The following is a 57,671-nucleotide window of genomic DNA, read 5'->3' as shown; positions in this document are numbered from 1 at the left end:
GTTAATCAAGTTGCCACCCGCATAGCCCGCTGAGTTGGGAAATTGCGATCGCATCTGAAACAAAACCTGATTTAGTTGATATTCAACCTCTTTCTTAGAGCGGTATTCGCCGATTAGTCGTTCGGCAAGCGGTGCTAAAATTAAGCGAGTTTGGCTTTCTCTGACGTAATCTTTAGCCTCGGCTTTAATCAGGGCGTGGGTTATGAATAAATCTAGATTCTGCGACTGAATTTCCCGCTCGAATCGCTCGATCAACTGTTCGGTAACGTACTCCATTACCACAGGTTGCAAGGTGAATTGTCCGGCATTTTTTTCGATCAGCGATCGCCCTCTGAGAGATAACAGAGCATCCAGCAGTTTAGATTGTGAAGGGAGAGAAACAAAATCCGCCCGTAACTCGGCAAGCGTTATCCATTCTCGATCGATCGCCAGCCAGTACACGATCTGCTTTTCCAAGTCGGACAAACGACGAAATTGCCCGTCGAGCAGAATATTGATATCTCCAAACGCGATCGCTCCATGCTCCAAAAAGTTGGTAATATTGCCATCAAATAAATCTCGCACGGTTGTGGAGACAATTTTGAGCGCTAGGGGATTTCCGCAATAATGTTGAGTTAAATTTACCCAATCTGTTTCTGTTGTGGAAAAACACCCATTGCCTTGTAAAATATCTTGCACTTCCTCGGAACTTAAGCCGATTAAGGGTAAGGTTCGCACAGGTGAATTTTCGCCTTCCAACGGCATCAAATTTGTGGGTTTTTCCCGACTTGTTAGTAGCAGACAACTGGAATGGCCTTCGCTTCCCACTCGTGTCAGAAGTTCCCCATATCCCTCGTAACCTTCTCGATATTGTTCTACTATACCTGTGGAAAAACTCTGGTTTGGCAGGCATCCAGCCTGTCTTTGTGCTTCTGGGCTGGATAAATTTGCGGGGGAATTGGCGCCATCGTTACTGCTGAGAATTGCCTCCAGATTATCGAGGATTAAAAGACAGCGCGAGGCACGCAAATATCCCATTACTTGAGAAATTTGAGCCGACAGCGATGTCGGGAGTGCAGTTTCTTGCTGCCCAGAAAGGATTTGAATCAAATTTAACAATACATCTTCAATTGGTGGCGCGTTGCGTAAGGATTGCCAGATCAGGAAGTCAAAGTTATTTTGAAGTGCGATCGCGATTTTTGCAGCCAGTGACGTTTTGCCAATTCCACCCATTCCAATCAAGGCAACCAAACGGCAGGAGTCGCTCACAATCCATTGTTGCAGTCGCCCTAATTCCTGATTTCGTCCGTAGAATGCGGAGACATCAACGATTTCTCCCCAGTGGCGGTGTGTAGAAAATTCTTGTTGTTGAATTTGCTGTTGCAGCGGCTGTATTTTTTGTATCTCTGTGCTGGAGGATTCTACGGATACCTGACGCGATCGCCGCCCTATTACTGCTTGAAGATTGCTTTTAGTAACCTTTTCTCCAAGTGCTTGACTGAGTAGTTGCCATAACTTGTAACCCACATCTTTTATATAACTAGCATCATAGCCAGCGCTACCGGCAATATCTAAATAAGATAGCCCTTCCCAAGATTGGCGAAATACGATCTCTTGGATGTTGCTCAGAGAAGTTGGCGCGATCGCACTATCTAAAATTTTCAGTGCTTCTTCCACAGTCATGGCTTTACAGCACTCCTAAATTAGTCTTCTGATATCTTGCTTTTCTTATTTTACGTGAGATGAGTTTTCCAGCCCATCTCACAAGAAAAATTAACCTCTTGCAGGTAAGTATCTCGCCTGCCTAGTCTGTGGATGCAAAATCTGAGTCCTCTTACTTTAACAAGATTTTTCTAGGTTTTTACACAAATAGCGCTCTCAGCATTTATTAATTTTGATTAAGGTTCGTAGTGTGGACTTTAGTCCGCAGTATATTGCGGACTAAAGTCCACACTACGAACGGTTTTTATGATGGTAATCGACCAGACGTGATATGAATAGATTAATAAGTTGCTCCAAATATGGTAGCCGAAATGCGAAAGGCAATACATAAATTCCGATAATATAAAAAACCCGGTTTTCTTGAAAAACCGGGTTTTTAACTCGAAATAATTTTAAGTTAACCTGCTAACTTAATTCGATTTCCGAGAGTTAGGCGATTCGTAGTAAACTCCAGAACCTGTATCGGAAACAAAGTGACAATCCCAGTAAGAGCGAATAAAGCTCTTCCAAATTGGATCGCTTGATTTGCGATAATAATCGCCCAACAGTGGCTTGATGGCTTCTGTGGCTTCCTTCAAGTGATAGTGCGGCATTGTCGAGAAAATGTGGTGGGCGACGTGGGTGCCGATGTCGTGATGGATGGAATTGATGATTCCATAATCGCGATCGATCGTAGATAGCGCACCTTTGAGGAAATACCAGTCATCTCCGCGATACCAGGGAATATCGGCTTCTGTGTGGTGCAGGAATGTTACCAAATCCAGCCACATTACGAAGATTACGTAGGGAACTAGGTAGAACTTCAGTAAAAACAGCCAACCAAATTGATAGGTTAACGCGCCTAAAAAGGCTACCATCAATACCAAGGATGCGGAACTCGTCAATACGTCCGCTTTTTCGGAAGGACGGAAAATCGGGCTACCGGGCATGAAGTGAGAACCTACCCGATCGGGCGATCGCCGAAACAGATAAATTGGATAGGCAAATAACATCAAATAAAAGCGTCCTAGCTTCTCGTACCAGGGCATTTGATTGTATTTGCTCTCCGACACTGGATACCAGCTTTCATCGTTGTCCAAGCTGCCTGTATTGGCGTGGTGGGTTCTGTGGCTGATCCGCCAACCGTGGAATGGTACGAGAATGGGTGCGTGGGAAAGGTGTCCGATCAGGTTGTTGAGCCATTTGCTCTTAGAAAATGAACCGTGCCCGCAGTCGTGCCCGACTACAAACAATGCCCAAAACATGGTTCCCTGCATGAACCAGAAGATTGGATAAAACAACCAGGAATCTAGGCTGTAGGCGATCGCGTATAAACCTGCGATAATTCCAAGATCCAAAAAGAAATAAGCTAGAGATCTCCAAGCCGAGGGTTCAAAACAATGGGCTGGAATGGCTGCTTTGACATCTTGAAGAGTAAAAGGTAACTCTTTTGTACGAGAGGATGAGCTTGTATTGCTCGGCTGATTGAGAACAGTATCTAATTGCACGAAGTTTCCGATTTAAGCTGACTTGAGAAACCGCATTCCGCCTTTTAACTTTCACTTTCAGCCCGCAAGGAGCCATATTTTTTACTCTGCAAGGGTTTCTAAAGTTCTTTAGTTCCGCATGAATCGCCCGCCCGCGATTCTCAAGCAAGTTGGCTTGTAGAATATTTGTGTGGGGAGATTTAGCGCGATCGACCCTGTTATCTAAAAAAATCCTATGTGTCCGTTGTTGGTACGAAATGCGACTTCAATTTGAGATCGCACTTTCTGGAGGCACTACCTCCAGTCTGCCAATGGCAGAGCTAAGTTAATGTAACATTTCTACATACACTCTGACAAGAAGTTATGGCATGAGGCATGAGGCATGGGGCGAAGCGAAGCGGAGGGATGGGGCATGGGCGAAGCGAAGCGGAGGGATGGGGCATTAAGTAGCAACCGCCAACTGTCAACGGTTAACTGTCAACGGTTAACGGTTAACGAAGAGGGCGGGCCCGCACCATCCACCGCCCCTACAAACTGCCAACTGTCAACTGTCAACTGTCAACTGTCAACTGTTTAAGTTGCAGCCTTTTCTAATAAGAGCTTCGCCCGTTTGACCATTTCCGGAATCTCGATCGGATAATCGCCGGTGAAACACGCCGAACAAAAACTTTTCGTGTCTTCGTTAGTCGCACTCAACATTCCTTCCCGGCTCAAGAAAGCCAAGGAATCCACCCCAATTTGAGTGCCGATTTCGGCGACGGATTTGGTAGCAGCAATCAACTGATCTTGATTGTCGGTGTCGATGCCGTAAAAACAAGGATGAGTCACCGGGGGCGAAGAAATTCTCATGTGAACTTCGGTTGCGCCCGCATCCCGCAAGGCTTTGACAATTTTGCGGCTGGTAGTGCCGCGGACGATAGAATCGTCGATAATAATTACCCGCTTTCCTTCCAACACATCTTTGAGAGGGTTGAGTTTCATGCGGATTCCTGACTCGCGCATTGTCTGAGTCGGTTGAATAAAAGTGCGTCCGACGTAGCGATTTTTAATCAATCCTTCGGCGTAAGGAATGCCGGAAGCTTGAGAAAAGCCGATCGCCGCTGGGATTCCAGAATCGGGAACACCGATGACTATATCAGCATCAATCGGAGATTCGACTGCCAACCTCCGCCCGATCCGCAGTCGGTAGGTATATAAATTTTCACCTTCCATAATGCTGTCTGGTCGAGCAAAATAGATCATTTCAAAGACGCAAAGTTTGCGTTTTTGCTGCTGGCTCCAGTGGAAAGAAGCCATACCTTCCTCTGTGATCCAAACTAATTCTCCCGGTTCTACGTCCCGCAAAAATTCAGCACCGATAATATCTAATCCGCAGGTTTCCGATGCTAAAACGTACCGTTGCGGAGTTGTGGGGAGGGTGCCAATTACCAGCGGGCGGACGCCGTGGGGGTCGCGGACTCCCATGACGCCTTGGGGGGTGGCGATCGTCAAACTAAAGGCTCCTTGGCACATAGCAAAGGCACTGATTGCAGCTTCCAGCCAGTCTTTGCCCTGGTCTACCTCCCAACCGATCGCAACTGCGATCGCCTCTGAATCCGTGGTGCTGACAAACTCGCACTTCCGAGACAGCAATTCTTCCCGCAATTCTTTTGTATTGACAAGATTCCCGTTATGTGCTAGAGCCAGACTTCCCAAGCGAGTTTCGACAACCACAGGTTGAGCGTTGACAACCCGCGACGAGCCGGTAGTAGAGTAGCGAGTGTGCCCTACAGCCAAGTTACCGGGCAAATGACCTAAATTCGATTCGTTGAAGACTTGGGAAACCAGTCCCATATCCTTGTGCAGGTGGACTGTTTCACCGTCAAAGGTGGCAATTCCGGCGGATTCCTGACCTCGGTGCTGCAAAGCATACAAGCCGAAGTAGGTCAACTTGGCGACATCTTCACCCGGTGCGTAGATACCGAAAACGCCGCAAGCTTCCTCGGGCTTGTCGGGTTTGCTAGAATGCTCGTCAGCCTCGAAGGAATGGTTGGGAATCATAGATGGGTTGGCTCCAAATGGGAACGGTGGGTTAGCGGGACTATCTTCTGCGGGAAGTTTTGTTTGCGATCGCGTCGCATAACTTAATAATTCCTTAATATTGCCACGGATCGAACATTAATTTCAAGTTGTTTGGCATTCTGGCAGGGGATGTGGGGCGTTTAATGGCATTGTAGTATCGATCGCCCATCGTTCTGATACTAGCGTTGATTCACGGCGAGCGATCGGGGGAAAACCCGCATAAGTAATTCGGGATTTGCAAATCGATAGATTTTGTAGGGCAAATAGGTCTTTTTCAAAGATTAAGATATCGAGGGCGATTTCCTACGGGATAGCTACGATTCACTGGCTGTTTGAAATATTAGAATTTAATGCTAATTAAGGCTTGACTTTTCTGTGAGATTGACCTACTATATCATCATGGGAATCTGTGCGGCCATATAAAGTCTTTACAACTACAATTACTAGCATAAAATATGGAAACTCTGCTGTTAACAGTCGTAATTCTTTTGCAACTCGTGCTAATCTTTTTAATTCTACAGCGCGAGTACCAGTTGTTGCCAGAAGGTTTCGGTGTTCGAGGACAATCTCAACTTTCAAAACCAACACCTCAGAAACAAAGCGCAAGTTCACAAAATTTATGGGATAACCCACCACCAGCATCAGAAGAACTCAAGTTAACTGTTGCTGAATTTAAGGATAAGTATGACAGGAGTGAACCGTGGGATGGAGATTTTGCAGCCTGAAAAATTTTCCTACTCTACACAGAGATGAGTTTGACTGTGGAGACGAGGAAATTAATAATTATCTGAAAAATCTAGTGGAAACGGCTGATGAAGCTGGTTTTTCTAGAACTTTTTTGATGATTCTGGAACCTGGAGAGGCAAAGGTTTGTGGATTCTATACTCTTAGTGCCTCAACAATTCCTGTGAAAGAATTGCCAGATGAATACAAGCAACCCCTTCCTTTCCCGATTCCTGCTATCTTGATAGGACAGTTTGCAATCAATAGGGTGTGGCAAGGGCAAGGAGTAAGTCGCCAACTTTTAGCAGATGCCTATCGTCGAATTTGCTTGCTATTTGAACAAGAAATTATTGGATTTCAGGCGATTAGAGTTGACACTAGAAACGAAGAGGCAAAAGCATTTTGGTTAAAGCAGGGTTTTGTGCCTTTTAGAAAAACTCAGCGTTCTCTATTTCTGCCAGTTCGGACTATTCTGAGAGAATTAGAAGTGTAGTTATAAAATTAGAAATTCAACTGTAGGATGCGTAGCTGTGAAATATTCGATGGAATTTGCAGATTTGAGATGGTGACGCACCTGACTGATTCTCGCGGCGCGTTGCTGGGAGGGGGTGGCAAGTTATATCAATTAAGATATGGACGGCGGCCCAGAACGATAGACGCGAATCACTTTTCCCGTCAGTATCTCAGCAGTAGATATCGCATCATTAATATTCGCACTCAGTCTAGGAATATCGTCATCTCGCGTGCAGGCAATAATACCGCAGTGGTCAGGTTTCAGCTTGTGCAGTTGAAAGAAATCGCGCCGGTTGATGGTCAAAACAGCCCGATTATCACTGATGGCAAATACTAATACATCCTCGTCAGGTAGTCCAGCATTTCCTACTTCTTGTACAGTCAGAACATCATGCCCTAAAGACCGGAGATTTTGCACAACTTGTCGGGGAAATTGTTCGTCTGCATAGAGACGTGCCATAGGTTTATTAGATATTTTTAGGTGTATCTAAGATTTCATCAGCATCATCTTGCTGTCGAATTGCTTCATCAATTTCGTCAGGATAAGCTTCAGCATAAGCCCAAACATTTACCAAATCAGCAGCACTGAGATGGGGATAGCAGTCTAGGATAAAAGCATCGGTAGCGCCATCATTGCGATAGCTGGCGAGTAACCAAACGGGAATGCGAGTTTTGTCAATACAAGCATCACCGCCCATCACGCCGGGAGTTTTGGTAATCGGGCGGCCGCTGTTTTTCAGGCTTTGAGTTAAGATACTGATAGCCTCAGCTTTGTCTATCGGCGTTAAGGCCAGGAGTTGTATTTCTAATTCTTGGATTGTCATAGAAATTTTTGGATTTATGAATTATGTAGCTGTAGTTGGCTGTGACTGAATTGAAGGATAAGTATGACAGGAGTGAACCGTGCCAGAGTATTGAAATCGCATAATACTCACTTTTCGTTGCTGTTAGCCAGATTCATGGCCTGCATCAAAGCTGCACCAGCACCAAAAGTATCGTAGGGAGTTGGTAAGTAGTAAGTCTTGTAAGGTTCCAAAGAAAAAATATTCTGACTGATATCCTCTTCCGCCATGAGAATACGGATTAACTCTCGTTTATCGATCGCAGACAGTTTTCTAATGGTAGGGAGTAATTCTGTTAGTGTCATCGGTTGTTTTCCTACGATACGTCTATCTTGATGATAGCAGGTCAACAGTGCTTGTAGGGTGCATCGCTGCGAGATTTAAGGGTGGAATTTACAGATTTGAGATGGCTCCGCACCTGACTGACTCTCGCGGTGCGTCGCTGCGAGATTGTCGATTTGATTTGTAGATTGTTGATAGCGACGCACCTACAAGTGAGATTACCCAGAAACAAGAGCAACGCGAAAACCCGTGTTCGGGAAGCGGCCGTCTGCACCATACCCGGAGCGATAGGCACTGCGACAATTCACCGCATTACAGTTCCAGGAACCGCCACGAAAAACCCTCAATTCATAGCCAGTTTCCCAAGAACTTCCGTCAGTTGGTGCGCCATTGTAGTTAAAATTCACGCTATCGCTGCACCACTCATTAACATTCCCGTGCATATCGTAAAGTCCAAAAGCATTCGGTGGAAAACTTCCGACATCCGTTGTTTGTTTGCGATCAAGTCCCCATTGTGCAGAACCGTAGGGATAGCCATTATAATTGACTAAATCTGGGGTAATTGTTTCGCCAAAGTGAAAAGGTGTTTTAGTTCCCGCGCGACAAGCATATTCCCATTCAGATTCTGAAGGTAAGCGATAAGTCTTGCCTCTTTTTTGAGAAAGTTTCTCGCAGAATTCCACAGCATCATTCCAACTTACTTTTTCTACAGGACGTTTCGCGCCTGTGAAATTAGATGGATTATTTTCCATCACTACTTGCCACTGCTCTTGAGTTACTTCATATTTGCCCATAAAAAAATGAGAGATGTTAACTTTATGCTGCGGCCTTTCATTATTTTCTTGTTGTGCTTCGGTATTGGAACCCATCACGAAACAGCCTCCAGAAATTGCGACCATATCTAAGATGACACCGCTACCTAAATCTTCACTAATAAATTCTGCTTGATTGGCTTTACGGTTAGCTATATTACCGTGCACATCAACTGTCACTGTTTCAAAATCAAACGTTTGTAAATTTCTCATAATTGTGGGTTTTCAAGAAGAAAAGATATTGTAGAAATTCAACCCGCGCAGGCGGGTTTTGTCTGTGTAGAGGCGGTTTTTTAACCGCCTGGTTTCAACCACCGCTACTTATGGGCCACAATTAGACAGATCCAATTCGACGCTCGATCGCATTATAGAACCGATCGCCCATATCAACCATCCCCACCTCAATCAACCCCAAATTATCCGCACTCAACACCCGCAAAGGCGAGTCAGCACCCCCAACCACACCGATTTTCTGCCACATTTTCGGCAAATGTTCTTGCAGGTAAGCTTCCCAAATCCCTTGATTTTCCGGCGCGATGGAAACAATAATACAGTTGCCCATTTCACCAAACAAAATTTCATCCCAACGGCTAACATCTGCCGAATTCAAGCCCAGATGGATTTCCGCACCCAGTTTACCAGAGATGCAGGATTCCGCGAGGGCGATCGCAATTCCACCTTCCGCAGCATCGTGGGCGGAACAAACCCAACCTTGGCGAATTCCATCGCGACAAACTGCTTGCACTTTCCTCTCCAATTCAAAATCGATCCTTGGCGGTTTCCCGGCGATAATCCCGTGAATTGCGGCTAAATATTCCGAACCTCCGAGAGTAGCAAAAGCCAGATTTTTCGGAGTTTCAGTTTTCAATTCAGAATTAGCAGATTGAAAAAAGGTCAGTTCATCTTGACTATTTTCTCCAATTCCCAACACATAAATTAAATCACCCTTCTTTTGCCAACCTTGACCGCAAATCTTCGTCAAATCTGGAATCAAACCAACCATTCCGATTACCGGAGTTGGATAAATCGGTTGAGGATTCCCCTCAGCATCAACCGTTTCATTGTAAAGAGAAACATTTCCCCCAGTCACAGGGGTTTTCAACTCGCGACAAGCATCAGCAATCCCGCGACAAGCTGATGCTAACTGCCAATATCCTACAGGTTTTTCGGGACTACCAAAATTGAGATTGTCCGTGACTGCAATAGGTTCAGCACCCACACAACTTAAGTTTCTGGCTGCTTCCGCTACAACGGCTTTTGCACCTTCATAAGGATCGAGATAAACATAGCGAGAATTGCAATCAACCGTGGCGGCAACTCCGGGAATAACCCCCCCCGGCCCCCCCTTGCTAAGGGGGGGAGAAAGTTCGGGAGTTTCTCTTCCTTGTGCCTTTTTAAATAAGGGAATAGCATCTGCTTCCTCCTGTAGCCCCCTCTTACCAAGGGCGGGTTCTGGCTCTTGTAGCCCCCCCTTACCAAGGGGGGGTTGGGGGGGTTCTTTTTGACACGGTTCGAGAGGCCGCAATCGAACAACAGCAGCATCAGCGCCTCCCGGCAAAAGCACAGTATTATTTTGAACCTGATGGTCGTATTGGCGATAAACCCAGCGTTTAGAAGCGATGGTGGGAGTATCCAAAAGAGTCAGCAAAATCTGATTCCAAGTTTGGAAATCACCTTGAACTTCGATACCGGCTGCGGTGCATTCCGGCAACTTGTCCGCCGTCCATTCCCATGCTTTTTTAGCATATTCTGGCGGTTCCGTCAACAATTCGCGGTGATAAATTGGCGTATTATCTGCCAAAGCAGTCGCGGTAATTTCAGCAGCGATTTCGCCTTTAAACAAAATTCGGACGATCGGCTCTTCGATGACTGTCCCCGCGACTACGGCGTGCAATCCCCAGCGATGAAAAATATCAATTAATTCCTGTTCCCGTCCTTTGTGGGCGACAAACAACATCCGCTCTTGCGATTCCGAAAGCAGGTATTCGTAGGGAACCATGCCACTTTCTCTAACCGGAACCTTATCTAGATCGAATTCAATTCCGACACCACCTTTGGCTGCCATTTCCGATGTCGAACAGGTGATTCCGGCCGCACCCATATCTTGGGCTGCGACGACAGCACCAGTTTTGAATGCTGCCAAACAAGCTTCAATTAAAGATTTTTCGAGAAACGGATCTCCTACTTGAACAGCGGGTCGATCGTCCATCGATTTGTCAGTCAATTCTGCACTAGCAAAACTTGCTCCTCCCATGCCATCTCTGCCAGTAGTTGAACCGACATAAAGCACAGGATTTCCAATTCCCGACGCGCCAGATTTAACGATTTCTTGAGTTTCCATTAAACCCAAGGCCATGACATTAACTAATGGATTGCCAGCATAGGCATCATTGAAATAAACTTCACCGCCAACCGTGGGTACCCCAATGCAATTTCCGTAGTGACTGATTCCCGCTACAACACCTTTAAACAATCTCTGAGTTTTGCTATCATCTAAATTGCCGAAACGTAGAGAATTCAAAAGTGCGATCGGGCGAGCACCCATTGTAAAGATATCGCGGAGAATCCCACCGACGCCAGTTGCAGCACCTTGGAAGGGTTCAACTGCTGACGGGTGGTTGTGGGATTCAATTTTGAAAGCAAGTTGTAAGCCGTCTCCCAAGTCTACGACACCAGCATTTTCTCCTGGGCCGACGAGAATGCGATCGCCCTCTGTGGGAAACTGTTTTAATAGCGGCCGCGAATTTTTGTAACAGCAGTGTTCGCTCCACATCACGCCGAACATTCCCAATTCAGCCTTATTGGGATGGCGGCCGAGGCGCTGAACGATTTCTTCATATTCTTCGGGTTTGAGTCTTTCGGCGGCAATTTGTTCGGGAGAAAATGGGAGGTTTGACATAATAATTGCGATGTTTTGTAGATTTTACATCCCGACTTGGGATTTTGTCGATCGGGACTTAGGCATTTCCGACCAAAGAAACCGGGTTTTTCATTTTATCTGCGGGTTGGAAAGAAATCTTTTCGCTAAAAACCCGGTTTCTGAGCACTCGTACATCCAGGACTGTTAATGCTAATTTCTAGGATGGCAGAGTTTGTTGATAACAGCGTTCAGATTTTAATTTCTAGCATGGATTGAAGGGGCTGCATTGTTGTTAACTCAATCTCAAAGATCGTACCAGTTTTTGGCCGCTCCGATGAGTTCCTAGGACGCGATCGATCGTACAGGGAAATCGACAACTTACCAAATATCAGATAATAATTGACATATATCTTGTTTTCTGCTAAAGCAGCCGCGCCCAACAGTTAAGATATTATTAATTCCTCAAACCCTTGTGGAAGATTCCCTCTTCCCTCTTCCCTCTTCCCTCTTCCTTCGTGTCCTTCGCGTCTTCGCGGTTCATACTTCCATCTTCACTTATGACTCAAAATCTCAATTTTGCCAACCAAAACTTGCGGAACCGTTCATTTAAAGGGCTGGACTTATCAGGGGCGAACTTCAGCGGTTGCGACATTCGAGGCTGCAATTTCACCGGGGCGATTTTGAGGGGGGCAAATTTTCAAGGCGTCAGAAGCGGACAAAGCCGCCGCCGAGTCAAAAAATTGATTGCTAGGGCTGGGGTAACAGCGGTGACAGTGACGGCTGCTGGGGCTTTGATTGGACTCATTGGCGGGGTGGATGCGGGGGCTGTAGCTGTGGCGGGGACTGCTGCGACGGCGATTGCTGCGACTCGGGGCGAGGCGGGAATTGTGGCTGGGGCTGTGGCTGGGGCTGCTGCTGCGATCGGCGCTAACGGTATTGTGACATTTTTGGGCGGGGATACTCTGAGGGGAATTGGTTTATTTTTGGTTTCTGGGGTTATTTTGGGGTTATGTGCGATCGGCTTTTTTATCGCGGTTGAAGAAATCGAAAAATTGTCAGTAACGTCGTTTAGAAAAGCTGATTTAACTGGCGCTATATTCGATCCGGGGGCGGTTCTCGATGCTGATTTTTCCGATGCGCGAGGCTTGCCGTGGTAAGCTGCACATAGGTACGTAGTTGCGCTTCAGCGCTCTTTATCAATATATGTAAAGAGCATAGTCATCAGAAAAATAGGTACGTAGTTGCGCCTCAGCGCTCTTTATCAATATATGTAAAGAGCATTGTCATCAGACAAACAGGTACGTAGTTGCGCTTCAGCGCTCTTTATTAATATATGTAAAGAGCGTCTATGTAAAAGTTTCGTAAAGATGCGACACAGCTATTGACACGTTATAACGGTTGTTAGTAAGCTCAACAAAGCAACAAAAACAGCCGACACAAAAAGAGCGATCGGCACAAACATCTTTCATCAATATCTGCGATCGGAGCGCCGACCATCAGAGCGCAACTGACAGTTTAACCGTGAGTGTAGCACGTTTATTTGTGCTGCATAAAACTCAATCATTGGCTGATACATTCCAAGAAACAAAAGTCAATACTATCCTTGCATCTCCAAGGAAACGCATTAACATTTGAAAAATCAGGGAAGCAACTAATGTTATCAATCAACCCACTCACCCCCAACACAACTACCAGCACATCGATAATTCCTGACATTACAGAAAAGACGCAGTTAGGAAACATTACCAGCACTTTTCATTTCCCCTCCTCCCCAGAAAAAAACATACAGCCAAGCGAATTAGACACGATCGACATCTGTCCAGAATTGTTAAAGAAAAGGCAATTATCAGTCGAGAACAACACAGATTTGCTGATAAAGACCACAGAAATAGACGCTTTACTGATTGAAAAACCTGGAACGACAATCGATCCTCTACCTAAAAAAGACTCAACAACAACCTCCCCAATCGATCCAATCACTGGCAACAGCACAAAATCGGAAACTACTAATAACACCAAAATTGAGTCCAGCACATTCACAGCAGAAGCGAAAAATGTGACTGTTGCGGACATTACCAATTCTGTGACAACTCTTGCCGAAGTCAAACCAAATTCCTCCGCTACAGAGACTAAAGTTGCAACAGTTTCCGAAGATTCAACTAATACCAAAAATCTGAGCGATGCAAAAACAGATTCTGCAACAGTAGAAACCAAAAACGCGACAGTTTCAGAAATTCCCGACAGCAACGCAACAACCGCAGACACAACTCCTGAAAAGTGTAAATGTACTGAAGCGGCAGAAACCAAAAATACAACAGTTTCAGAAATCCCCACTTCCATGACAAAGCCTGCGGAGGCGAAACCAGATTCCTCCGCGACAGACACGAAGAATACGACAGTTTCAGAAATTCCCACTTCCACGACAAAGCCTGCTGAGACAAAAGCAGATTCTCCAGCCACAGACACTAAAAACACGACAAAGCCTGTCGAAGTAAAACCAGATTCCTCCGCGACAGAGACTAAAAACACGACAAAGCCTGTGGAAGTAAAAGCAGATTCCTCAGCGACAGACACGAAGAATACGACAGTTTCAGAAATTCCTAATTCTGCGACAAAGCCTGCTGAGACAAAAGCAGATTCCTCCGCGACAGAGACTAAAAACACGACAAAGCCTGTGGAAGTAAAAGCAGATTCCTCAGCGACAGACACGAAGAATACGACAGTTTCAGAAATTCCTAATTCTGCGACAAAGCCTGCTGAGACAAAAGCAGATTCTGCGACGACAGAGACTAAAATTTCGACAAAGCCTGTCGAAGTAAAAGCAGATTCCTCAGCGACAGAGAGTAAAAGCGCGATAGTTTCAGAAACTCCTCATTCTGCGACAAAGCCTGCTGAAGTAAAAGCAGATTCTCCAGCCACAGAAACTAAAAACACGACAAATCCTGCTGAGGTGAAACCAGATTCTCCAGCCACAGAAACTAAAAACGCGACGAATCCTATCGAGAAAAAAGCAGATTCTCCAGTAACAGAAACTAAAAATCCGATTGTTGCGATAAATCCTGCCGAAGTGAAACCAGATTCTCCAGCCATAGAAACTCAAAACCCGACTGTTTCTACTGCTGTGGCGAATCCTGTCGAGAAAAAACCAGATTCTCCAGCCACAGAAACTCAAAATCCGACTGTTACGAGAAAGCCTGTCGAGAAAAAACTAGATTTCTCAACGACAGAAACCCAAAACGCCACAATTTCCCCAAATCTAGTCCCAACAATCTCAGAAAATACTCAACCAGCAGTCGCAGTTATTAATTCAACAGACGAAATAACAGGTGACAAAATAGAAATAACTGCCATTCCCTCAGCCCCTACTCAAACAGAAACTACCGAGTTACCAGCAATACCAGCAGCAACAGACATTCTCACCGGGGAAATTGAAAATACCTCATTAAATCTCCCCAATACCTCCGTCAATACAGACATTGCCGAAACTACCAGCCAAGCCGATGAAAGTTTCCCACTAATTTATGACGAGGAAATTTCCACACTGTTGGAAACTCTCAACCGCACATCAACCACAGCCGAATCAACAGACAACCATCCACTATCCGAGTCAGAATACACAATTGCCAACTTTGATACCGACTCGGAAAACCTAACTAATATTCCCCAAACAGCCACCACTCAAAATTATTTGCCGTCAGACTCAGCAAATATCATTGCTAACACAGACAATCAGCCACAAACAATCATTGATGAGTATCCAAACCCTAACTTTGAAACCGACTCCGAAAAAACAAACGTTATTCCAGAAATAGCATCATCTGCAAATAATCAGCCAGAAAATCCTCTTCATATCATCGCCACCAGTCAAAGCGACTCCGAAACCAAGATTAACGATTACCCAGTTGCTGACACGACTACTGAATTAGAAACAACTCCCAATTTCCCCCAACCAACTCAACTATTAATCGGCATCATCGACACCGGCTTCGCCGCCGACAACCCCAACATCGACTACAGCAAAATTATCCTCGGAAAAGACGTAATCGACAACGACAATAACCCGCTACTTCAACCAAACGAAGGCAACCAACACGGAAGCGCAATCCTCGAAATTATAGCCGGTGACAAAAACCAAAACAATCCCCAAACACCAATTTGGTTGGGAAGAGCAACAGGTTCCGGGAACTGGCACGAATCATTGATAGAATTTGTAGACGCAGCAAAAGCATCAAAACAACCAAACGCCGTAGTTAACCTCAGCTTCGACTTAACCCAAATTAATCCCGACGGCACGCAAACCACACGGCACAAACTGACAGAAACAGAAACAGCAGCACTCAAGTATGCCCAAGAAAACAACATCCTGATTGTAGCAGCCGCAGGTAATGAAGGATCGAAATCGTCAGCCCTAGGACAAGCATCAACCGAATTCAACAACATCATCACAGTAGGCGCAGCTTCTAACAACAACCGCAGTGCATATTCCAGCTACGGAGAGGGCTTAGACATCCTAGCATCGGACACAATTGGCAGCACAATAGAAACAGCAACAACCCAACCAAAACAAGGCACATCAATAGCAGCAGCCCTCGTTACAAAAACCATATCCCAAATGTGGGAAACCAACCCATCCCTTAACCCCCAACAAATCAAAAACATCCTCCTAAACACAGCAACAGACATCGACGTACCCGGATGGGATGAAAGAACAGGATACGGCATCTTAAACCAAGAATTAGCAATAGCCACCGCCGCCCAAACAATCCCGGCAATCCCAGTATTAGCAGCCACCAAACAATTAATCAAACCCCTAATCAGTGCCGACGAAAACATCAGCCAAACCACAGCCAAACCCTCATCAAGAGCCGCCCTAACCAACGGCACAACCAACCAACCAAAAACCACCACTACCTCAACCGGAGACTACAACGTTGGCACCAGTTCCACCACCACAGAACTAGCGCCAAATACTACCAGCAATACCAGCAAAAACGGCAGTACAACCAGCACAAACACCCAAACCAACAGAAGCTACTCACACACAGACTCCAACTGGAACAAAAGCCGTACCAATACCAACAGTAACGGCAACTCTTTCTCTGAAACAAAAACAGATACAAACACAAACACCAAGGACTACACAGACAAAAACCTTTCCCTCTACTCAATAGAAAGAACAGATAAATCCCAGTCAAGTGAGAACCGACTCAAATACGAAGGCACAGGAAACAGCCAAACCTCATCCAAAGAGAAATGGAGTTCAAATCGCAACTATACCAGTCCTTCACAAACTCAAAAAAGTGCTGGTGATAGCTACATAAACCGCCAAACTCAATCCGATGGCAAACATGACGGTAATTATGGAGAGAGCAACTCCAAAACCCAAGAAGAGTCAGGTTCAAAATCAACCACAAACAATCAGTACACCAGCAGTAATGGAACTTCCGGCGACAACACTACAACCCAAAAGAAAGGAAAAACCAACACAACTTCGAGCAGCAAAGGCAACTATTCCAACAGCACTAACAGTGGCGAGAATTCCGAAGTCACTCAATTCAACTCTCACAGCAAAACAAGCAGCGACTCATACAAAACAAACAACAGCAGCGACAACCGTTCAATCACCAACAACACCTGGGACAATACCACAACCAACGGCAAAACCGTCGGCAGCAGCACCCGCGATACTTACTATGAAGGGAACAGTAACTACAACACCAGTTACGACGACGGCAAATCAAAAAATAAGAGCAACACAGACACATATACCCAAAATCAGTCCCAGGAAACAAACAGCACCAACGGCACTAACTCTTGGAGAAACAATCGAGATAATGGTTACTCAGTCACCAGCGTAAATAACACAGATACATACAAAAACGGGGGAGAAACTAGAAACCACAATCGAGACTATTATTCAATTAACAAATCAAACTCTTCTAGCAGTAACAGTGCCGGAAAACCCAGTTCCAAAAACGAAAGTGAAAACTATTCCGAAAATCAAGAGCAGTGGGATAGCGAGTACAAAGCTGATACTTACACCACCAAAAGTAACAGCGATGAATCGACAATAACTGCAAGCAAAAATAACAGCAGTAGCGAGGGCAACAATACCAATTCATCTAACAGTAGCGATACCTCAAAGACGAGTAATTCACAGACAGTCACAACTTACAAAGATGGTCGAAAAGAAGAGAGTGGCAGTTCGAGTTACGAGAAATGGTTAAGGGACAGCAGTTACGATAGTAAAGGTGTAGTGAGTGACGTTTACAAGTATTCTAGCTGGACTTCGAGTTACACCAAATCTTACTTTAAGGGAGGTTATCGTTGGAGTGAGACTATCAGTGGCTCAGATTCTGAATCGACAACAAAAAGAGCTGTTTATACGAGTAGTGGCAGTAATTGGAGTTGGACTAGAAGCGGAACTGTCTGGGATGATGGGAGGAATGATTGGAGTGAAAGTTGGTCGAAGTCTAGTTGGAAAGATGGCAAGTATTTGCCGAGTGAGTCTGAGTCGAAGAGGGGAGGGTTCGATCCGAAGAAAACGGGGCAGACTAATGATTTGCCCAAATTTGGGGAAGCACCGCGGTTGACTAAGGCTCCGAAAAAACAGGTGCCACCGGAGTTAAATAAGCCTCCTAAGCCGAGTAAGGATATTTTTCAGCCGATTTCCTACAACTCTTATCCTAAAGACATTTTTGGCGGCAATGTTCCTGATAATCAGTCTGCTAACTCAGGTGCTCCTGGTGGAAAATTGCCTCCTGACAAACGTTCTGCACTGACAAAAGTCATCCGACAATTGTTGAGTTTCTTTAGACCTCTTGGAGAGTTTGTTGCTGGGGCAGTCTATCAATGGTTGCGTAATAACGGAGACATTGGGAGATGGTTGTTGCAGGTTTTGATTCCTGGATGGAATGGATTAGACAAAGATGTAGAGCGTGGGCTGCCTAAAACCTGGTCTTTCCAAGCAGGGCGAACATTCGGAGATGCAGCTTCAATTGTTACGGGGATTTTAGAAATAATGGGGGGTGGCGGAACTGGTGCTGGAGGTGCAGGTTTATGTGTAACAGGAGTTGGTTGTATTGCAGGTGCTCCTGCTATAGTAGCAGGAACAGCTCTGGGGCTACACGGAGCAACTACAGCTTCGACTGGCTTAAAGAATATAGCCAAGCTACTGGGAGTAGTTTTTCACAGTACAACGAACGGCTCAGAAAGTGGAGGCCCGAGTCGCGGTGAAAATGAAATTCATCCAGATGCAGCGCAGTTAGAAGCAGACGCTAAACGAATTTCTGACGAGCTTTACGGCAACGATTCAATAGCTAAGAGTAACAGAGTAATTGCAGTAGGTCAGTTCGTAGATGCACAAGGTAAGGTGAAAAAAGTTGTATCTAATGCTTGGGGAGAATTTTCACGCGATCATAGAAAGTTGCTTGAAAGTCAAGGATATGTCGTAATTCCAAATTCCAGAGGAGGAAACTTGCATGCAGAGGAGCGAATGATTTATTGGGCTGACTCTGAAAAAGCTAAAGGAAGAATAGTTGGAATTGAATCAATTGGGGTCAGCCATCCAGACGGAATTTGCGAATATTTCTGTCGCTCATTGATGCAAGAGAGACAGATCAGACCTGGCAGTCGATGGAATCCTACCTGGAAACCCGGCCCGAGCAGACAAAATGAACCACCCAGACGATAAAAATCACGAAATGAATATGCATTTTTTTGAAGTTGACACTCTAAAAAAAGAACTCGAAGACCTCCCCGATCTTCACAGAGTTGCGTTTGCTGCTGCTTGTTGCGAACGAATGCTTCCTAACTACAATGCTTTTTGCAAATTAGTGGACTGGGGAGTGCCTGAAGTGCCAAGAGTTGCATTAGATGAAGTTTGGAAAATCCTCCAAGGAAAACTTGTAGATGCTGCAAAAGTTAATCAATTAAGAGAGGATTGCGGTAGAGAAGATGTATTTCCAGATTGTCTTGAGTTTGGGGACGATTCTCTGGAACCGCAGGAAGCTCTGGTCGCGATCCGCGCTACTCTGCAAGCCTGTCTCGATCCTACTGTGGAGAACATTGTTCACACAGTCAAATCCGCCAGACATACCATTGAGGCATACATACCTTACAAAGACATTTCTTTCAAGATCACTTGGGAAAAAGATGGAGAAGAAAAGTTTTATTCAGCAATAGCTAGTCATCCATTTGCCGTTCGAGAAATGACTAAAGAAGCAGAAGATTTGCGAATGTTGAAGGAAACAAAAACTTTAGATAAGGATTTTCTGGAATTGTTGCGTAACTCTTTCAATAATGATGGTAAAAGCTTGATAGATCTAGCTTGATATGGTGAGCTAATTAATAGGACAACGAACTTTTTTAGGAATGAAAAATAAAGAACTTGCACAATTAAACGCCAGAAGCCTTGCTCTAAGGTAAAGTATTCCGACCTTAGTCACCTTATTTATTTTTCATTCCTTAGATTACGGGCGATCGCGCTTGAGCACAACTTCCTTGAAGTCGATCGCCCCTACAGTCAAACACCAGTTTTGTGCGAGTTCTCTGATTGTCGTTTGGGTGCACTCTTGGCGATCGCACGTTAAGAGTTGGTAGACTGACAATTACCTATTCGTCACCCATTCCCGGAATTCTCCCACTGCTGCGGTTGCGCCTGCTGTTTGAGTGCGATCGACACGATAATTATTATAGGCACAATTCTGCGGGCGATCGACTTTACGGGCGATTCCCTACGGTTGGGGCTTCGCACGCGCGTACTTTTGTATGTATGACGGGCGATCGATCTTACCCTTGTCTGGCGTGCGAGCGATACACCACTAATTAATTATTGGCAAAACAATCGAGGCAATAACTACTCGGTAAAACTATTAAATAGGCTGAAGCTCTTTTGAAAAAATATTTTCCTCAAACGGAACAGTCATCTGAACTTTCGGCTGGTATTATCCATGATTTGCTGGCTTTATCTCCAGACAATTTATCATCTTTATTGGCAGAATTACCTCAATTGTCGATTGAAGAACTGACAGCTAGATTGGCACAACTATCGACTTAGAAACAAATAAACTGACGGGTAATAGCCTGTCAATATTGGGGCGGTTTCTCACAGACACCGCCTCTATATTTTGCAGGTGTCAATAGCTACGGTCATGCGCTACTGTAGTTAATAATAGACTGTGGTCATTAGTCCTTTTTGTATGAAGCTGCGATCGTTCTTTTCTTTCCTCATTGCTGGCGTCTTGGCACTCTTAGCCTTGAGTGCAGGCGGTTTTTACTGGCTGTCAACCAAAACTCCCCTAAATTTGCTCGCGGGTGGGCCGACGACTACTCCGGCTGCGGCTGTGTTTGTCTCGAAACAATCACCTGTGTTAGTTTCAATGCTGGTAAATCCCGATCGCCTCGAAGCATTGCGACAAATCTTTGCCTCTCCTGAAGAAAGAAGTCGATCGCACGCTGAATTCGAGCAAATCAAAAAAAGCCTCCTCGTCAATACTAACCTGGATTACAGCCGCGATATCCAACCTTGGATAGGTGACGAAATTACTTTCGCTACCACTACGCCAGATTTCGACGATCGCGAACTCAACAACGGGAAACAAGCCGGGTTTCTGCTAGCCGTTTCCTCCCAAAATGCCGATCGCAGTCAAGAATTTCTCACTTCCTACTGGCAAAAAGAATCTCGTAAGGAGAAAACAGTGCAGTCGGAACTATATAAAGGTGTCAAAATATATTATAAAGAGTCACCAATAACTAACCCCAAAAAAGATTCGATTTGGTCTTTCAACTCGCTTGCTCTACCGAATTCAACTTTGCCTCCTAGCTTTGCAACAGCAGCAATCGGCGGTAGTTCTGATTCAGGAAGTAACAGCAGTTTTGTTTTATTTGCCAACAGTCCGAACGTGCTGCGAGATGCAATTGATAACGTAGAATCAGCCAGCCTAAATCTCAACAACAGTCCTAACTATCAAAAAGCTTTGCAGCAGCTAACTCAAGGCAGAATAGCTTTAGGATTTGTCAATCTTCCGCAGCCGGCAACCGAGCAAAATCCGCAAGTTTCCCCCAATTCCCTCGCAGTTGCTATCGGAGTCAACCGACGGGGATTGCTTGCCCAAACTGCTTTGGTGACATCGGGAGACAAAACAGCAATTCCCACACTATCCGCACCTGTACAAGCCTTGCAGTACATACCCTCAGCCAGTCCTTTCACTGTCGCCAGCACCGATTTAAGGAATTTTTGGACTGATTTGTCGTCGGCGGTGTCAACTAACGCAGAGGCTTCAAAATTAGTCGATCGCGCGATCGCAGATATTCAGCAAAATTCGGGCGTCAATTTGCCGCAGGATATATTTAACTGGGTACAAGGAGAATACGCTTTAGCCGTACTTCCGAGTTCGTCAAGCACTCCCGACTGGATTTTTGCGGCAGAAAAATCTGCTGATGCTCAAAAGGCGATCGACAAACTCGATGAAATTGCCCGGAGTAAAGAATACAGCATCGGCAACTTTACTCTCAGAAACCAGAAAATTACCGCTTGGACGCAGTTGACAACGAGCCAGAGTTACGATGGAAAAAATAAGAGCAAAAGTGCGATCGAAACTGAAGCAAAAGGAGTTCGAGCCACTGTCGGCAAATACGAAATTTTCACCACTTCGGTAGAAGCAATGGATGCAGCACTCAAAGCAGCCGAAACAGGCTCTTTGGTGGCAAATCAAGATTTTCAAACCAGCATCGAACCGCTACCGCCAGCTAACGATGGCTATTTTTATTTAGACTGGCCCTCCAGCAGAGCAATTTGGGAAAAACAAATTCCGTTGTTGAGGTTAATTGAACTTTCTGCAAGACCGCTTTTTGACCACTTGCGATCGCTCACTGTCACCAGTACGGGAGAAATAACAGGAATTCGGAAAGCTACAATATTTATGCGGCTTAATTAGTCAGTTGTTAGTTGTCATATCGTGTCCGGTCAGTTGACCGCGATAATATCCGTTCGTTCGTAGTGCGGACTTCAGTCCGCAATATGCTGCGGACTGAAGTCCGCACTACGAACAACAGTCAACAATGCCCCATGCCCCATGACTACTCAGGGTTGACCACTATGGGGTTGACTGGTGTTTTCGGCTTGCCAAAATAAGCTTGAAACACCTCTTTGGCGATCGGCGCTGCCGCGACAGAACCAAAACCGCCATTTTCCACAACCACGGCGATCGCAATTTCCGGCTTGTCCGCAGGCCCATAGGCTACATACAGCGAGTGATCCTTCTGTCCGATTACCTCCGAAGTCCCTGTTTTGCCCGCTGTTAGTGGAATTGAACCGTCATTGAGCCCCTGTCCCGTACCGTCGGTAACTACTGCCACGAGTCCTTCTTTAATCACATTAACTGTCGAAGGTTTCATCCCCGTAGGTACTGGTTTTGTCTCAGGCTTGCCAGTCAGAGAACTCAAAAGATGCGGTTTGACGCGATTGCCACCATTGGCGATCGAACCTACCATCACCGCCGCCTCCAAAGGAGTCACCAACACGAACCCCTGACCGATCGACATTGTTACCGTATCACCAGCATACCAAGGTTCTTTATAGATTTTTTCCTTCTCCGCCGGGGTCGGCATTTGACCGTAATCGCCACCGCCTAGGCCCAAAAGCTTCAAATCCGTATCCTTGCCAATGCCCAAGCGGTGTCCCCACTTAGCAATTTCCTCCGGCCCGGCACTCATCCCGATTTGATAAAAAAACGTATTGCTGCTGAAAGCCAAGGCATCCCGAAAGCCGATGTTGCCGTAACCGCCACTGTGTTCGTTAAAATCAATTCCCCCCACAGTAATGTAAGACGAAGTACCAATAATTGAGTCCGGCGAAAACTTGCCCGACTCCATCCCCGCGACGGAAGTCACAATTTTAAACGTGCTACCGGGGGGATAGCCTTGCATGGTTCGATTCACAAATGGATTTTCTTCCTGTTGAAGAGTTGCCCAATCATCCTTACTGATTTTTCGCGTAAACAGATTGGGGTCAAAAGTCGGGTGGCTGGCCAAAACTAATACCGCACCAGTTTTCACATCAAGGGCCACTACTGCTCCCCGGCGGTTCCCCAGGGCTGTTTCGGCTGCTTTTTGCATGGACAAGTCTATGGTTAGCTGCACTGCCTCGCCCGGTTTGGGCGGTGTCTCTCCCATTAGCCGCAATTCTTGATTTTGGGCATTTACTTCGATCAGCCGATCGCCCCACACTCCCGCAATTTCCTTATTAGAACTCGCTTCTATGCCCATCTGACCGACAATCATCCCCATTGGATATTCCGGGTGAGCTTTCAAGTCTTCTGCGGTAGCTTCGCCAATATATCCCAAAACGTGAGCAGCTAAACTGCCTTCGGGATAGTAGCGGCTCGCTTCTGGCCGCACTTCCACTCCCCGCATTTGTCCCACCTGTTCTGCTAGCGGTACAAACAATTCTGGCGGCATCGCTTGCCTGATTCGCACCGGTCTGTAGGATAGAGGATCGACCTTTTTTAATTTATCTAATATTTCTTTAGCCGGGATTTTGAGCAGCGGACTCAACTTTTCTGCTGTCACTTTCCACTCTTCCGTCGTTTGTTCTTTTGGCCACAAATAGACCGATCGAGCTAAATTGTTAGCCGCTAGCAGCTTGCCTTTGCGATCGACAATGTGTCCGCGATTCGCCGGCATGGGTACGAGGCGAACGCGATTGTTTTCGGCTCGTTCTCGGTTTTGCTTGCCTTGTACCAGTTGCAATTCCACCAGCCGGCTAGCGTGCAGGCCCAGCAAACCAGTTGCTACTAGCATTAACACGATCGCCCGGTGTATCGGACGCGACTGTTTCTTAGGAGTTTCCAGAAAAGTTTTGTCATTCGAGCGAAATTCAGAGAGCGCAGAAATTTCTCGTTGCATTATTCTGTCTATAGGTAGATGTCAATTCCTAGATTTTAGATTTCTGATTGTCAATTTTGCAGTATACACGATCGCACCCGAGGCCCTTGCATAGGTCCAATTTGTACCAAGGGGAATTGACCGTTGGGCGAAGCGGAAAGATTGATAATTGGCTTTTGAATAACTAATAACTCCTCATCGAGCGCTGTCAACTAATCCCCCAAGCACCAAGAAATAGCCAGCAAAATCAAAGTCAGGCTGAGCCAAACCGGGAAATGGATCCACCCAGATAGACTCATAGGTAACAATAGCAAAGCCTCGGCGAATAGGGAAGCAATTGTCAATACAGAGGCAAGCAGTATCAAATTTATCATTTTGACACCGTACAATTGCGGATGCGAGCAGGGCGCGTGTGGCAGAACCGGGAGTGGCACGAGGAAGGGCGATCGCACAGGTGTTGTTCTGATAAAAATAAGGAAGAGAAACCAAGAGGTTTTGAACTAATTAAAAAAAAATGTGCTTCCTCTCCTAGTTCGGATTCTTGGGGCTGCGATGGGTGAATTCTGAGTTGTGATTTTAAGTTGTGACAGAGGAGTATTGCCATGTTGTTTAATCCGCGAGCTCATTTCAAAAACGCTGCGATCTTAGCTGCGACTTGTGCGATCGCCACCCACCCCGTTTTAGCAGAAACAGCCAATTTCGGCACATTAATTTTATCGCGAGGTTTTGGGGCGCCAACAGCAGCTTTGAGAGGTTCCACAGGCGGATCGTACTCTCTATCTGCCATTGCCAACGCCGATCGCCACAAAAACAAATGTTTGGGTTTTGCCACCCCCACTCCCGACCACATCATACAGTTGCAGCAAAACTTTTCCAAACTCACCATCCAAGTCAACAGCGGAGGCAAGGACACCACCTTACTCGTACAAGGCCCTGGTAACACCGTGCGTTGCGGAGACGATACAGGTCAGAATAAAGATGCTGGCATTGTAGATTCAGACTGGCAAGCAGGCTCATACAAAATTTGGGTCGGCACACTCGAACCCGGAGTCAAGTCTAACTATACGATCTCAGTACAGGAATAACGTGCATCTGGGTTTGACATTTGTAGTGCGATCGCACTGTCAAAAAAAGCTCCACAGGAATAAAACGCAACGGCACTGTGGGATGGGGACGATCGAATATCCTCAAATTTTCTCGAAATCTCCCCCAATCTCCTCCAGGGACACTCCCCCAATCTCCCACTCCCCCAATCTCGCGATCGGTCAATAACTTCCCCCGTCGAGTAAAATGTAAGATCGAAAGTGCCGTGTTTAACCAAAATTGGTAAATCCGAAAGTGCTAAAGACTCTTAGAGCTGACTTCAGTATTATTTTCGATCGCGACCCAGCCGCTCGCAACTGGCTGGAAGTTTTGTTTTGTTACCCAGGTCTTCAGGCCCTAGTGCTGCACCGCCTCGCACACTGGCTTTACGTACTGGGCCTTCCCTTCATTCCCCGCTTAATTTCCCACATTGCTCGCTTTTTGACCGGCATTGAAATTCACCCAGGGGCAACGATCGGCAAAAGCGTCTTCATCGACCACGGTATGGGGGTTGTGATCGGCGAAACTGCGATCGTCGGCGATTTTGCCCTAATTTACCAAGGTGTCACCCTCGGCGGCACAGGCAAGGAAAGCGGCAAACGTCACCCTACTGTGGGTGAAAATGTAGTTGTCGGTGCCGGCGCCAAGGTGCTCGGCAACTTGCTAATTGGCAACAACGTTCGCATCGGCGCCGGTTCCGTCGTCCTGCGCGACGTACCATCTGACTGTACCGTTGTAGGGATTCCCGGCCGCATCGTTTATCGATCGGGAGTGCGCGTCAATCCCCTAGAACACGGCAGTTTGCCGGATTCGGAAGCTGCGGTAATTCGCTCTTTAGTCGATCGTATCGAGTCCCTCGAACAGCAACTAAAAACTTTGCAGGCTCAACCATCTGCCTCATTAACTTCTGTTTCCAATTCCCACAATTTCCAATCAGTATCAGAAGCTTTAAACCAAGCCAGCAATGTAGCCTTAGCCGAAAAAACCCAGCCCGTTACAACCCCTAGCTGCAAGTTAAAAGATAAAGCAATTCAAGAATTTTTCGACGGCACCGGCATCTAAAATTTGAATTGGGAATTGGGAATTGGGCATTGGGAATTGGGAATTGGGCGAAGCGAAGCGGAGGGATGGGGCATGGGGCATGGGGCATGGGGCATTGGGCATTCGCCCGCCCAGGGCATTTGGCATTGGGCAAACAGGGCATTTGGCAAACAGGGGATTGGAACTGATATCATGTCCGGTCGATTACTATAACAAAAAACTGTTCGTAGTGTGGACTTCAGTCCGCAGCATATTGCGGACTAAAGTCCGCACTACGAACGGATATTATCGCGGTCAATCGACAGAAGACGATATGACAACAAATAACCAATAACCAATAACTAATGACTAATGACTAATGACTGCTGACTAATGACTTCTTTTTCAAGGATTGACCGATCGCACAAACCAATTGCCATCTCCGTCGCGCCCGTAAAGCGATCGGTTCTGGGGTTCCCCCCGCAACTCCAAAAAATCCACCGTTTCCGGTTCCAACAGCAGCAAGCAAAAATTAGGCAGCGGCTCGATCGCATCTGGGGAAGCACAATCAAAAGCAGTAGCCTCAGCCTTGTCTTCCCCAGGTTCGGGCCAACCAAATTGCGATCGAGCCCCCTCAGAAATCTCCTGCCAAGCTGTGCGGCGCTTGGCGCACAACTCTACATCTGAACAATCTGCCCCTGCCAAAAGTAGCTTTCCAGCAATCCGAAATTGTTCGCGAGTTTTAGGGAAATACCAGCAAATCTCCGCCCAAGGATAGAGATTAATTTCCTCTGCCTTTTGACTGCGAATATCTGTAATAAACTTTAACTGGTTGGTGTTTTCCAAAAAGCCTCGAAACACCACAGTGCGGTTAGCAGGACGCCCGTCAGGACGAACCGTTGCTAGTTGCAAGTAGCGGGCATAGGCAAGACTGCGGTTGCGGTGGAGCGATCGCGCTAAGGGCGATCGCCAAAGTGCTAAAGACATAATGAATATCCTATTATATGGGTAATTGGCGATCGGCAATCGGTAATTCACTGCTCCTGCTTGTTTCTTCTCCCTAATGACCACTAATATCATGTCCGCTCGGATAACCACAATCAGATTGGTTTGTAGTGAGGACTTTAGTCCGCATCCATCTGAGGACTAAAGTCCTCACTACAATCAGATTGGTTTGTAGTGAGGACTTTAGTCCGCATCCATCTGAGGACTAAAATCCTCACTACAAACATTTTTTATTTTAGGTAATTGACCTGACATTGTATGAGTAATGACCAATAAATCTCCTTTATTATATTAGTAATTGTATGTCAAATTCACCCTCAAAACTCAAAACTATTGAAACTCCCCACAGCGGCTACCACTGGGACGGCAGTTCCCGGCGCTTTTTTGAAGGCTGGTACTACCGAATAACATTACCAATTCACGGACAATCCTTTGCATTCATGTATTCCATAGAAGACCCCAGAGGCGGTCAACCTTACAGCGGCGGTGCCGCCCAAATTCTCGGCCCCAAAGATAGTTATTTGTGCCGCACCTTCCCCGATGTAAATAAGTTTTGGGCACAGCGAAACACATTGGGTTTAGGACATTGGGGCAAAACAGATTTACAAATTAAACCAGAATATTTAGAACCACAAGTATTCGACAGTCGCGTCCAAGAAGGCTATCAAGCTACTGCTACTTTGAATCAAGGTTATCTGCACGATCCAGGAACTGGCAATCACTGTTTTTGGCAATACGAAATCAAACCTGTTTACGGCTGGGGAAACTCCGACGAACTCCAAAAATCCACGGCGGGAATGCTATCTTTTTTACCAGTGTTTGAGCCTGGATGGCAAATTTTAATGGCTCACGGTTTAGCCACGGGTTGGATCGATTGGAACGGCGAACGCTATGAATTTAAAGACGCTCCCGCTTACACCGAAAAAAACTGGGGCGGTGCTTTTCCGCAAAAATGGTTTTGGATAAATTGCAATTGTTTTCAAGGCGAAAGCGATTTAGCATTAACTGCTGGGGGTGGCAAGCGGGGCGTGCTGTGGTGGATGGAATCGGTAGCAATGATTGGCATCCATTACCGAGGCAAATTCTACGAATTTGTGCCTTGGAATTCCCAAGTAACTTGGAATATTGAACCTTGGGGAAGTTGGAAAATGCAGGCGAGAAACAGCCAGTTTGAAGTTGAGTTAAGTGGCAGTACAAAGAGTTCTGGCACCTATGTGCGAACTCCTACAGCCAAGGGTATGGCTTTTTGCTGCCGCGATACGACGCACGGCGAATTGCGCTTGCAACTGCGAGAATTGTTGGGGGGAAATGTTGAAAAAAATGGCAAGCAGCGCTCTAAAATTATCTTAGAGGCTCAAAGTTCTTTGGCCGGTTTGGAAGTTGGCGGCGGGCCGTGGGATGCAGTTTGGCGATCGAATTAAGTCATTGGGCATTGGGCATTGGGCATTGGGCATTGGGCATTGGGCATTGGGCATTGGGCATTGGCCAAACAGGGCATTGGGCATTGGGCATTAGTGCTGTCCCCGCTCGCGAAAAGCATCAGTCAACTGTCAACTGTCAACTGTCAACTGTCAACTGTCAACTGTCAACTGTCAACTGTCAACTGTCAACTGTCAACTGTCAACTGTCAACTGTCAACCGTCAACTGTCAACTGTCAACTGTATTCAGACACAATTCACTTTAAATTAAAGCCAATTTCTTCATTATTAATAGAGCCGTCCGGCATTATTGCCCCATTCAGCACCGCACCTCTGAGATTTGCTCCCGTTAAATTAGCGCCTTCTAGATTAGCATTGCTCAGATTCGTAACTTGCTTGGAACCTCGGAAAAAGAAACTGTGCAAGTCAGCATTTGTCAAATTAGTGTCTGCCAGATTAGCATATTGCAAATCAGCACCGTGCAGGGTCGCATCAGTTAAATTAGCTTGGGTGAGATTGCTTCCCCAAAGTCTAGAATCCAACAAATTAGCATCTTGTAAATTGGCGCGAGTCAGATTTGCCAAAGTCAGATTAGCATCCCACAATTTTGTGCGGTTGAAATTAGCTTCGGTTAAATTTGCTCGACTGAGATCCGTACCCAAAATATCAGCATTTGCTAAGTTAGCGTTGGTGAGATCTGCGTCAGAAAGGTCAGCATTTTTTAAATTAGCACCGGACAAGTTTGCGCCGCTCAGGTTGGCACCGCTCAAGTTGGCTTCTTGGAGATTAGCTTCTCGCAAATCGGCAGCGCTCAAATCGCATTGCTTCCACAGAAAGCTGACGCACCAATTATCTTTTAATAGCTGACTCAGATCCTCCGCATTCGCGGCCAGAACCGGAGGTGTTAAGTAGAGACTGAACAGGACGATCGCGAATACTGTCGCGAAGAAAGTTTTTAACGTCAGAACTATTTTCATTGACACTGCAATAGATTCTTGATGTGTAATCAGAGCATATCAAAGAATAAGCAACTTTCATCGGCAATATTACTCAAAAATATTAGTGAAATGTCGATCGCCCTTAGCCCAGCCCCCAACTTAACCCGGCCAGTTACGGGTGAATCGTCTTACCTAGAAAACGGGTTGCTTCACAGATGCGTCGGTGCTACAGATGTTTTTTCCCTAAACCCTGTATCAGATGCTCGCAAGTGCGATCGGAATTTACTGATAGCATATCTTGCGACAATGTAATAAGCTGTTGCCCATTTAAATTGTATATTTTAATAAACTATTCTCCTCCACCGTCAAATATTCTCCACATCTTGCTCTCTCCCTCTTTCTCTGGTGAATCTGGCCAGCAAAAATAAATTGTTCAGTTCGCTTAAAACTACGAAATTTAGGGGTTTATAGACGCAAGTATCCTTAATTGTGACTGGCATCACGAACTAAACCCAACTGTCATCACACAAATCAATCCCCGAGCATCACCAAATCTCCTCAAACTTATCACCTCTGTGAGAGTACGGATATCACTGTCAGTAGCTGACAATATGCAAGAAAATTAGAGCATACAGTTAAACACCCGCCCTCCCATGCGTACTATCCCCTTTCTCCCGAGTCAATTAGCTGTCACAACTATTTTCAATTCGATCGAATTTTTGGGATTCGCCAATACTTCAGGTAAAGTATTTTCGGGCGAGCAAGCCCAAGCGCGACAAGAGGCAAATTTAGACGTTAGCACCAAGAAGGTTTACAGTGCAGCTTTAAAAAGTCTCGAACAAAAAGACTTGCACGCTGCGATTAAAAATTTCACCGCCACAATCAACATTAATCCGCAATTCGCACCAGCTTACAACGATCGCGGTGTTGCCCGCTACAGATTAGGCGACAAACAGTCTGCGATCGCAGATTTAACTACCGCCATCGAACTCAATCCCTATCGAGCCAAGTATTACAACAATCGGGCGTTTATGCTAGCTGGCTTAAAAGATTACGCTGGGGCGATCGCAGATTACAACTCAGCACTCCTGCTCAAACCCAATTTATCTCAAGCTTACTTCAACCGAGGCACTATCCACCTGCAAATGGAAAATTCCCTCGCAGCACTAGCTGATTTTGAATCAGCAATTCGCCTCGATCGCAATTTTGCTAAAGCTTACTTCAACCGAGGAGTGACTAGATATAAATTGAGAGAGGTGCAGGGAGCATTTGAAGATTTTCAGAAAGCAGCAGGGCTATTTAAGCAGCAATCGAGAATGGATTGCTATCAAGATGCTGTCTCTAAACTCAGAAAGTTATGTTATTAATTAAATTTGGCATAAGCCATAAAAAATAGATTGTACAACCAGGGGCTGGCATCTAATAAAAGATATGGATATTGAGCCGAAAAGCATTAGAAATTGGGTCGAGTTCAACTCAACCCAATTCACTTAAAATTACCCAATTCTTAAGGCTGCATCGCCAGTGGGCAGGTCATTAGGACGAGGAACAATCGGAGACAAAGGAATTGCAAAAACTGCATTTTTGACAGAATCGACAGTAGCATTTTTTACAATAGCAGGAGACCCAGCTAAGTTAATTAAAGTATCGCTACCAGATTGAGTGAATGTGGTATCCGATAATTTTCCTGTCAAACCAATGCGATCGCCTTCACCTGGTTTAAAATCAAGTATTGTATGATTCGTTGGGAGTAGGAGAATAAAAGGCAGACTCGCAGGATCGACTCCAACCAAAACAAAAGTATCTGCACCACTACCTCCAGTGATAGTATCGTTGCCTGTATCCCCAATTAAAATATCATTGCCATCGCCACCATTTAAGACATCATTCCCTTGCCCACCCCTTAAAAAGTCGTTACCAGCATCGCCATTAAGAGTATCGTCGCCGAAATTTCCGTTGATAATATCGTTGCCAACACCACCGCTAATTAAGTCGCTACCTTTGCCACCCCTGAGAAAGTCGTCGCCTGCTTCGCCGGTGATAGTGTCGTTGCCTTTGCCGCCGTTGATGGCATCATCAATCGATGAACCGATAATGCGATCGTTGGCGCTAGCTCCGCGCACGCCGCTGGGGTTTTGCTGAGAGTCTTGGGCAGTGACTTGATAGTTGTTCGGCGTATTAGGCAAGTTGAGCGATCGCAAAGGCAGATTTACAAAATTAGTATTATTCACAAAACTATTCAACACAGCAGCATTGGGAATAATACTCGAAACCCGACTGGGGACAATCCCTGCAACGACTTTGGCACTCGAAATGCGATCGCCCTGCTGCACCGCATTAACCGTATCAAAACCTTGAACTACATTGCCAAAAACAGCATAATTGCCATCCAAAAACGGCAAAGCATCTAAAGTAAAATAGAACTGCGAAGAAGCCGAATTCAAAGCACTAGAACGAGCCATTGCCACTGCCCCTTTCGTGTGTGGCAACTGTGGCTTTTCGGTCACAACTTGGTTGTAAACTGGCTGTGCTGCCCCTTGCGGCTTGATTTCCAAAGGAATAAAACGCGCCTGATTAGTATCCGGATCGATAAAATTACCCGTTCCCAATTGACCCGCCGGAATGCTAGTATCCTTGCTGCGCGGATCGCCGCCTTGCACCACAAAAGGATCAGGCTGGCGCACAACTCGGTGAAACATCACCCCATCGTAGGTGCCGCGTTCAACTAAATCAACAAAATTTCCCCCAGTAATCGGCGCATTAGTGCCGTCTACTTCGATTACCACCGGTTGACCATTAATTACCTGGACTACTGTAACTTTGCCTGTTAACGGGAGTGCAGCGCTCATAAGTAAATTTCTATTTGAGTGAGTGATATTTCGGTTTGATACCAAATCCTGGTTAAATGTTCCCTTTATTTCTTAGCCCGCAGCAGCGAGCTTCCTCTCTATAAAAGCGGTTTTAACCGCCGAATCATCAAAGAGGCGGGTAACTCGGATTTAGTATTAGAAGCAATTCGCCAATTGCCCCTACCCATTTAATCAGAAAACTGTAAACTTGTGTTAAGTACAGTTCTACTTGTTAATTTATGATTTCCCGGCGCAAGTTTTTTAGCACTTTATTGGCAATTTGTCTAGCCTTTGTGAGTTTCAATTTTGCCCCTCCAGCCTTGGCCCTCGGCGGCAAACTGCCGGCGGTGAATCAAGCTGCACCAGACTTTAGCTTACCGACAAACAGCGGCGACGGGCAAATCTCGCTGTCCGATTATCGCGGGAAGTGGCTGGTAGTCTACTTCTATCCCAAAGATTTTACATCCGGTTGTACGATCGAAGCGCGTCGATTCCAGCAAGACTTGCCGAAATACTTAGCAAAAAACACTCAAATCATCGGCATCAGCGCCGATGATGTCAACTCCCACGCGGAATTTTGCGATTCTGAAGGCTTAAAATTTCCGCTATTAGCAGATACCGACGGCAAAATAAGTAAAGCTTACGGTTCTTGGATGAGTTTTATCTCATCCCGCCACAGTTTTATTATTGACCCAGAAGGAATTTTGCGGGAAACATTTGTTAAAGTTAATCCCGCCATTCACTCCAAAGAAGTGTTAGCTCGTCTAGGCGAATTGCAGGCGAACAGCTAATATTGTGTCACCTCGAATAACCCAAATCAAATAGGTTCGTAGTGAGGACTTTAGTCCTTCTCCTCTATTTTCATATAACTAAAGTGCTGACCGCGAACCGCAATCAAATAGGTTCGTAGTGAGGACTTTAGTCCTTCCCCTCTATTTTCAGATGACTTTAATCCTCAATACAGGTTCGTAGTGAGGACTTTAGTCCTTCCCATGTTCGTAGCGAGGACTTTAGTCATTCCCCTCTATTTTCATATGACTTTAATCCTCACTACGAAAGTTATCATGGTTATTTTACAACAGACGATAAATTGTAACCATACAAGCTGTAGAGCAAATTTCAAATCGCCTGTCTCGCCATACTCAATGAGAATTGAACTTACTATTTACCGTCACAGGCTCTGAAGAAGATTCCGGCTCTGACAGATTTCTTTTTCGGCTAGCAAAACGGCGTTCCGGGTCAATTCCCTCAAAAGTTGGTGGCAACCAAACTCGGATGACCAACAATATTCCCAAAACCAGCAAAAATCCACCTGTTGACAATATTTGAACCCAGGGAGTTTCCAGAACACCCCGCACGATAACTTCTCGCAAAACAGAGACAATACAAACTTCAACCGCCACACCAATTGAAACGCGCTGCTCTTGCAAATAAATAATTAAAAGCCGAAATAATTCCACCAAAACTAAGAGAAATAGAATGTCTGCTGTCACTTGCTGAAAATTCAAAGGAGGCAGCAGCGAGAAAAACATTTCTCGCAGTTCCAGTACCATGAAACAGAACAAACCAATACACAAAGAAATAACAATTAAGTCTTGAACTGTTTCCAGACCGCTGACTATTAGTTTCAAATTCAACCATTTAGGAGGAGAATTGGTCTGATTGTTTGAACGGTTTTCCATTGGCTGCTCCGGCAATTTGTTGGACTTGCTTACAGCTTAAGTTAAATTGAGCTTATATTTGATAAAAAACAGGTTTAATTTATTTATAACCATCATTAAAATTCTGTCTAGTGACAATTTCCTACCAACTTTTATATATTGCCCAGGCGGGTTGACTTTTAGGCAATGTTTGTGCTATGTGAAACCTGGTATTAGTAGATTTGGTGAAAAGTAGAATTCAAGCTTCTAAAATGCTGCAATTGAGATAAAATATGAGAATTGTCAAAAATTAATTACGACAGCTTGATAAACTCAAGCTAGCGACTCTAGGCTCAAATCATACAAAAGCCGGAAAGTCAACCCAAAAAAGCCACCAAGAGAGGATTGAACACAATGGCATTTACACTCGCACCATTACCCTTCGCCGCTGACGCCCTAGAGTCAGGTCATATGTCGGCCAACACGTTTTCGTTCCACCACGACAAGCACCATGCTGCTTACGTGACCAATCTCAACAAACTGATTGAAGGCACCGAACTAGCCAGCAAATCCCTAGAAGAAATTGTAATGGAATCTGCCAAAGATCCATCCAAAGCCGGCATCTTCAACAATGCAGGTCAAGTTTGGAACCACAATTTCTTTTGGAATTCCCTCAAAGCGGGCGGCGGCGGCACTCCGACAGGAGCTTTAGCTGATAAAATCAATACCGACTTTGGCAGCTTCGACAAATTCAAAGAAGAATTTAAGGCTGCTGCGACAACTCAGTTCGGTAGTGGTTGGGCTTGGCTGGTTTTGGACAACGGTACTTTAAAAGTTACCAAAACTGCTAACGCTGACACCCCGCTAGCACACGGCCAAACTCCTTTGCTGACTTTGGATGTGTGGGAACACGCTTATTATTTGGATTTCCAAAATCGCCGTCCCGATTACATTGCTAATTTCCTAGACAATTTGGCTAACTGGGATTTCGCAGCAGCAAATTTGGCTGCGGCTTAGTAACATCTGAGTTTTAGAACGGAAGTCCTCACCACGAACTTTTATGGGTTTGTAGTGAGGACTTTAGTTTTTGTTTCCGAGGACTAGACTTCCTTCAAAAATAGTTAGGACGATGCTCCGAGCAACGTCCCACAATTTTTTTTCTGGGACGTTGCTCTGAGCATCGTCCCAAAATTTGATTAAAAGGACTTTTGCAAGAGGTCTACTGATTACCAATTACCATTAAGTAGGTCGGCGCTGTAAAACGCAAATATGTAAACGATTATAAAGTATTCAAAAGCACGATCGCAGCATTGGTGAGTTTTGTTTACATATTGTTACATAATAAAGTTTATTTAATCTCGCCTACCTACCTACTTAAATGGATGTAAAAATAGGTGTGGTATTTTAGGTATTTCCACTGCCTTGCACGGTATCTTAACCTGTGCAGATCGAGCCATGTGTGCCAGGGAAGGGATAGTAAAGACCTCCCGCCCTCGCAAAATCGGCACGTTTCTCCTTGCTATGGCAATTTTGTTGTGACAGATAGATGTGGGGACAGATAAATGTGTGGACAGATAGATGTCTGGAGAGATATATTTTAAATATTGGGTGCAGAAACTTTTAACATAACTTTGGGAGTCTAGAAAATGACAAAAAATGTATCGGTAGTGATTCCATCTTATAATTGCGCCCAATTTTTACCGGAAGCGATTGAGAGCATTCTGGAACAAAGCTACCCTCCGTTTGAGGTGATCGTAGTAGACGATGGCTCTACTGATGATACGAAAGAAGTCTGCGATCGCTACCCGAAAGTAACATACGTCTATCAAACAAACCAAGGTGTGGCGGCTGCACGCAATACTGGCCTGCGGGTTAGTACGGGAGAGTATATTGTTTTCCTGGATAGTGATGACTGCCTTTTACCTGAAGCGATCGAGATTGGAGTCAAGCATCTCAACGCCCTGCCAGAGGTGGGCTTTGTCTTTGGTCGTTATTTCTTCTATTCCATTCAACCTGATGGCTCCTACAAAGTAGAAGAGAAATATGAGAATCAGCCTGAAGTTGCTAATTATGAAACTATTTTAGCTATCCGGCATAGGATTCAATGCGGTTGTATTATGTTTCGCCGTGCTGCCCTCGATACTGTCGCCATTGAGTCTATCGGTGCATTTGATCCAAGTGTATTAGCGATCGAAGATTACAATTTATGTTTGCGAATTGCCCGTAATTTTCCTGTCTATTTCCACGGTGAAGTCGTTTCTCAATATCGCTACACTGGCAATAATATATCCAGTAAATCGACCTACTTTCTGATCCATGCAATTCGAGATCATTCTCAGCAATGGAGTTACGTTGAACAAACTAAAAAAGAAGAATATCTAGTTGCCTATGAAGAAGGAAAAAAACACTGGACTAAGATTTTTGGCGATCGATTGCCTTACGAAATCCAGAGATATATACGAGCTAAAGAATGGGTCGCAGCCTTGGGGATCCTGAGATTAATCTTGTATTACGATCCCAAATTCCAATCTATCGATCGCGAAATCTACGAAACATCCTATGCAACTCTGATGTCAGAGCTACGAAAGCTCCCCTTGCAAGACTCCTTAGCCTATTGGAAAAAACAACTTGCTGGAGCCCCTCCTTTATTACCCCTACCCACTGACAGACCGCGCCCCCCAGAGCAATCCTTTCGGGAAGCTTCTGTGTCTTTTGGCATTTCTGGGGAAATCGCGACTGCCTTAGGTATATTGGCCGAGCAGGAAGGGGTCACTCTCTCAACAACCCTGTTAGCCGCCTTTAATATTTTGCTGTATCGCTATACAGGTACAGAAGACGTGATTGTTGGCTCCCCTTTTGTGAGCCGTGTGAATTCAGAAAATTTTGTGAATGCTGTCCCCCTTCGTACAGATATGTCCGGCAATCCCACGTTCCTAGAGTTTCTGGGACGAGTGAGGAAAGTCGTTTTGTTAGCGCAAGCCTATCAAGATGTACCCTATTGTTTGTTGGTCGATCAATTTTGTCCCGAGATCGATTTGAGCTATTCTCCTCTGTTTCAAGTGACCTTTGTCTTTGAGGAAAATATTCCCTTCCAAACGATCGATGTGTCAAGATTAACAGCAAGTCCTTGGGTGATTGAAAATAACGAAGGGAAGTTTGACTTAACTTTGTTTTTAAAACCAACCAGCGAAGGATTGGAGGGGAGTTGGTCTTACAGCACGGATTTGTTTGATGCAGAAACCATTGAACGAATGAACGAGCATTTCCAGATTTTGTTGGCTGGGATTGTGGCTCATGCAGAACAACCGATTTCTGCATTGCCGTTGTTGCCAGACAAAGAGAAAAATGTGTTGCTTGTGGAATGGAATCAGACTCAAATAGATGAGTCACAATATCGATGTCTCCACCACTTAGTGACTCAACAAGCAGAAGCAACTCCAGAGAAAATAGCGGTTTCCTTTGAAGGTCAAACATTAACTTACCAAGAACTGCATCAACGCTCCAATCAACTAGCCCACTATTTACAAAAAAAAGGGGTAAAGCCAGATGATTTAGTTGGCATTTGTGTCGAGCGTTCTGTGGAAATGCTGGTGGGATTATTAGGTGTGCTGAAGGCGGGCGGAGCCTATGTTCCCATAGATCCGAACTACCCGGACGATCGCGTCGAATACATGATCGAGAATTCCAAAGCCAAAGTATTGTTAACACAACAGCAGCTTGTCAAGAACCTGCCTGCCAAAGCAGCCAAAGAAGCATTGGTCATCTGTGTGGATGCCGATTGGTCTCTCATTGTCCAAGAGAGTCACGAAACACCGATCGCAAATGTTACGCCAGAAAACATGGCCTACGTCATTTACACGTCTGGTTCTACGGGTAAGCCCAAAGGCGTACAAGTTCTTCACCGCGGGGCAGTCAATTTTTTACGTTCGATGCGCGAGCAACCAGGAATTTGTGAGGCGGATATTTTGCTGTCTGTCACCACTCTCTCGTTTGATATTGCAGTCTTAGAACTGTACTTACCCCTGACTGTGGGAGCCCAGGTTGTCATCCTGAGTCGGGAAGCTGCCATGGATGGCAGAAAGTTATTAAAGACGATCGTCCAATTGGGGATTACGATATTGCAAGCTACCCCAGCCACTTGGCGATTATTGCTGGAATCGGGTTGGGAAGGTAACTCCCCGATGAAAATGCTCTGCGGTGGGGAAGCCATGCCTAAAGAATTGGCTGCCCAATTGTTAGCCAAAGGTACGGAACTTTGGAATATGTACGGGCCGACAGAAACAACAGTTTGGTCAACGGTTTATCAAGTCAAAGATGCCGAACAGCGAATTTTAATTGGTAAGCCGATCGCCAACACCGATATCTACATCTTAGATCCTCTCCTGCAACCCGTTCCCATTGGGGTGGCTGGGGAATTACATATTGGTGGTTCAGGATTAGCCCGGGGCTATTTGCAGCGTGACGATTTAACCACAGAGAGATTTATTCCTAATCCATTTCGTCCAAGCGAACGAATCTACAAGACGGGGGACTTAGCGCGTTATTTGCCAGATGGAAATATTGAGTGTTTGGGTCGCCTAGATTTTCAAGTCAAAATTCGCGGTTTTCGGATCGAACTCGGTGAAATCGAGTCTGTTTTGGTCAAAGATCCCAAAGTGCAGCAAGCGGTGGTCATCGTCAGGGAAGATGTTCCAGGCGACAAGCGTCTAGTAGGCTATATTGTCTCCCTCAACAATCAGAACCCCACCATCCAAGAACTGCGAAGTCTGCTCAAGGAGTACGTACCAGAATATATGGTGCCATCTATCTTTGTTTTCTTGGAAGCTCTACCCCTAACACCTAATGGTAAGGTCGATCGTAAAGCTCTACCCGTACCCGAACAATCTCGCGAAGCAAAACCAGTCGAATCCGCCACACCCAATCCTCCCGCTCCCTCCGAGACGACAAATAAAGTACAGCAAGAAAAGCCAAGAGAATTGGCCCGTCCCCAGGATGATTTGGAAATTCAACTCATCAAGATTTGGGAAAAAGTATTGCATACTTCACCCATCAGTACCACAGATAATTTTTTCGAGTTGGGAGGACATTCCCTATTAGCGATATCGCTAATTCGTGAAATAGAGGAAACCTACAAGAAAGAGCTATCTTTAGCTATTCTTTTCCAATCACCAACGATTCAGCAGTTGGCTAACACCCTTCGCGAAGAAGGATGCTTGTCTTCTGCACAGGCTTTAGTCACGATTCAGGAAGGCAGTTCCAAACTACCTTTATTCTTCATTTACGGCATATTTCTTTACTATGATTTGTCAAGACACCTCGGCAAAGACCAGACCTGTTATGGAGTTTATCTCAACGAGGAAGTCAGTATGTTCCAAAAGGATAAACTTGACAAATCACCAACGGATTTAGTGAGTGTTGCAGATATGGCAACTCGCTATCTCAAAGAAATCCAAAAACATCAACCTAAAGGGCCTTACCTCCTAGCGGGTGAGTCATTAGGTGGCTTAGTAGCCTTTGAAATGGCACATCTACTTCATTTACAGGGTGAGGAGGTAGCTTTACTGGGTCTTTTGGATAGTGCGATTCCAGGAAAAAACAAACTGTCATTCAGCCAGAAGCTGGCTTTTCATCTCAAAAAGCTGCGCCAACAAGGGCTTCCCTATTTGTTAAAAAAGATCCTAAAATCGAAGACTAAATCGACTTCTGACATGATGATTAATAATCATAAGGTAGATCCTGGAGTAGAGTTTCGGAATTACGCTTTCAACAGTTACAAGCCACAACCTTATCCAGGCAGGGCGGTTTTGTTCCGAGCGAAGGATGAAAGTCACTTTAGCACTTTGGAAAACTGGAAGGATCTGGCAGTTGGAGGATTAGACATATATGATATCCCTGGAGATCATCTAAGTATTCTTCAAGAACCCAATGTCCCTGTCTTGGCCGAAAAAATGAAAGTGCATATCGATCGAGCCTTAGCAAAACTTTAGGTTGTTCAGTTGAACGACTTACAAAAGCGATTCAACAGGCTATAACATCAAACAATGCCTTAACGCGCCGCCAATCTGGCGGCGCAAATCCAAGCTGAAGATGGGATTGCCAATGCAGTTGCTATCGTACAGAAAATCTAAAATCCTGATACTGTTTGCGAATAACCGATATTCTACAGGAGGAATTCAAAAGGGAGCATCTCATTTTTGAAAAAAGCATTTTTTATTATATTGCGCGCTGTCGCGCTCTCGCGAGTGCTGTAACACTCGCTCTTCGGGGATAGCACTCTAGTAAATGCAAAACTGAGATCCTCCCATTCAAAATCCCGTAAGTCATTCCCGAATCTAAAATCTAAAATCCGCGAAGGGGGTAGTAAATGCCGAGTCCGGTTGAAAAATATTAAGTTGTGTTATAGTGCTATAGGTAACTCATTTACAAATTTTGTAGTATCAGTGGCTGTTCGCGCGATGACCTCTTCACCAACCATAGCACCCGTTCGATCGAGTCAAGTTACCCGCAAGCCTTATCCAAATTATCGGGTAATAGTCCTCAACGACGATTTCAATACATTTCAGCACGTTGTGGAATGTCTGACTAAGTACATTCCAGGCATGACGAGCGATCGAGCTTGGAAACTCGCCGATCAAATCCACAACGAAGGCCAGGCCACCGTCTGGGTTGGCCCGCAAGAGCAAGCAGAACTTTATCATATGCAATTGAGCCGTGCTGGGCTGACAATGGCTCCCCTAGAGTCCACTTAACTGCTATTGACAATCCTGGAGACATTTTAACCAAAATCTCTCCGGGGCGAGCCGTGCGATGAAAGCAATCTCAGCCTCAAAGAGATTGCTTTCATCGTATTGCACCTCAGACAAGGAATATTGGTGTTGGTGCTGATTTACCAACTCAAATTGTTGATATTTTAGGATTTACACGCGCGGGTGAGAAACCCCGTTTATTCTTAAATACTGCGCTTCCACACCAATATTTCTCGCAGAAACCGGGTTTCTGATGCGTTTAGTGTATTTATCTACTTAAATTTTTAAGACCACACTTTGGTTAATAAAGATATCTACAGGCTGATTTAAATCCAGAACTTATTGGAGTCTGCTTAGCTCAATTTGAAACCTGCCAAAATGGCAACATGACTCTATCCTGATGATTTAGATTATTGGAAAAGGTGAATAATCTTGCAATCACTTAGGAGAATGTTATGAATCATCCTTTTGATCTAGATGCTGCCGACCTCGAAGCAATGGATTTAGATTTTGAAGAGCAGCTAACTGATGAACAAGCAGCTCAAGTTGGCGGTGGACTTAGGGCCACAACTCTGGCTCTCGGTGAAGAAGGTGGCGGGATTGTGTGTATCTCTGCTCCATGTCCGGGAAGTGAAGGAGGAGAATCTCCTCATCCTATTCCCACTGAACCTCCGATGACTACGATGGCTATAGGTGAAGAGGGTGGAGGCCCTTACACTAAGGCTTGGTTTGAATGTGGAGGAGGCCCCATTTATTGGTAATCTCATTAGTGCTGACACTTTTAGAGATTTTGCCGAAGTCCTGCACTATTCAGAGCGTTTCTGTCATGGGACTTTCCAATTTATCGGGTCATTTGATTGTTTTTTGAATATCCAAAAAGTTGCAACACTCTCGAAACAACTCGGAACCAGTGGTGCCACTTTTTGTATTTAGAAATAACACAAAAAAACAGGGTTGTTGTCAAAAAATATTTCCCTAAATTACCAAAGATGTTGACAAGGAAGACTAAAATTAGCATCGATTGGATGACCAAAGTCCTATACGGTTCCGATCGCAAAGTCCTAGAGGCAAAACCATGATGGTAAAAATATATACTGCGATTGCTTTCCCGAAGCGCAATGACAATAAAAAAGTATTAACTGAACTTTATTGGACTAAAGTCCGAACGCTCAAGCGAAAGTTTTCTACCCGAACGCCTAAGTTTTGACCGCATCTGTAATTCTCAGGTTTCCCATGAATATTTTAATTTTGGGTGATGCTTCAGATGCTCATGCTGCTCATATGAAGAATGCTCTCACCCAAGCCGGTGCAGCAGTAGATTATTTGGATACCAGCTTGTTTCCGAAACAGTTACGCCTGTCTTGGCGACCTGACACCCAGGTAGGATGCTTGACGCTACCGTCCGGTCGTCGCTTGAATCTCGACGATATTCACAGTGTATTTTGGCGCAATTTCTCCGGTGTTTCCGTTCCACCTTTAAAAGATTTCAACCAACAGCAGGTCGCATTTAATGATTCAATGAGTACAATGCGATCGCTAATGCAAGCTTGTGGGACTCGGTGGGTTAATTCCTGGCAGGCATACCAATTTCACAAAGAAAAACCCCTACAACTGAGCAAGGCAAAACAAATAGGTGTGACGATTCCTACAACGTTAATCAGTAACCATCCACAGGAAGTTAGGGAATTTGTCGAAGTCCACCAAAAAGTAATTTTTAAGCCTGTTTATGGTGGTGCTCATACCAAGTTGGTGACAGAGGCGCATTTGGAACTTAATCGGTTAACCATGGCTTTGAGTATTTCTCCAGTCACCATTCAAGAGTATATTCCTGGGACAAACATTCGCAGTTATGTGATTGGTGAATCAGTCTATACTGCCGAAATTCGCAGTCCAGCGTTGGACTTTCGGGAAGATTTGGAGGCGGAGCTAATTCCCATAGATTTGCCCGAAGCTGTTCGCAAACAATGTTTGGCAATATCCCAGGCATTTATGCTAGAGTGGACTGCGATTGATTGGCGTGTCAAGCCAACGGGCGAGTATGTATTTTTAGAGGCAAATCCTAGTCCGATGTTTGTACATTTTGAGCGTCAGACTGGTTTTCCTATTACACAAGAATTGCTCGATCTGTTAATGTATTGACAGGCCCTCAGACGCCGCAATTTTCCCAATTATCTCGCCTCTGTATGTCCGGCTAGGTTACACCTGAGATCTTGCACCAATGTCAATAAGCCCTTTATGAACAGGCAAGATGCCTGTTCCACAAGAAAATTCATCTTTTGTGGAACAGGCATCTTGCCTGTTCTTGAAAATGCTGCAAGATGTGAGTTACACGGCAGGTTTTCTGTTCCCGATGTCCATCCCACAAGAAAAAAAAATTGTGGATGGGCTGGCGAACCCGTCCTAGCTATTTTTGCAACAAGTCTATTATCGCATTTCGCGATCGCCCTTTCCACTCTCAACCAGTCGATCGCGCTCACATCTCAAATCTTCAACCGAAGCGACCCGAATCTGTTACAATTTTCAACATAGCCAGAACATCACACTCGCCGGAACTCACCCGCATAGGGATATAAGCCCCGACTTAAGTCGTGGAGAAGCCAAAAAATTAGATATTTAGTTGAACATCCCAGATTCATCTGTAGAGTCAATCTAAAATCTAAAATCTCAATTCGATGACACCGGAGTCAATCTAAAATCTAAAATCTAAAATCTAAAATCTAAAATCGACCGATGGAAACCCTGCAAACCCAACTTTATCAACTCGCACAATTTGCTAATAATTTAGTAAACACTCAACTGACACACCTGAGTTTAGTCAGTGTCGGAGTGATTTTTCTGGCAGGGTTGCTAACGAGCTTGACGCCCTGTATGCTTTCGATGTTGCCAATCACGATCGGCTACATCGGCGGATACGAAGCAAAAAGCCGCCTGCAAGCTGCTGCCCAGTCGGCATGGTTTGCCTTGGGATTGGCGACAACTCTTGCGGGTTTAGGCATTGTAGCATCATTTGCTGGTCAAGTTTATGGCAAAATTGGTCTGGGTTTGCCGATCGTTGTGAGCATAATCGCGATTTTAATGGGGCTGAATTTACTGGAAGCCTTACCCTTACAAATGCCGTCTTTTGACGCTGTGGGCTGGGTTCCGAAAGATTTGCCTGCGGGCGTGCGATCGTACTTATTAGGCTTAACTTTTGGTTTAGTAGCTTCTCCGTGCAGTACGCCGGTTTTAGCTACCCTCTTAGCTTGGGTTTCCAAAACGGGAGATCTAGTTTTAGGTGGTGTGTTACTGCTGTTTTACGCTGCGGGCTACGTGGCTCCGCTGATTGTAGCAGGTACTTTTACCGCGAGCATTAAAAAGTTGTTAGAATTGCGCCGTTGGTCGAGTTGGATTACGCCTGTTAGTGGCGTTTTGTTAGTAGGATTTGGCGTGTTCTCTCTGCTTTCTCGCATACTTCCCGCCTAAGGTTCGATGGTTCGGGCTGAACGTCCTTATTTAAAGATATAGCAATCATTACAGGATTCGAGAACTAATTTTTTTTGAATGAACCGCGAAGACGCTAAGAACACGAAGAAAGAAAGAAAGAAAGAAAGAAAGAGTTTACAATTGATTAAATATTTGTCAATCAAAATAATATTTTCTTCCTTCCTTCTTCTTTCTTCCATTTGTCTGATGACTGCTGACAACGAAGAGGGCGGGCACGGGGGCACCGCCCCTACAAACTGACAACTGACAACTGACTTCACAATTACCAATGACATTAAAAGAAGTATTTCTATCCAAACTATCTGATTGGGCGACTGCGCCTCTAAAGTTTTTCAAGCGAGAACTTTTGCCAGTGCTGGCAGATTTGCGGCTGGCAATTATCTTGCTGCTGGCGATCGCATTTTTCAGCATTTCCGGCACCGTCATCGAACAAGGCCAATCTGTAGAATTTTACCAATCCAACTATCCAGAACACCCGGCTTTGTTCGGCTTCCTAACTTGGAAAGTTGTGCTAATTGCAGGACTTGACCACGTCTACCGCACTTGGTGGTTTTTGTCAATCCTAATTTTGTTCGGCAGCAGCTTGACAGCTTGCACTTTTACCAGGCAATTTCCGGCCTTAAAATTGGCCCGCCGCTGGAAATTTTATGAAGAACCGAAGCAGTTTGAAAAGTTAGCTCTCAGTGCGGAATTAGAAACAAGTTCTTTAAGTTCGTTAGAACAACTTTTGCAGCAAAAAAGTTACCGCATATTTCGAGAAGGTGAAAAAGTTTATGCTCGCAAAGGCATAATTGGTAAGGTTGGCCCGATTATTGTTCACGCCAGTATGCTAATTATTTTAGCTGGGTCGATGTTTGGCTCGATGACTGGATTTATGGGTCAAGAAATGGTTCCTAGCGGTGAAACTTTTCAGGTGCAGAATATCACTGATGCTGGGCCTTGGGCTGGGCCGCAAATACCGAAGGATTGGTCGGTGCGTGTGAATCGGTTTTGGATCGATTATAGTCCGAGCGGCGCGATCGACCAATTTTACTCGGATCTGTCAGTTTTGGACAAAACAGGCCAAGAGGTCGATCGCAAAACCATTCACGTTAACGAGCCCCTCAGATACCGGGGAGTCACCTTTTATCAAGCAGATTGGAGCCTAGCCGCCGTGCGAGTTCGCCTCAACAAAAGCCCGGTTTTACAATTGCCAATGGCTCAGTTAGACACCCAAGGTAAAGGCAGAATTTGGGGTGCTTGGATTCCGACAAAACCAGATTTGAGTGCTGGAGTTTCTCTGCTAGCAAAGGACTTGCAAGGCACAATGTTAGTCTACGGTACGGATGGCAAATTGTTAACTACAGTTCGCGCCGGTACAGCGGTGGAAGTTAACGGAGTGATGCTGGCAATTGATGAAGTTGTTGGCAGCACGGGATTGCAAATTAAAGCCGATCCAGGAATTCCGCTCGTTTATACGGGCTTCGGGTTGCTAATGCTGAGCGTGATGATGAGCTATCTTTCTCACTCGCAGATTTGGGCTTTGGAAAAAAATGGCAAGCTATACGTCGGCGGGCGCACTAATCGCGCTCAGGTGATATTTGAAAGAGAAGTTGTGGAGATTTTGGACAAGTTGGCAGAATTGAAAATAGATGAAGATAAAACTCCGATTACCGAGACTTCTTTAGCTAATTAAAACTAATTGTAGGGTGGGCAATGCCCATCTTACTAAAAATATAGATTTTAGACAGTCACGGTCTTACAATATCAACATATTTTATACATCAAACTATTGTTAATTCCAAAACGGTAATCTGTTATACAAGAATAATTATTAAAAATTTGTTACAGTTAATAACTATTGATACACTTACCCTAGTATTTTTTATGCCAATTATTGTTCCTTTTGTCATTCAAATAGTTTTACCTGCACTAAGTGTGCTTTTCGCTCTTTTAATTCCTGTACTGGCTGCTGCGATCCAATTCGCTCTGACTCGCATCCCCAAAATTCCTTCATATATTCGCCTCCTCAAAATTTTGTATTCAGATATTGACTCATCTGCCAAAGAGCGAAAAATTATTACTGGTGGACTGCTGGTAATTAGCAGTATTGTGACTTTCATGGCTTCTTCTCTGATACCTTGGACGGGTGTACCCCTAATCGGTGCTGTTACCAGTCCAATCGCTGGTGCTGTTGCTCTGGTAGTTGCACTGGCACTTCTAGATATGATTTTTGCCATCAATAAAGGGTATTACTTAAAGCGACTCAAAGCAGAAGGTTTTGCTGGATTAAATGACATAGAAACTGATATTAAAGAGGTAAAAGATATTTTTGGCAAATCGTGGGATAAAGTTAAATCCACTATTAACGATGCTAGCCAGAAAATTTATGAAGAGGGCTGTAAGCGTGGCATCAACTTTAGTGATAAATCTTATCAAAGCTATATTGATCGTGAATTAGAAGGATTGAATTTATATGTTGGTAAAAATTCCGAAGCCGAGTATCAATCTATAAGTGCAGACTTATTAAACCAAAATAACGGCGAAGATTGGACAAAAGATGCTTTTGCACTAGGAACAGGTGCAACTGTAGGGGCCTTGGCTGGTGTTGGCGCTTCAGCAGTTGCGACCTCAGTATTTGCGCCGGCTAGTATTTGGACAACTATCCACAGCATTCCTTTGATTGGGGGTTTGGTGGGGAGTTCAACGGGTATTGTTGTCAGTGCAGGATACTACTCATTACTAACATTTGCTGCTCCTGTTGGACTGGGAGTATTAGCAACTGTCGGGATTTACAGCGGTCTAACGGGATGGAAAAATCAAGAAGAAGCTGCCAAGATGAGCAAGTTTTTATCAGAAAGAATCATGGCTGCTTTACCAATGGCTTGGATTGACGGTGAATTAGATGACAAGGAGAAAGATAGTATAGATAGATTGATGACTACCTCCGGTATGAGAAAGGAAGAGCGAGATTTGGTTCGGAAAGCCATAGAACAACGGCATAGTTTTGATGAAATCATGAAAACGAGTATTCCTTTTGATGAGGAACATCGGGAAAAAAGTTGTAGTCAAAGCAAGAAAGAGCGACTAAAGCATCGCCTAATATTATGTACAGCTTGGGAGATTGCCGTTGCTGATGGCAAAATTGATTGGTCAGAATTGCATCTTCATAACCAGATGGCAGATAAGCTAGGTATTTCTCGTGATGGGGTGAAAGAAATCCGGCGGGCTATAAACCTCAAGCATCAACAAGAGCTTTGGCTCACGGAAGCATTAGAACCAAATGGTTCAAAGACTAAGTTATTGAGTGTCCGCGAACAATACCGCCTCCAACCAGCAGCGGATTATCTTTAGTCTTCTCTAATGGGGAAGGTAGCCCCAATAACTTGTAGTAAGTAATTATGAAAAAGATTAGGTACAGCCAAGATGTAGACGCGATGCTAATCGAAATTTCCGTAGCTTGCGGGGCGGAACGCCATCGCCCGATCGCCTATGCCGAAGATGAAGGGCAAATGATTCTACACTATTCTAGCAGCGGAGAACTGGTATTGATCGAAATATTAGATGTGAAACAATTGATCTCCTTAGAATCTATCTCCGAAGCAATTAAGTAGGGTGCTCTACTCTAGCGTTATTTTCGATCCAAACCAACAATCTAACTGACGCACCGAAAGCAAAAAACGGTGCGTCAGAATCATGCTTTCGGTGCTTATTGAGAATCTCAAACCTGACGCACCCTACCGCAATCAGTACCAGCCGCAGAAGACTCTACCTGCTACTTCTCGTGCCGCACCTCAACCACCGTGTGCACGTTCCCCCGCGGCAGAAAATCGCCCTTCACCGTCACTTCCAGGGGCGCGCAAGCTGCGACAAAATCGTCTAAAATTTGATTGATCGATTCTTCGTGGGAAATGTAGCGATCGCGATAACTGTTAACGTAGAGCTTCAGCGCCTTCAACTCGACCACCCGCTCGTCGGGCACGTAAGTAACGTGAATCGCGGCAAAATCGGGATAGCCAGAAAACGGGCACTTGCAAGTAAATTCTGGCAAAGTAATGTCAATCGTGTAGCGCCGCCCAACTCGCGGGTTCGGGAAAGTAATTAACTGCCCCTCCAAAATCTCGCGTTCGCCGTATTTCATTTCCTCGGTGCTTGACTTTTGCGACATACTTTGTTCGGTTGCGTGGTTGTTCATAGCGATCGACTCAGAAATTGTAACATTTAATTAAATTTACTATTAATATCTGTAACAACTATCTCGATCAATTGTGTTGCGATCGAGCTAATTGCAAATAGTCTCAGGCTAAACTTAAAAAAGTTCACCCTCGCCATCTACAATTATGCAAAATACTACCTTATCTGACAATACGAACCCTGAAAACTCAAATAGTTACTCTGCATCGGTACCAATTTCGCTCTATCGAGAAGTCACGGCGGAATTGCAAGCAGCCCAAGCGATGCTCGACTCGCTCAAAACCCACAACCAGCAATTAGTTCAACAAAATCAACAACTGCGGCGAGAAGTAGAAACAGTAGTTCAAGTATCCCAGCAGTTACAACAAGTAGTCAACTCGGCTCAGAACGTCACCCAGACTGGGATGCCTCAAATGCCCTCAGTCAAATTCAATTTCAGCGTTGAACCGGAACCTCAAGCACCTGCAATATCGAGGGCTAGCTCTTCTAACATACCTCAACCACCTCAAACAGTCGCATTTCCCTTTCCTCTACCAGAACCCACAGTCCCCCCCATTCCGGATACACTTCCAGAAAAATTATTTACAGAGGTGCCGGAAACTCCTTACCGGGTGCGCTCTCAAGCAAAAACAGCCTCAGACTTAAGTGGATTGTGGCTGGCTATTGCCATTTTTCTGATTGTTATTGCTGCTTTTGGTGCAGGTTATTTAGTTGTTCGCCCTTTGTTGAAGGGAAAGTAAATTTCAACAAGAATCCCACGGCTCGAACCGTGGGATTTTAACGAAAACCTAGCATAAAATATTCAAACTTACGCTAATTGGCTATCATCCTCTGGCTGCACTCGCTTCTACTAAACGAGGTGCATACTGCTCTTCACAAGCAGATTCTAGGATGCCCACCCCGGGCTCGAAACCGCGCGTGAACTCGGTGAGTTTTACCTGTTTAGCTTCCAAAGCTGTCTGTAGCACCTTCATGGCCTTGTGAGGGTCGCCGGCTCCGCAGAAAAATAAGTCTGCGGCAAAATAACCGTGTTCAGGCCAAGTATGGATTGCTATATGAGACTCTGCCAAAGTTGCAGTAGCCGTCACTCCGTGAGGACTAAACTGGTGTACGCACAAATCGATGAGAGTAGCTCCTCCGGCTTCGATCGCATCGAGAATAGCGCGGCGGATACGTTCAGGATCGTTGAGCAGGTCTCCAGGAGACTGCCAAGCATCAGCGACCAGATGGGTTCCCAATTGTTTCATTCTGCGGGGTTTTACCTCTAATTCACAATGTCTCAAACCTTTTGACCATAGCACGGATTCTAGAAATTTTCAAGTAAATTACCAAAAAAATTCCAAAAAATAGTTGCGAGGGCCCTCGCAACTATTTTTTGGGGCGCTTTGTCGCCAGTCAAACGCCGGTGCGAGATCTCGCACCGGCGAGTAGCGCGCCACTGCAAAAAAGCGACGTAAGTGAAGCTTTTGACTTCACGCGCGATCGCTAGCCTGCTCGCAACTGACAATCAACACGCTACCGGACATCCGATCAATCGCGGCTGTGAGTAGCCCCATTCGGCAAAATAGCCCCGCTCAAAGCCGCTTGGTTCAAATTAGCAACATTCAAGCTAGCCCCAATCAAATTAGCCTCCGACAAATTAGTTCCTGTCAAATTTGCCCCTGTCAAAGAACTCAGCAGCAAACCCGCTCCCGACAAATTGGCGTGGCTCAAATTCGCTCCCCGCAAATCTGCTTCCAGCAAGCTAGCACCCGATAAATTTGCACCGCTCAAATCAGCTCCCCGGAGAGAAGCTTTGTTCAAATTCGCAGCCCTCAAATCAGCATTATGCAGAATCAAACCATTCAAATTAGCTTTACTCAAATTAGCGCCTTGCAAGTCAGCACCGCTCAAATTAGAACCATTTAAATTAGCTCCTTTCAAGTCAGCACCGCTCAAGTCAGCACCCCTCAAATTAGCAGCACAAATACAAGCCTCCCGCAGACTTGCCTCGCTCAAAATCGCCCCAACCAAATTGACACCGCCGAGATTTCCGCGATTGAGATAAGCCCGAATTAGATTTGCACCGCTCAGGTTTGCGCCGTTCAAATCTACTTCGCTCATAATTGCTCTAGTCAGATTTGCTCTGCTTAAATCAACCCCGCTCATAATTGCTCGGCTCAGCGTCGCCCCGCTCAAATTAGCCTCAATTAGTTTCGAGCCACTTAGCAAACAAGCTCCGACTAAACTCGCTCCAGTCATCACAGCTTTGCTCAAGTCAGCGCGAGACAATATTGCTCCGCTGAGATTTGCTCCGCTAAAATCGGCTCCGATCGCCACAGTTCCCGTTAAACTACAACTACCTAGGTTCGCTTCAATTAATTTAGCCTTAGATAAATTAGCCCCGCTCAAGTCGGCGCCGTTTAAATTAGCTCCTATTAGTTTACTTCTAATTAAGTTGGCACCTTTCAAATTAGTGTTGCTCAAATTAGTTCGACTGAGATTAGATTCAATCAAATGAGCGGCAATGAGGTTGGCTCCTCGAAAATCTCGTTCCCCGTTTCTATGTCTAGTTAAAAGTTCATCAGCAGTTAAAAGCTCAGTGAAATTCATAAAAAAAATTGAGTGAGTTTCCTTAATTTCTCGATGTTCAATGTTCTCTGAAAGTTTGTATGCTCGTGTTTGCTAGTCAGTTCTTAAACCATTACTGCCGCAGTAATAATTATCAAAACTGGTTGATTTCTAGCATCACCCTGATAATTTACGTAGAACTCACGAAAAGCCACCCGGTTTTTCGTAAAAGTAGGGCTTGGCTAGGGGGGGCATTTATGAAGAAACCGAGTTTCTCGCTTCCGCCTGTAAGTCTTATGCTGCTAAGAGTTAGTTGCGGCTGATGTTAGTTGTTAATTGTTAGTTGTATTTATACTAACTGCTAATCACTAACTATTAACTACTAACTATTTACAAAATATCGATAAATCGATAAGTTGTCGATCGCATATTTTTGGGGTTCTTGCTGGCGGCACCCGCGCCACATTCACAGCCCACAAATTGCTGGTACAGGGGAGCAAATCTATTCTATTAGTTCCCGAAAGAAATAAGGACTCGAAGCTTCAACTCCGAATATCTTTTAGTTTTTGCCTTCTTTCTTCGATCGCCCATGAAAGCAGAGCCCGGTCAGCTCAGCTAGTGTCACCTCCCCCCACTGTGCTCAATGCCAGTGAAATCGAACAGGAAGGCTGTTTCGATCGGAGTCCCGATCGAGTCCCAGGCGAAACCAGCAATAGGCTGCCATGGGCCTGAGATTTCGCCAAAAAAAGCGCCGCGAGCCGTTCCCGTACTCCCGCGCTGCTGTGCTTGCTGTTAATGTTTACTCGATCCATGAGCGCTTGCGCTTCTAATTAACAGAACGCCCGATACCAGACGCGCTCCCGGACATAAAAGCTGTTCCTGGGCTTGAAAAATGCTTCGCTGAGGCATTCCCAGAAAAACTATATTCCTTTAGCCGGTCTTGCCAAAGGCAATTGGGCTGCTACAGCCAACCAATGACCAGCCTAAGTCTTGCCCCAAGGGGACGACAATATTATTCCAATAATTGCCGACCACCGCAGGCCGTACTCGGCGCGCGGGACTGACTAATTCACCTGATATAATTTGCTGAAATTAGCCACCCCATAATTAAAGATAGTCGTTCTTTGACTAACGGGGCAATCTCTACTGCAATTTAAGTCATCCAATTTTATCCTACTCCAGGGTTTGCAACCCTTGCAGTAGTGAGTGTTACAGACTCAAAAATCCCTGCGGATTTAGAGTGTAAAAATTTATAGAGCCGATCGACCAGCCGACCAAAGTCCAGCTCGCCAATCCAAATTAAATTTTTAACACATCTCTTTTTTTTAAGTTTCCAGAACAAAACAAAAGCCGGCTTTCAGAGAAAAAGCCGACTTTTGAAATTATGTGACTGGCAAAACGTAAAACCCCTAGCTAGCCAGTGTTTGTTCCACAAGCTCAATTGGGCTCGCGACTAGCCAAACAAAGTCCTCTCGATCAAACCCGACGCTTGCCAGCAACGCCCTGATTGGGGTCGTAAATACCAGGCGTAGTATCAGCGCCGGGACTGCCGGGAGTGCCGTAATCTGCCTGAGCGGTATCCACGCTGGGAGAGTCGTAGGTGTTCCAATCCTGAATGCCTCCGCGGCTCAGAACAGCCCCAGCTTGAGCGACTTCTGCTTCGCTGCCGTCAACGAGTACCAAGTAATCTCCCCTCGCCACTCGATCGTTATAAGCTCTGGCTTCCTCTTCGGGAATTCCCAAACCGACTAAAGCTCCGATCAAGCTACCGGCAGCCGCACCCAAAGCAGTACCTGCTAGCGTAGTGGCGATCGCCGTAGCCGAGGCTCCAGCCAGCATAATCGGCCCGATACCCGGAATTGCCACCAAGCCGAGACCTACCAACAAGCCAGTCAAACCGCCCAGGGTTCCGCCTGTGAGCGCACCCTTAGTCGCCCCTTCATCGGCCTTGTTGTCTGCGCTGTCGTGCACGTCAATGCCTGCGATATCCCCTTTAGAATCGCCATCCTTAGCAATGACCGAAACCCGATCCATGTCGAAACCCCCTGTTCTCAGTTCTCCCAGCGCGTGTTCAGTCTCGCGGCGAGTGGAAAACACGCCCACAGCGCGCTTTTGGCGGGCCATCGATCTGTGGCCGGTGTCTGTCGGCACATCATAAATGCCCCAATCCTGAATGCCCCGCACGCTCATAATTCCTTCGGCGGTGGCAAGTTCGGCATCTGTTCCTTCTACGAATACCAAATATTCTCCGCGCGAGAGGCGATCGCCATAAACTTTAGCTTGGGCTTCGGGAACACCCAAACCGACCAAACCGCCGACCAAACCGCCCGCAGCAGCCCCGATCGCGCCTCCGACTACAGTATCAGCAAGCAGAGTGGCGATCGCGCCCCCCGCCATCACCGGGCCAACTCCCGGAATCGCCAGCGCCCCAATACTTCCGAGCAACCCAATCAAACCGCCCGTCACGACTCCCGCCGTCGCGCCAGCTTTCGCGCCGCCGCCGACTTTCTCGTCGGTACTCTTACCAGCGGTAGCGCCCGCAATTTCGCTGCGATCGAGATTTTCTCCAACTACCGAAACCTTATTCATCGGAAACCCGCTACTTTGCAGTTCCATCAAGGCTAGTTCCGTATCGCGGTAATTAGAAAAGGATCCTACAGCCCGTTTGTGTTGACCTAAAGCCATTTCTTTTCTCCTTCAAAATATACTGTTTTTACACAACTACAGAATTTCCGATCTGCTTGCTGCCATCTATCACATTTAGTCATTTCTTCCCAAGATTTTTCATCGCTCGTTGGGAATAAAATTCGTCTCTATCTTCCGACAGGTTTCCACTAATTATCGGGAATTTTAAATCGTAAATTGCCAATGGCAAATTGCAGGTATTGCGCGAGTTTGGAGCGCGGATTTTTGAGTGGGTTAATCTTCAACTCTTTAACTCAAAAAAACGCAACCGAAAGATTCACGTAAGCCTTGTAATCCACTGCGAAAGCACTTTTAAAATTCCCAACTTTCCCTCTTCCTTATGTCGGTTAAATCCGTCAAACAATCCGTTAAATCCGTTACCAAATCCGTTGCCGAACTTCCTTCCAATTTATTACTTACTAGGCGATGCGGCGGGTGAAGCGGGGGCGACAACAGCCGTAACATTCACGCTTTTAACACCCTTAATCTCTTTAGCTAGAGGCTCAATTTTAGCTAAATCAGTTTGATTCGGAACTGTGCCACCTACGGTAACAGCCCCGTCTTTTGCGTCCACAGTCAGCGCACCTTTAGTAATGTTCACTTCCAACTTAGAACGAACTTCACTTTTCAGGTCGCCATCGGCTCTGCTTGCATCGCCGCCAGTCACGTTGTTGCGCTGTTCTCTGGCTCTGATATCAGAATTTGCTTGGGCTTTGCGAACATCGCTAGTGGCGTCGGACTGAGTTTTTTGAACATTCTCGGCTGGGGGCGGGCTCTTGACATTTTCTGTGGTAGAATTAGGAGCATCGGCGCTAGTTTTAGCCCCCTCAGTGCAAGCAGCAGCTCCAAATAATAGGAGACCGCTGATGAGAATTGGTGTTAGTTTATTCATAATATGTTAATACCCTCCGGGTAAGCTGTCGATGAGTGAGACTTCGTTGAGTGAGATTAAGCCACACAGAATTTTAGCTGGTGCTTTCTGCTCTCTAAAAAGCCTTATATCAAACATATATAATTGAGGAATCCGCTACATCGCTCTACAGGTGTAAAATTTACCTCTGTCCTTAGGTAGAGTACAAAAAATAAAATAAGGTCTTATATAATTTTAAATTTTAGATTTTATATCGTTTCCGGTTATATCGGAATTATTTAACCGCAGAGAACACAGAGAACACAGAGAGAGCATGGAGAGATCAATAATTCAGATGCTATCGAAAATGATATTAGATTTCGGCACGATCGCGATCGCTTGTCGAAGTGTCGAAGGATTTGCAATTGGGAATGAGTTACTGAAGATGGGTTTGAAGCTGACAAAACAGTTGCATTATTTTTTTAAACTGGTATTAGATTAAATTTAACTTAATTATTCCGGGACGCACTATTCATCATCAATCAGGTTGATTCCGAGATTTTTAGTTGCCAAACCTAATATTTTCAGAAACACCAATTTGAAAAACGTAAGTTTTATTAATAGATTCGATCGCCACTCAAAACTAATTTTTTCTGATGACTGATGACTGATCGCTGACCTCCATTGCCAAACTTCCTGCTTCAATACAAACGAAAAGAGTCGAGAAATTTTTGAGCATTTTCTGGTTCTGGAGTAGTAGCAACCAGCCCGTAAACGCGCTTTTCAACCAAAAAAACTTGACCGACGCCTATAGGTTCCTTGGGAGAAAGTGGCTGAAACTCAAACTCTTTTCCCGGGTAGCGACCCAGAGAAATGTCGCGCACTTGCAGCAATTTAGCATTTGCAGCCACTACAAAAAAGTCAACGGCATTATTTAAAGTAATTTTGGTATTCTTGTTGCTAGTTGGAAAATCTAGGTCAAAATATTGAAGTAAATAAGTTTCTTTGTTTTTTAAGATAGACCTGTATGTATAAGTGGTAATTTGAGTTGAAAAAGTTTCAGTATAAATTTTGGGAGTTCCCGGCATATCGATCGCAAACTGACCCATTGCCGAACAAAATGGCTGCCACTCTGGCTGAGGAAGTGGCGCCCGCAGCGGGGCTACTTGAGCTTTTGCCGGAGTGGTAAACTTGAGGGCGGAGACAAGTAATGTAGCAGTAACTAGGATTATGTGCAGAAATTTCATTTGGGTAAAAATTATATTTGTCCGATCTGCGCTAGCCTAGAAATATATCCGCAAACGAGGGATTTATGCTGAATATTATACGTAGTCAACAGCGAGGCAACTCGATCGCCCCAGCCAAAACCAGTAAAACTAATAAAACCAATATACTCGCTGCTGTAAAGACTTGGCTGGCTATCAGTCTGCTGGTTTCTGTGACAGCTTGTGCAAACAGCCCCAACAGCAAAGCCCTCGAAGAATCGGTAGCCGCCGATCCGAAATTAATCGCAACTCCGCTTCCCGTCCCTCTTCCTCCCCCAGGGACAGCAGTTGAAACCAGCACAACTGCCAAACTTCCTGCCGATTTCCCGACAGAGATTCCACTCTATCCTAATGCTCAGTTAATCGAAGTTGGTGCGCCCAGCGATGGACAGTCAAAAAACGTGCGGCTGCGCTGGGAAAGCACAGATCCGGTTAATTCGGTTCAGAACTTTTATCAGACAGAATTTGGGCGCGGGAATTGGCAAATAGTCAGCCGCCCAACCGCCGAAGGACAAGGTTCTTTGGTAGCAACCCGAGATAAATTGCGGGTAACAGTGTCGCTTTCTGGGAATCAAAAAGTAGGAGGTTCTACAGAATTTGCGATCGACTATAGCAAAGACAGCCCCGAAATAGCAGCCAGTCCCCAACCTAACAATTCCGAGTCTAGCCCATCTCCAACCGCTTCACCAAGTCCATCAAATTCCGAAGCAACTACTCCAACTCCAACTCCAACCCCATCCGCCTCGCCGAAATCAGAAAAAGTTAGCCAACTAGACAGCAAAATTCCCCAACAGTTGCAGCAGTACGTCGCAGATTTAGCTGAGTTAGAAGCGCTGAAAGTGCGATCCTCTACGAGGGCTTCGCAAACGAAAAAAAATGCTAACTTAGAAACTGGCAACAGTTTACCCGAACCCAACAAAATTGTCACTCGCCGCGAATACGCCCGCTGGTTAGTAGCAGCAAACAATCAGATTTATGCCAGCCGTCAAGCCAAACAAATTAGATTAGCAGTAGAATCTAGCGAACCGGCATTTTCTGACATACCGAAAACAGATCCAGATTTTGCAGCAATTCAAGGTTTAGCAGAAGCCGGTTTAATTTCGAGTTCGCTTGCTGGAGAAACGAAAGATATGAAATTTCGTCCGGATGCACCTTTAACCCGCGAAACAATGATTCTCTGGAAAGTACCATTAGATACCCGTCAAGTTTTGCCTACAGCCAACATTGAGGGAATCAAAGAAAAATGGAGTTTTCAAGACGCTTCTAAGATAGATTCCCAAGCGTCGCGGGCAGTTTTAGCTGATTTCAACAATGGAGATTTGGCGAATATTCGTCGGGTTTTTGGTTTTACAACTCTCTTTCAGCCCAAGAAATCAGTGACTCGTGCCGAAGCTGCTGCTAGTTTGTGGTATTTTGGCATTCAAGATCAGGGATTGTCGGCTAAAGATGCCCTGCAAGCCAAGTCTCAACCAGCCCAGTAGAGTTGTTGAGGACGATTAAAAGTTTTGCACAAAGCCTCAACTTAAACAAAAAAGGTTCGTAGTGAGGACTTCAGTCCTTCTTTTCCTGAAAACTGAAATCCAAGAAAGGTTCGTAGTGAGGACTTCAGTCCTTCTTTTCCTGAAGACTGAAATCCAAGAAAGGTTCGTAGTGAGGACTTCAGTCCTTCTTTTCCTGAAAACTGAAATCCAAAAAAGGTTCGTAGTGAGGACTTCAGTCCTTCTTTTCCTGAAAACTGAAATCCAAAAAAGGTTCGTAGTGAGGACTTCAGTCCTTCTTTTCCTGAAAACTGAAATCCAAAAAAGGTTCGTAGTGAGGAC

At 45.3% G+C, this 57,671-nt stretch carries 50 protein-coding genes (1 of these 50 cut by a window edge); 27 read left to right on the top strand and 23 right to left on the bottom strand.

What is annotated here, in order from left to right:
* Window positions 1-1,662, bottom strand: partial view of an NB-ARC domain-containing protein gene (locus tag QZW82_RS04885; protein WP_293145436.1) — the 5' portion only. Its footprint begins 2,016 nt before the window's first position; only the first 1,662 of its 3,678 coding nucleotides appear in the window; its start codon is at window positions 1,660-1,662; its stop codon lies beyond the left edge, outside the window.
* 449 nt (window positions 1,663-2,111) lie between these two features.
* Window positions 2,112-3,188 (bottom strand): DUF3474 domain-containing protein, encoded by a 1,077-nt coding sequence (locus QZW82_RS04880; RefSeq protein WP_293145433.1) that lies wholly within the window; start codon window positions 3,186-3,188, stop codon window positions 2,112-2,114.
* A gap of 361 nt (window positions 3,189-3,549) precedes the next feature.
* Here QZW82_RS04880 and QZW82_RS04875 point away from each other — a divergent pair, with 361 nt between their 5' ends.
* Window positions 3,550-3,744: a hypothetical protein gene (locus QZW82_RS04875; protein WP_293145430.1), complete on the top strand. Its 195-nt coding sequence runs from the start codon at window positions 3,550-3,552 to the stop codon at window positions 3,742-3,744.
* On the opposite strand, the gene purF is transcribed toward QZW82_RS04875, so the two are convergent.
* Window positions 3,741-5,207 carry an amidophosphoribosyltransferase gene (gene purF / locus QZW82_RS04870; RefSeq protein ID WP_293145427.1) on the bottom strand — a complete coding sequence of 489 codons (1,467 nt, stop codon included), beginning with the start codon at window positions 5,205-5,207 and terminating at the stop codon, window positions 3,741-3,743. The genes QZW82_RS04875 and purF overlap by 4 nt on opposite strands.
* A 476-nt stretch (window positions 5,208-5,683) precedes the next feature.
* On the opposite strand from purF, the gene QZW82_RS04865 reads away from it, so the two are divergent.
* Both QZW82_RS04865 and QZW82_RS04860 read left to right on the top strand, forming a co-directional pair.
* Window positions 5,684-5,953 (top strand): hypothetical protein, encoded by a 270-nt coding sequence (locus tag QZW82_RS04865; protein ID WP_293145425.1) that lies wholly within the window; start codon window positions 5,684-5,686, stop codon window positions 5,951-5,953.
* Entirely contained in the window at window positions 5,929-6,444 is a 516-nt protein-coding gene (locus tag QZW82_RS04860; RefSeq protein ID WP_293145422.1) for a GNAT family N-acetyltransferase, read from the top strand. The genes QZW82_RS04865 and QZW82_RS04860 overlap by 25 nt, the downstream gene beginning before the upstream one ends.
* A gap of 132 nt (window positions 6,445-6,576) precedes the next feature.
* On the opposite strand, the gene QZW82_RS04855 is transcribed toward QZW82_RS04860, so the two are convergent.
* From QZW82_RS04855 to purL, 5 genes are all read right to left on the bottom strand, one after another.
* Window positions 6,577-6,924, bottom strand: a complete 348-nt coding sequence (locus tag QZW82_RS04855) for a DUF5615 family PIN-like protein (protein WP_293145419.1) — start codon at window positions 6,922-6,924, stop codon at window positions 6,577-6,579.
* Window positions 6,925-6,931: 7 nt separating this feature from the next.
* Window positions 6,932-7,288: a DUF433 domain-containing protein gene (locus QZW82_RS04850; RefSeq protein ID WP_293145416.1), complete on the bottom strand. Its 357-nt coding sequence runs from the start codon at window positions 7,286-7,288 to the stop codon at window positions 6,932-6,934.
* Window positions 7,289-7,395: 107 nt separating this feature from the next.
* The gene (locus tag QZW82_RS04845) at window positions 7,396-7,611 is read right to left on the bottom strand and encodes a hypothetical protein (protein WP_293145413.1); all 216 of its coding nucleotides are present in this window, start codon (window positions 7,609-7,611) and stop codon (window positions 7,396-7,398) included.
* Between the two features lie 195 nt (window positions 7,612-7,806).
* Window positions 7,807-8,613: a formylglycine-generating enzyme family protein gene (locus QZW82_RS04840; RefSeq protein WP_366664969.1), complete on the bottom strand. Its 807-nt coding sequence runs from the start codon at window positions 8,611-8,613 to the stop codon at window positions 7,807-7,809.
* 121 nt (window positions 8,614-8,734) lie between these two features.
* Window positions 8,735-11,299, bottom strand: a complete 2,565-nt coding sequence (gene purL, locus QZW82_RS04835) for a phosphoribosylformylglycinamidine synthase subunit PurL (RefSeq protein WP_293145410.1) — start codon at window positions 11,297-11,299, stop codon at window positions 8,735-8,737.
* 518 nt (window positions 11,300-11,817) lie between these two features.
* On the opposite strand from purL, the gene QZW82_RS04830 reads away from it, so the two are divergent.
* The 3 genes from QZW82_RS04830 (at window position 11,818) to QZW82_RS04820 (ending at window position 19,593) form a co-directional block, all read left to right on the top strand.
* Complete coding sequence (locus tag QZW82_RS04830) at window positions 11,818-12,417, top strand: pentapeptide repeat-containing protein (protein WP_293145407.1); 600 nt, start codon at window positions 11,818-11,820, stop codon at window positions 12,415-12,417.
* A gap of 497 nt (window positions 12,418-12,914) precedes the next feature.
* A complete protein-coding gene (locus tag QZW82_RS04825) occupies window positions 12,915-18,953 on the top strand; it encodes a S8 family serine peptidase (protein ID WP_293145404.1) in 6,039 nt (2,012 codons plus the stop codon).
* Entirely contained in the window at window positions 18,934-19,593 is a 660-nt protein-coding gene (locus QZW82_RS04820; protein WP_293145401.1) for a DUF416 family protein, read from the top strand. The genes QZW82_RS04825 and QZW82_RS04820 overlap by 20 nt, the downstream gene beginning before the upstream one ends.
* A 138-nt stretch (window positions 19,594-19,731) precedes the next feature.
* Here the strand turns inward: QZW82_RS04820 and QZW82_RS04815 are convergent, their stop codons facing one another.
* The gene (locus tag QZW82_RS04815) at window positions 19,732-19,869 is read right to left on the bottom strand and encodes a hypothetical protein (RefSeq protein WP_293145398.1); all 138 of its coding nucleotides are present in this window, start codon (window positions 19,867-19,869) and stop codon (window positions 19,732-19,734) included.
* Window positions 19,870-19,880: 11 nt separating this feature from the next.
* A complete protein-coding gene (locus QZW82_RS04810; RefSeq protein ID WP_293145396.1) occupies window positions 19,881-20,015 on the bottom strand; it encodes a hypothetical protein in 135 nt (44 codons plus the stop codon).
* 424 nt (window positions 20,016-20,439) lie between these two features.
* Here QZW82_RS04810 and QZW82_RS04805 point away from each other — a divergent pair, with 424 nt between their 5' ends.
* Entirely contained in the window at window positions 20,440-22,197 is a 1,758-nt protein-coding gene (locus QZW82_RS04805; protein WP_293145394.1) for a DUF3352 domain-containing protein, read from the top strand.
* A gap of 142 nt (window positions 22,198-22,339) precedes the next feature.
* On the opposite strand, the gene mrdA is transcribed toward QZW82_RS04805, so the two are convergent.
* Window positions 22,340-24,166 carry a penicillin-binding protein 2 gene (mrdA, locus tag QZW82_RS04800; RefSeq protein ID WP_293145392.1) on the bottom strand — a complete coding sequence of 609 codons (1,827 nt, stop codon included), beginning with the start codon at window positions 24,164-24,166 and terminating at the stop codon, window positions 22,340-22,342.
* Window positions 24,167-24,340: 174 nt separating this feature from the next.
* On the bottom strand, window positions 24,341-24,634 hold the full coding sequence (locus QZW82_RS04795; RefSeq protein ID WP_293145389.1) for a hypothetical protein: 294 nt from the start codon (window positions 24,632-24,634) through the stop codon (window positions 24,341-24,343).
* 113 nt (window positions 24,635-24,747) lie between these two features.
* Here QZW82_RS04795 and QZW82_RS04790 point away from each other — a divergent pair, with 113 nt between their 5' ends.
* The 3 genes from QZW82_RS04790 to QZW82_RS04780 all read left to right on the top strand — a co-directional run bounded on the left by QZW82_RS04790 (window position 24,748) and on the right by QZW82_RS04780 (window position 26,603).
* Window positions 24,748-25,230, top strand: a complete 483-nt coding sequence (locus QZW82_RS04790) for a hypothetical protein (protein ID WP_293145386.1) — start codon at window positions 24,748-24,750, stop codon at window positions 25,228-25,230.
* A gap of 253 nt (window positions 25,231-25,483) precedes the next feature.
* Window positions 25,484-26,290 carry a serine O-acetyltransferase gene (cysE, locus tag QZW82_RS04785; RefSeq protein ID WP_293145383.1) on the top strand — a complete coding sequence of 269 codons (807 nt, stop codon included), beginning with the start codon at window positions 25,484-25,486 and terminating at the stop codon, window positions 26,288-26,290.
* Between the two features lie 22 nt (window positions 26,291-26,312).
* Entirely contained in the window at window positions 26,313-26,603 is a 291-nt protein-coding gene (locus QZW82_RS04780; protein WP_293145380.1) for a hypothetical protein, read from the top strand.
* A 50-nt stretch (window positions 26,604-26,653) separates the two neighbouring features.
* On the opposite strand, the gene QZW82_RS04775 is transcribed toward QZW82_RS04780, so the two are convergent.
* Window positions 26,654-27,235 carry an Npun_F5749 family FMN-dependent PPOX-type flavoprotein gene (locus tag QZW82_RS04775; protein ID WP_293145685.1) on the bottom strand — a complete coding sequence of 194 codons (582 nt, stop codon included), beginning with the start codon at window positions 27,233-27,235 and terminating at the stop codon, window positions 26,654-26,656.
* A gap of 320 nt (window positions 27,236-27,555) precedes the next feature.
* Here QZW82_RS04775 and QZW82_RS04770 point away from each other — a divergent pair, with 320 nt between their 5' ends.
* Window positions 27,556-28,674, top strand: coding sequence for a tocopherol cyclase family protein (locus tag QZW82_RS04770; protein ID WP_293145377.1), 1,119 nt, complete (start codon window positions 27,556-27,558; stop codon window positions 28,672-28,674).
* A complete protein-coding gene (locus tag QZW82_RS04765) occupies window positions 28,659-28,943 on the top strand; it encodes a hypothetical protein (protein ID WP_293145374.1) in 285 nt (94 codons plus the stop codon). Before QZW82_RS04770 ends, QZW82_RS04765 begins: the two co-directional genes overlap by 16 nt.
* Here QZW82_RS04765 and QZW82_RS04760 read toward each other — a convergent pair.
* Window positions 28,930-29,649, bottom strand: coding sequence for a pentapeptide repeat-containing protein (locus tag QZW82_RS04760; RefSeq protein ID WP_293145371.1), 720 nt, complete (start codon window positions 29,647-29,649; stop codon window positions 28,930-28,932). The genes QZW82_RS04765 and QZW82_RS04760 overlap by 14 nt on opposite strands.
* A gap of 614 nt (window positions 29,650-30,263) precedes the next feature.
* Here QZW82_RS04760 and QZW82_RS04755 point away from each other — a divergent pair.
* The gene (locus QZW82_RS04755; RefSeq protein WP_293145368.1) at window positions 30,264-30,977 is read left to right on the top strand and encodes a tetratricopeptide repeat protein; all 714 of its coding nucleotides are present in this window, start codon (window positions 30,264-30,266) and stop codon (window positions 30,975-30,977) included.
* A gap of 129 nt (window positions 30,978-31,106) precedes the next feature.
* Here QZW82_RS04755 and QZW82_RS04750 read toward each other — a convergent pair whose 3' ends face one another.
* Window positions 31,107-32,459 (bottom strand): peptidylprolyl isomerase, encoded by a 1,353-nt coding sequence (locus QZW82_RS04750; protein WP_293145365.1) that lies wholly within the window; start codon window positions 32,457-32,459, stop codon window positions 31,107-31,109.
* A 239-nt stretch (window positions 32,460-32,698) separates the two neighbouring features.
* Between QZW82_RS04750 and QZW82_RS04745 the strand changes: the two genes are divergently transcribed.
* A complete protein-coding gene (locus QZW82_RS04745; RefSeq protein ID WP_293145362.1) occupies window positions 32,699-33,250 on the top strand; it encodes a peroxiredoxin in 552 nt (183 codons plus the stop codon).
* A gap of 351 nt (window positions 33,251-33,601) precedes the next feature.
* Here QZW82_RS04745 and QZW82_RS04740 read toward each other — a convergent pair whose 3' ends face one another.
* A complete protein-coding gene (locus QZW82_RS04740) occupies window positions 33,602-34,141 on the bottom strand; it encodes a phosphate-starvation-inducible PsiE family protein (protein WP_293145359.1) in 540 nt (179 codons plus the stop codon).
* A gap of 372 nt (window positions 34,142-34,513) precedes the next feature.
* Between QZW82_RS04740 and QZW82_RS04735 the strand changes: the two genes are divergently transcribed.
* The 10 genes from QZW82_RS04735 (at window position 34,514) to QZW82_RS04690 (ending at window position 47,921) form a co-directional block, all read left to right on the top strand.
* Window positions 34,514-35,116, top strand: coding sequence for a superoxide dismutase (locus QZW82_RS04735; RefSeq protein ID WP_293145357.1), 603 nt, complete (start codon window positions 34,514-34,516; stop codon window positions 35,114-35,116).
* Window positions 35,117-35,745: 629 nt separating this feature from the next.
* Complete coding sequence (locus QZW82_RS04730; protein ID WP_293145354.1) at window positions 35,746-40,086, top strand: amino acid adenylation domain-containing protein; 4,341 nt, start codon at window positions 35,746-35,748, stop codon at window positions 40,084-40,086.
* Between the two features lie 468 nt (window positions 40,087-40,554).
* On the top strand, window positions 40,555-40,848 hold the full coding sequence (clpS, locus tag QZW82_RS04725) for an ATP-dependent Clp protease adapter ClpS (protein ID WP_293145351.1): 294 nt from the start codon (window positions 40,555-40,557) through the stop codon (window positions 40,846-40,848).
* 452 nt (window positions 40,849-41,300) lie between these two features.
* Window positions 41,301-41,606 carry a hypothetical protein gene (locus tag QZW82_RS04720; RefSeq protein ID WP_293145348.1) on the top strand — a complete coding sequence of 102 codons (306 nt, stop codon included), beginning with the start codon at window positions 41,301-41,303 and terminating at the stop codon, window positions 41,604-41,606.
* A gap of 472 nt (window positions 41,607-42,078) precedes the next feature.
* Window positions 42,079-42,984 (top strand): MvdC/MvdD family ATP grasp protein, encoded by a 906-nt coding sequence (locus tag QZW82_RS04715; protein ID WP_293145345.1) that lies wholly within the window; start codon window positions 42,079-42,081, stop codon window positions 42,982-42,984.
* A gap of 109 nt (window positions 42,985-43,093) precedes the next feature.
* Window positions 43,094-43,249 carry a hypothetical protein gene (locus QZW82_RS04710; protein ID WP_293145342.1) on the top strand — a complete coding sequence of 52 codons (156 nt, stop codon included), beginning with the start codon at window positions 43,094-43,096 and terminating at the stop codon, window positions 43,247-43,249.
* 326 nt (window positions 43,250-43,575) lie between these two features.
* A complete protein-coding gene (locus QZW82_RS04705) occupies window positions 43,576-44,307 on the top strand; it encodes a cytochrome c biogenesis protein CcdA (protein ID WP_293145339.1) in 732 nt (243 codons plus the stop codon).
* 289 nt (window positions 44,308-44,596) lie between these two features.
* Window positions 44,597-46,003, top strand: a complete 1,407-nt coding sequence (locus QZW82_RS04700; protein WP_293145332.1) for a cytochrome c biogenesis protein — start codon at window positions 44,597-44,599, stop codon at window positions 46,001-46,003.
* Window positions 46,004-46,194: 191 nt separating this feature from the next.
* Window positions 46,195-47,661 (top strand): TerB family tellurite resistance protein, encoded by a 1,467-nt coding sequence (locus tag QZW82_RS04695; protein WP_293145328.1) that lies wholly within the window; start codon window positions 46,195-46,197, stop codon window positions 47,659-47,661.
* Between the two features lie 47 nt (window positions 47,662-47,708).
* The gene (locus QZW82_RS04690; protein WP_293145325.1) at window positions 47,709-47,921 is read left to right on the top strand and encodes a DUF2283 domain-containing protein; all 213 of its coding nucleotides are present in this window, start codon (window positions 47,709-47,711) and stop codon (window positions 47,919-47,921) included.
* 161 nt (window positions 47,922-48,082) lie between these two features.
* Here QZW82_RS04690 and queF read toward each other — a convergent pair whose 3' ends face one another.
* Entirely contained in the window at window positions 48,083-48,502 is a 420-nt protein-coding gene (gene queF, locus QZW82_RS04685) for a preQ(1) synthase (protein ID WP_293145322.1), read from the bottom strand.
* A 145-nt stretch (window positions 48,503-48,647) separates the two neighbouring features.
* On the opposite strand from queF, the gene QZW82_RS04680 reads away from it, so the two are divergent.
* A complete protein-coding gene (locus QZW82_RS04680; RefSeq protein WP_293145319.1) occupies window positions 48,648-49,241 on the top strand; it encodes a hypothetical protein in 594 nt (197 codons plus the stop codon).
* An 84-nt stretch (window positions 49,242-49,325) separates the two neighbouring features.
* Here the strand turns inward: QZW82_RS04680 and speD are convergent, their stop codons facing one another.
* The 4 genes from speD to QZW82_RS04660 all read right to left on the bottom strand — a co-directional run bounded on the left by speD (window position 49,326) and on the right by QZW82_RS04660 (window position 54,628).
* Window positions 49,326-49,748, bottom strand: a complete 423-nt coding sequence (gene speD / locus QZW82_RS04675; RefSeq protein ID WP_293145316.1) for an adenosylmethionine decarboxylase — start codon at window positions 49,746-49,748, stop codon at window positions 49,326-49,328.
* Between the two features lie 283 nt (window positions 49,749-50,031).
* Window positions 50,032-51,093 (bottom strand): pentapeptide repeat-containing protein, encoded by a 1,062-nt coding sequence (locus QZW82_RS04670; protein ID WP_293145313.1) that lies wholly within the window; start codon window positions 51,091-51,093, stop codon window positions 50,032-50,034.
* Window positions 51,094-52,527: 1,434 nt separating this feature from the next.
* Window positions 52,528-53,736, bottom strand: coding sequence for a general stress protein (locus tag QZW82_RS04665; RefSeq protein WP_293145310.1), 1,209 nt, complete (start codon window positions 53,734-53,736; stop codon window positions 52,528-52,530).
* A 412-nt stretch (window positions 53,737-54,148) separates the two neighbouring features.
* Entirely contained in the window at window positions 54,149-54,628 is a 480-nt protein-coding gene (locus QZW82_RS04660; protein WP_293145307.1) for a BON domain-containing protein, read from the bottom strand.
* A gap of 292 nt (window positions 54,629-54,920) precedes the next feature.
* On the opposite strand from QZW82_RS04660, the gene QZW82_RS04655 reads away from it, so the two are divergent.
* Window positions 54,921-55,088, top strand: a complete 168-nt coding sequence (locus tag QZW82_RS04655; protein ID WP_293145304.1) for a hypothetical protein — start codon at window positions 54,921-54,923, stop codon at window positions 55,086-55,088.
* Between the two features lie 199 nt (window positions 55,089-55,287).
* Here the strand turns inward: QZW82_RS04655 and QZW82_RS04650 are convergent, their stop codons facing one another.
* On the bottom strand, window positions 55,288-55,833 hold the full coding sequence (locus QZW82_RS04650; RefSeq protein WP_293145301.1) for a hypothetical protein: 546 nt from the start codon (window positions 55,831-55,833) through the stop codon (window positions 55,288-55,290).
* Window positions 55,834-55,898: 65 nt separating this feature from the next.
* Here QZW82_RS04650 and QZW82_RS04645 point away from each other — a divergent pair, with 65 nt between their 5' ends.
* A complete protein-coding gene (locus QZW82_RS04645) occupies window positions 55,899-57,332 on the top strand; it encodes an S-layer homology domain-containing protein (RefSeq protein WP_293145298.1) in 1,434 nt (477 codons plus the stop codon).
* A gap of 41 nt (window positions 57,333-57,373) precedes the next feature.
* Here QZW82_RS04645 and QZW82_RS04640 read toward each other — a convergent pair.
* Window positions 57,374-57,671, bottom strand: a 298-nt coding sequence (locus QZW82_RS04640; protein ID WP_293145295.1) for a hypothetical protein, incomplete at its 5' end; no start/stop codon positions are given.

The organism is Microcoleus sp. bin48.metabat.b7b8b9.023 (assembly GCF_013299185.1).
In the GTDB taxonomy this organism is placed as follows: Bacteria; Cyanobacteriota; Cyanobacteriia; order Cyanobacteriales; family Microcoleaceae; genus Microcoleus.
This window is presented reverse-complemented; position numbering and strand designations above follow the sequence as displayed.

Bases quoted from the DNA above. Each gene is read 5' to 3' on its own strand.
- QZW82_RS04875 (WP_293145430.1), top strand. From the start codon at position 3,550: ATGGGGCGAAGCGAAGCGGAGGGATGGGGCATGGGCGAAGCGAAGCGG.
- purF (WP_293145427.1), bottom strand. From the start codon at position 5,207: ATGATTCCCAACCATTCCTTCGAGGCTGACGAGCATTCTAGCAAACCC.
- QZW82_RS04865 (WP_293145425.1), top strand. From the start codon at position 5,684: ATGGAAACTCTGCTGTTAACAGTCGTAATTCTTTTGCAACTCGTGCTA.
- QZW82_RS04855 (WP_293145419.1), bottom strand. From the start codon at position 6,924: ATGGCACGTCTCTATGCAGACGAACAATTTCCCCGACAAGTTGTGCAA.
- QZW82_RS04850 (WP_293145416.1), bottom strand. From the start codon at position 7,288: ATGACAATCCAAGAATTAGAAATACAACTCCTGGCCTTAACGCCGATA.
- QZW82_RS04845 (WP_293145413.1), bottom strand. From the start codon at position 7,611: ATGACACTAACAGAATTACTCCCTACCATTAGAAAACTGTCTGCGATC.
- QZW82_RS04840 (WP_366664969.1), bottom strand. From the start codon at position 8,613: ATGAGAAATTTACAAACGTTTGATTTTGAAACAGTGACAGTTGATGTG.
- purL (WP_293145410.1), bottom strand. From the start codon at position 11,299: ATGTCAAACCTCCCATTTTCTCCCGAACAAATTGCCGCCGAAAGACTC.
- QZW82_RS04830 (WP_293145407.1), top strand. From the start codon at position 11,818: ATGACTCAAAATCTCAATTTTGCCAACCAAAACTTGCGGAACCGTTCA.
- QZW82_RS04825 (WP_293145404.1), top strand. From the start codon at position 12,915: ATGTTATCAATCAACCCACTCACCCCCAACACAACTACCAGCACATCG.
- QZW82_RS04820 (WP_293145401.1), top strand. From the start codon at position 18,934: ATGAACCACCCAGACGATAAAAATCACGAAATGAATATGCATTTTTTT.
- mrdA (WP_293145392.1), bottom strand. From the start codon at position 24,166: ATGCAACGAGAAATTTCTGCGCTCTCTGAATTTCGCTCGAATGACAAA.
- QZW82_RS04790 (WP_293145386.1), top strand. From the start codon at position 24,748: ATGTTGTTTAATCCGCGAGCTCATTTCAAAAACGCTGCGATCTTAGCT.
- QZW82_RS04775 (WP_293145685.1), bottom strand. From the start codon at position 27,235: ATGTCTTTAGCACTTTGGCGATCGCCCTTAGCGCGATCGCTCCACCGC.
- QZW82_RS04770 (WP_293145377.1), top strand. From the start codon at position 27,556: ATGTCAAATTCACCCTCAAAACTCAAAACTATTGAAACTCCCCACAGC.
- QZW82_RS04760 (WP_293145371.1), bottom strand. From the start codon at position 29,649: ATGAAAATAGTTCTGACGTTAAAAACTTTCTTCGCGACAGTATTCGCG.
- QZW82_RS04755 (WP_293145368.1), top strand. From the start codon at position 30,264: ATGCGTACTATCCCCTTTCTCCCGAGTCAATTAGCTGTCACAACTATT.
- QZW82_RS04750 (WP_293145365.1), bottom strand. From the start codon at position 32,459: ATGAGCGCTGCACTCCCGTTAACAGGCAAAGTTACAGTAGTCCAGGTA.
- QZW82_RS04745 (WP_293145362.1), top strand. From the start codon at position 32,699: ATGATTTCCCGGCGCAAGTTTTTTAGCACTTTATTGGCAATTTGTCTA.
- QZW82_RS04740 (WP_293145359.1), bottom strand. From the start codon at position 34,141: ATGGAAAACCGTTCAAACAATCAGACCAATTCTCCTCCTAAATGGTTG.
- QZW82_RS04735 (WP_293145357.1), top strand. From the start codon at position 34,514: ATGGCATTTACACTCGCACCATTACCCTTCGCCGCTGACGCCCTAGAG.
- QZW82_RS04730 (WP_293145354.1), top strand. From the start codon at position 35,746: ATGACAAAAAATGTATCGGTAGTGATTCCATCTTATAATTGCGCCCAA.
- clpS (WP_293145351.1), top strand. From the start codon at position 40,555: ATGACCTCTTCACCAACCATAGCACCCGTTCGATCGAGTCAAGTTACC.
- QZW82_RS04720 (WP_293145348.1), top strand. From the start codon at position 41,301: ATGAATCATCCTTTTGATCTAGATGCTGCCGACCTCGAAGCAATGGAT.
- QZW82_RS04715 (WP_293145345.1), top strand. From the start codon at position 42,079: ATGAATATTTTAATTTTGGGTGATGCTTCAGATGCTCATGCTGCTCAT.
- QZW82_RS04710 (WP_293145342.1), top strand. From the start codon at position 43,094: ATGCCTGTTCCACAAGAAAATTCATCTTTTGTGGAACAGGCATCTTGC.
- QZW82_RS04705 (WP_293145339.1), top strand. From the start codon at position 43,576: ATGGAAACCCTGCAAACCCAACTTTATCAACTCGCACAATTTGCTAAT.
- QZW82_RS04700 (WP_293145332.1), top strand. From the start codon at position 44,597: ATGACATTAAAAGAAGTATTTCTATCCAAACTATCTGATTGGGCGACT.
- QZW82_RS04695 (WP_293145328.1), top strand. From the start codon at position 46,195: ATGCCAATTATTGTTCCTTTTGTCATTCAAATAGTTTTACCTGCACTA.
- QZW82_RS04690 (WP_293145325.1), top strand. From the start codon at position 47,709: ATGAAAAAGATTAGGTACAGCCAAGATGTAGACGCGATGCTAATCGAA.
- queF (WP_293145322.1), bottom strand. From the start codon at position 48,502: ATGAACAACCACGCAACCGAACAAAGTATGTCGCAAAAGTCAAGCACC.
- QZW82_RS04680 (WP_293145319.1), top strand. From the start codon at position 48,648: ATGCAAAATACTACCTTATCTGACAATACGAACCCTGAAAACTCAAAT.
- speD (WP_293145316.1), bottom strand. From the start codon at position 49,748: ATGAAACAATTGGGAACCCATCTGGTCGCTGATGCTTGGCAGTCTCCT.
- QZW82_RS04670 (WP_293145313.1), bottom strand. From the start codon at position 51,093: ATGAATTTCACTGAGCTTTTAACTGCTGATGAACTTTTAACTAGACAT.
- QZW82_RS04665 (WP_293145310.1), bottom strand. From the start codon at position 53,736: ATGGCTTTAGGTCAACACAAACGGGCTGTAGGATCCTTTTCTAATTAC.
- QZW82_RS04660 (WP_293145307.1), bottom strand. From the start codon at position 54,628: ATGAATAAACTAACACCAATTCTCATCAGCGGTCTCCTATTATTTGGA.
- QZW82_RS04655 (WP_293145304.1), top strand. From the start codon at position 54,921: ATGGAGAGATCAATAATTCAGATGCTATCGAAAATGATATTAGATTTC.
- QZW82_RS04650 (WP_293145301.1), bottom strand. From the start codon at position 55,833: ATGAAATTTCTGCACATAATCCTAGTTACTGCTACATTACTTGTCTCC.
- QZW82_RS04645 (WP_293145298.1), top strand. From the start codon at position 55,899: ATGCTGAATATTATACGTAGTCAACAGCGAGGCAACTCGATCGCCCCA.